Source organism: Roseofilum reptotaenium CS-1145, assembly GCF_028330985.1.
Taxonomy (GTDB): domain Bacteria; phylum Cyanobacteriota; class Cyanobacteriia; order Cyanobacteriales; family Desertifilaceae; genus Roseofilum; species Roseofilum reptotaenium.
The window spans coordinates 1-57,671 of record NZ_JAQMUE010000109.1 but is presented as its reverse complement, the minus strand read 5'-3'; the positions used below and the strand labels follow the sequence as shown (position 1 = coordinate 57,671).

55 protein-coding genes and 1 pseudogene (1 of these 56 running past the window's edge) are annotated in these 57,671 nt (G+C 44.2%); 35 read left to right on the top strand and 21 right to left on the bottom strand.

Features of this window, described 5'->3' with window-relative positions:
- Window positions 1–717, top strand: partial view of a Panacea domain-containing protein gene (locus PN466_RS26100; RefSeq protein WP_271944979.1) — the 3' portion only. Its footprint begins 243 nt before the window's first position; only the last 717 of its 960 coding nucleotides appear in the window; the start codon falls outside the window, past its left edge; it ends in the stop codon at window positions 715–717.
- Window positions 718–746: 29 nt separating this feature from the next.
- Here the strand turns inward: PN466_RS26100 and PN466_RS24450 are convergent, their stop codons facing one another.
- On the bottom strand, window positions 747–1,337 hold the full coding sequence (locus PN466_RS24450; RefSeq protein WP_271944976.1) for a Uma2 family endonuclease: 591 nt from the start codon (window positions 1,335–1,337) through the stop codon (window positions 747–749).
- A gap of 99 nt (window positions 1,338–1,436) precedes the next feature.
- Here PN466_RS24450 and PN466_RS24445 point away from each other — a divergent pair.
- From PN466_RS24445 to PN466_RS24435, 3 genes and pseudogenes are all read left to right on the top strand, one after another.
- A pseudogene (locus tag PN466_RS24445) lies at window positions 1,437–2,045 on the top strand (Uma2 family endonuclease).
- 193 nt (window positions 2,046–2,238) lie between these two features.
- Window positions 2,239–3,300, top strand: a complete 1,062-nt coding sequence (locus PN466_RS24440; RefSeq protein WP_271944975.1) for a mannose-1-phosphate guanylyltransferase — start codon at window positions 2,239–2,241, stop codon at window positions 3,298–3,300.
- Window positions 3,301–3,330: 30 nt separating this feature from the next.
- Window positions 3,331–4,986, top strand: coding sequence for an ABC1 kinase family protein (locus PN466_RS24435; protein WP_271944972.1), 1,656 nt, complete (start codon window positions 3,331–3,333; stop codon window positions 4,984–4,986).
- A gap of 10 nt (window positions 4,987–4,996) precedes the next feature.
- Here the strand turns inward: PN466_RS24435 and PN466_RS24430 are convergent, their stop codons facing one another.
- From PN466_RS24430 to PN466_RS24415, 4 genes are all read right to left on the bottom strand, one after another.
- Complete coding sequence (locus tag PN466_RS24430) at window positions 4,997–5,866, bottom strand: 3'(2'),5'-bisphosphate nucleotidase CysQ family protein (RefSeq protein WP_271944970.1); 870 nt, start codon at window positions 5,864–5,866, stop codon at window positions 4,997–4,999.
- Window positions 5,867–5,939: 73 nt separating this feature from the next.
- Window positions 5,940–6,293 (bottom strand): DUF1257 domain-containing protein, encoded by a 354-nt coding sequence (locus PN466_RS24425; protein WP_271944967.1) that lies wholly within the window; start codon window positions 6,291–6,293, stop codon window positions 5,940–5,942.
- A 155-nt stretch (window positions 6,294–6,448) separates the two neighbouring features.
- Window positions 6,449–7,951: a stress-responsive protein Ycf46 gene (gene ycf46, locus PN466_RS24420; protein ID WP_271944964.1), complete on the bottom strand. Its 1,503-nt coding sequence runs from the start codon at window positions 7,949–7,951 to the stop codon at window positions 6,449–6,451.
- A gap of 144 nt (window positions 7,952–8,095) precedes the next feature.
- On the bottom strand, window positions 8,096–8,446 hold the full coding sequence (locus PN466_RS24415) for a hypothetical protein (RefSeq protein WP_271944963.1): 351 nt from the start codon (window positions 8,444–8,446) through the stop codon (window positions 8,096–8,098).
- Between the two features lie 161 nt (window positions 8,447–8,607).
- Between PN466_RS24415 and PN466_RS24410 the strand changes: the two genes are divergently transcribed.
- A complete protein-coding gene (locus PN466_RS24410) occupies window positions 8,608–9,030 on the top strand; it encodes a hypothetical protein (protein ID WP_271944960.1) in 423 nt (140 codons plus the stop codon).
- A 40-nt stretch (window positions 9,031–9,070) separates the two neighbouring features.
- Here PN466_RS24410 and alr read toward each other — a convergent pair whose 3' ends face one another.
- Both alr and PN466_RS24400 read right to left on the bottom strand, forming a co-directional pair.
- Window positions 9,071–10,261, bottom strand: a complete 1,191-nt coding sequence (gene alr / locus PN466_RS24405; RefSeq protein WP_271944956.1) for an alanine racemase — start codon at window positions 10,259–10,261, stop codon at window positions 9,071–9,073.
- Between the two features lie 108 nt (window positions 10,262–10,369).
- The gene (locus PN466_RS24400; RefSeq protein ID WP_271944953.1) at window positions 10,370–10,909 is read right to left on the bottom strand and encodes a DUF924 family protein; all 540 of its coding nucleotides are present in this window, start codon (window positions 10,907–10,909) and stop codon (window positions 10,370–10,372) included.
- Window positions 10,910–10,970: 61 nt separating this feature from the next.
- Here PN466_RS24400 and PN466_RS24395 point away from each other — a divergent pair, with 61 nt between their 5' ends.
- On the top strand, window positions 10,971–11,804 hold the full coding sequence (locus PN466_RS24395; protein ID WP_271944951.1) for an inositol monophosphatase family protein: 834 nt from the start codon (window positions 10,971–10,973) through the stop codon (window positions 11,802–11,804).
- Between the two features lie 57 nt (window positions 11,805–11,861).
- On the opposite strand, the gene PN466_RS24390 is transcribed toward PN466_RS24395, so the two are convergent.
- Window positions 11,862–12,104, bottom strand: coding sequence for a (2Fe-2S)-binding protein (locus tag PN466_RS24390; RefSeq protein WP_271944948.1), 243 nt, complete (start codon window positions 12,102–12,104; stop codon window positions 11,862–11,864).
- 196 nt (window positions 12,105–12,300) lie between these two features.
- Between PN466_RS24390 and bfr (PN466_RS24385) the strand changes: the two genes are divergently transcribed.
- The 8 genes from bfr (PN466_RS24385) to PN466_RS24350 all read left to right on the top strand — a co-directional run bounded on the left by bfr (PN466_RS24385) (window position 12,301) and on the right by PN466_RS24350 (window position 22,145).
- Entirely contained in the window at window positions 12,301–12,765 is a 465-nt protein-coding gene (bfr, locus tag PN466_RS24385) for a bacterioferritin (RefSeq protein WP_271944946.1), read from the top strand.
- 50 nt (window positions 12,766–12,815) lie between these two features.
- A complete protein-coding gene (bfr, locus tag PN466_RS24380; protein ID WP_271944943.1) occupies window positions 12,816–13,283 on the top strand; it encodes a bacterioferritin in 468 nt (155 codons plus the stop codon).
- A gap of 11 nt (window positions 13,284–13,294) precedes the next feature.
- Complete coding sequence (locus PN466_RS24375; RefSeq protein ID WP_271944941.1) at window positions 13,295–14,236, top strand: ABC transporter substrate-binding protein; 942 nt, start codon at window positions 13,295–13,297, stop codon at window positions 14,234–14,236.
- Between the two features lie 93 nt (window positions 14,237–14,329).
- Window positions 14,330–15,667 carry a flavin-containing monooxygenase gene (locus PN466_RS24370; RefSeq protein ID WP_271944938.1) on the top strand — a complete coding sequence of 446 codons (1,338 nt, stop codon included), beginning with the start codon at window positions 14,330–14,332 and terminating at the stop codon, window positions 15,665–15,667.
- A 75-nt stretch (window positions 15,668–15,742) separates the two neighbouring features.
- Window positions 15,743–16,984: an FGGY-family carbohydrate kinase gene (locus PN466_RS24365; RefSeq protein ID WP_271944935.1), complete on the top strand. Its 1,242-nt coding sequence runs from the start codon at window positions 15,743–15,745 to the stop codon at window positions 16,982–16,984.
- A gap of 334 nt (window positions 16,985–17,318) precedes the next feature.
- Complete coding sequence (locus PN466_RS24360) at window positions 17,319–19,787, top strand: hybrid sensor histidine kinase/response regulator (protein WP_271944933.1); 2,469 nt, start codon at window positions 17,319–17,321, stop codon at window positions 19,785–19,787.
- Entirely contained in the window at window positions 19,784–20,782 is a 999-nt protein-coding gene (locus PN466_RS24355; protein WP_271944930.1) for a diguanylate cyclase domain-containing protein, read from the top strand. Before PN466_RS24360 ends, PN466_RS24355 begins: the two co-directional genes overlap by 4 nt.
- Before the next feature lie 55 nt (window positions 20,783–20,837).
- A complete protein-coding gene (locus PN466_RS24350) occupies window positions 20,838–22,145 on the top strand; it encodes a hybrid sensor histidine kinase/response regulator (protein WP_271944927.1) in 1,308 nt (435 codons plus the stop codon).
- Between the two features lie 22 nt (window positions 22,146–22,167).
- Here PN466_RS24350 and PN466_RS24345 read toward each other — a convergent pair whose 3' ends face one another.
- The 3 genes from PN466_RS24345 to rppA form a co-directional block, all read right to left on the bottom strand.
- Window positions 22,168–22,872 (bottom strand): hypothetical protein, encoded by a 705-nt coding sequence (locus PN466_RS24345; RefSeq protein WP_271944924.1) that lies wholly within the window; start codon window positions 22,870–22,872, stop codon window positions 22,168–22,170.
- Between the two features lie 103 nt (window positions 22,873–22,975).
- Window positions 22,976–24,541: a sensor histidine kinase gene (locus PN466_RS26675; RefSeq protein WP_313898704.1), complete on the bottom strand. Its 1,566-nt coding sequence runs from the start codon at window positions 24,539–24,541 to the stop codon at window positions 22,976–22,978.
- A gap of 289 nt (window positions 24,542–24,830) precedes the next feature.
- Entirely contained in the window at window positions 24,831–25,508 is a 678-nt protein-coding gene (gene rppA / locus PN466_RS24335) for a two-component system response regulator RppA (RefSeq protein WP_271944994.1), read from the bottom strand.
- Between the two features lie 146 nt (window positions 25,509–25,654).
- Between rppA and mgtE the strand changes: the two genes are divergently transcribed.
- Entirely contained in the window at window positions 25,655–27,061 is a 1,407-nt protein-coding gene (gene mgtE, locus PN466_RS24330) for a magnesium transporter (RefSeq protein WP_271944921.1), read from the top strand.
- 70 nt (window positions 27,062–27,131) lie between these two features.
- Here mgtE and rpiA read toward each other — a convergent pair whose 3' ends face one another.
- Window positions 27,132–27,839 (bottom strand): ribose-5-phosphate isomerase RpiA, encoded by a 708-nt coding sequence (gene rpiA, locus PN466_RS24325; protein ID WP_271944919.1) that lies wholly within the window; start codon window positions 27,837–27,839, stop codon window positions 27,132–27,134.
- 285 nt (window positions 27,840–28,124) lie between these two features.
- On the opposite strand from rpiA, the gene PN466_RS24320 reads away from it, so the two are divergent.
- The 7 genes from PN466_RS24320 (at window position 28,125) to PN466_RS24290 (ending at window position 35,992) form a co-directional block, all read left to right on the top strand.
- Entirely contained in the window at window positions 28,125–29,573 is a 1,449-nt protein-coding gene (locus tag PN466_RS24320; protein ID WP_271944916.1) for a hybrid sensor histidine kinase/response regulator, read from the top strand.
- The gene (locus tag PN466_RS24315) at window positions 29,566–29,979 is read left to right on the top strand and encodes a response regulator (protein WP_271944913.1); all 414 of its coding nucleotides are present in this window, start codon (window positions 29,566–29,568) and stop codon (window positions 29,977–29,979) included. The genes PN466_RS24320 and PN466_RS24315 overlap by 8 nt, the downstream gene beginning before the upstream one ends.
- 61 nt (window positions 29,980–30,040) lie before the next feature.
- A complete protein-coding gene (locus tag PN466_RS24310) occupies window positions 30,041–31,840 on the top strand; it encodes an adenylate/guanylate cyclase domain-containing protein (RefSeq protein WP_271944910.1) in 1,800 nt (599 codons plus the stop codon).
- A gap of 2 nt (window positions 31,841–31,842) precedes the next feature.
- Window positions 31,843–32,505, top strand: coding sequence for a glutathione S-transferase family protein (locus PN466_RS24305; protein WP_271944909.1), 663 nt, complete (start codon window positions 31,843–31,845; stop codon window positions 32,503–32,505).
- A gap of 242 nt (window positions 32,506–32,747) precedes the next feature.
- Entirely contained in the window at window positions 32,748–35,087 is a 2,340-nt protein-coding gene (gene glgB / locus PN466_RS24300; protein ID WP_271944907.1) for a 1,4-alpha-glucan branching enzyme, read from the top strand.
- Between the two features lie 225 nt (window positions 35,088–35,312).
- Window positions 35,313–35,669 carry an element excision factor XisH family protein gene (locus PN466_RS26580; protein WP_271944992.1) on the top strand — a complete coding sequence of 119 codons (357 nt, stop codon included), beginning with the start codon at window positions 35,313–35,315 and terminating at the stop codon, window positions 35,667–35,669.
- Entirely contained in the window at window positions 35,657–35,992 is a 336-nt protein-coding gene (locus tag PN466_RS24290) for a XisI protein (protein ID WP_271944904.1), read from the top strand. Before PN466_RS26580 ends, PN466_RS24290 begins: the two co-directional genes overlap by 13 nt.
- 56 nt (window positions 35,993–36,048) lie before the next feature.
- Here PN466_RS24290 and PN466_RS24285 read toward each other — a convergent pair whose 3' ends face one another.
- The gene (locus PN466_RS24285; protein ID WP_271944902.1) at window positions 36,049–36,435 is read right to left on the bottom strand and encodes an alr0857 family protein; all 387 of its coding nucleotides are present in this window, start codon (window positions 36,433–36,435) and stop codon (window positions 36,049–36,051) included.
- A gap of 5 nt (window positions 36,436–36,440) precedes the next feature.
- Entirely contained in the window at window positions 36,441–36,986 is a 546-nt protein-coding gene (locus PN466_RS24280) for an HNH endonuclease (protein WP_278003212.1), read from the bottom strand.
- A gap of 396 nt (window positions 36,987–37,382) precedes the next feature.
- Between PN466_RS24280 and PN466_RS24275 the strand changes: the two genes are divergently transcribed.
- The 3 genes from PN466_RS24275 (at window position 37,383) to PN466_RS24265 (ending at window position 38,639) form a co-directional block, all read left to right on the top strand.
- Window positions 37,383–37,715: a hypothetical protein gene (locus PN466_RS24275; protein ID WP_271944900.1), complete on the top strand. Its 333-nt coding sequence runs from the start codon at window positions 37,383–37,385 to the stop codon at window positions 37,713–37,715.
- A 148-nt stretch (window positions 37,716–37,863) separates the two neighbouring features.
- Window positions 37,864–38,157 (top strand): hypothetical protein, encoded by a 294-nt coding sequence (locus PN466_RS24270; RefSeq protein WP_271944898.1) that lies wholly within the window; start codon window positions 37,864–37,866, stop codon window positions 38,155–38,157.
- A gap of 197 nt (window positions 38,158–38,354) precedes the next feature.
- Window positions 38,355–38,639 (top strand): hypothetical protein, encoded by a 285-nt coding sequence (locus tag PN466_RS24265; RefSeq protein WP_271944895.1) that lies wholly within the window; start codon window positions 38,355–38,357, stop codon window positions 38,637–38,639.
- A 94-nt stretch (window positions 38,640–38,733) separates the two neighbouring features.
- On the opposite strand, the gene PN466_RS24260 is transcribed toward PN466_RS24265, so the two are convergent.
- Window positions 38,734–39,576: an SPFH domain-containing protein gene (locus PN466_RS24260; RefSeq protein WP_271944892.1), complete on the bottom strand. Its 843-nt coding sequence runs from the start codon at window positions 39,574–39,576 to the stop codon at window positions 38,734–38,736.
- 114 nt (window positions 39,577–39,690) lie between these two features.
- Here PN466_RS24260 and PN466_RS24255 point away from each other — a divergent pair, with 114 nt between their 5' ends.
- Both PN466_RS24255 and PN466_RS24250 read left to right on the top strand, forming a co-directional pair.
- Window positions 39,691–40,344 carry a class I SAM-dependent methyltransferase gene (locus PN466_RS24255; RefSeq protein ID WP_271944889.1) on the top strand — a complete coding sequence of 218 codons (654 nt, stop codon included), beginning with the start codon at window positions 39,691–39,693 and terminating at the stop codon, window positions 40,342–40,344.
- Between the two features lie 71 nt (window positions 40,345–40,415).
- A complete protein-coding gene (locus PN466_RS24250; protein ID WP_271944887.1) occupies window positions 40,416–42,197 on the top strand; it encodes an ATP-binding protein in 1,782 nt (593 codons plus the stop codon).
- A 16-nt stretch (window positions 42,198–42,213) separates the two neighbouring features.
- Here the strand turns inward: PN466_RS24250 and PN466_RS24245 are convergent, their stop codons facing one another.
- On the bottom strand, window positions 42,214–42,456 hold the full coding sequence (locus PN466_RS24245; protein ID WP_271944885.1) for a hypothetical protein: 243 nt from the start codon (window positions 42,454–42,456) through the stop codon (window positions 42,214–42,216).
- Window positions 42,457–42,641: 185 nt separating this feature from the next.
- Between PN466_RS24245 and pabB the strand changes: the two genes are divergently transcribed.
- The gene (gene pabB, locus PN466_RS24240; RefSeq protein WP_271944882.1) at window positions 42,642–44,471 is read left to right on the top strand and encodes an aminodeoxychorismate synthase component I; all 1,830 of its coding nucleotides are present in this window, start codon (window positions 42,642–42,644) and stop codon (window positions 44,469–44,471) included.
- A 54-nt stretch (window positions 44,472–44,525) separates the two neighbouring features.
- On the opposite strand, the gene PN466_RS24235 is transcribed toward pabB, so the two are convergent.
- The gene (locus PN466_RS24235; RefSeq protein ID WP_271944879.1) at window positions 44,526–45,173 is read right to left on the bottom strand and encodes a histidine phosphatase family protein; all 648 of its coding nucleotides are present in this window, start codon (window positions 45,171–45,173) and stop codon (window positions 44,526–44,528) included.
- A 63-nt stretch (window positions 45,174–45,236) separates the two neighbouring features.
- Between PN466_RS24235 and PN466_RS24230 the strand changes: the two genes are divergently transcribed.
- Window positions 45,237–45,968 (top strand): phytochelatin synthase family protein, encoded by a 732-nt coding sequence (locus PN466_RS24230; protein ID WP_271944877.1) that lies wholly within the window; start codon window positions 45,237–45,239, stop codon window positions 45,966–45,968.
- Between the two features lie 74 nt (window positions 45,969–46,042).
- On the opposite strand, the gene PN466_RS24225 is transcribed toward PN466_RS24230, so the two are convergent.
- Window positions 46,043–47,299 carry a diguanylate cyclase gene (locus PN466_RS24225; protein ID WP_271944874.1) on the bottom strand — a complete coding sequence of 419 codons (1,257 nt, stop codon included), beginning with the start codon at window positions 47,297–47,299 and terminating at the stop codon, window positions 46,043–46,045.
- Window positions 47,300–47,597: 298 nt separating this feature from the next.
- On the opposite strand from PN466_RS24225, the gene PN466_RS24220 reads away from it, so the two are divergent.
- Complete coding sequence (locus tag PN466_RS24220) at window positions 47,598–48,878, top strand: FkbM family methyltransferase (protein WP_271944871.1); 1,281 nt, start codon at window positions 47,598–47,600, stop codon at window positions 48,876–48,878.
- Here the strand turns inward: PN466_RS24220 and PN466_RS24215 are convergent.
- The 3 genes from PN466_RS24215 to rimI all read right to left on the bottom strand — a co-directional run bounded on the left by PN466_RS24215 (window position 48,775) and on the right by rimI (window position 50,361).
- Entirely contained in the window at window positions 48,775–49,317 is a 543-nt protein-coding gene (locus PN466_RS24215; protein ID WP_271944869.1) for a peroxiredoxin family protein, read from the bottom strand. The two genes, PN466_RS24220 and PN466_RS24215, sit on opposite strands and share 104 nt — an antisense overlap.
- Window positions 49,318–49,420: 103 nt before the next feature.
- Window positions 49,421–49,546: a hypothetical protein gene (locus PN466_RS24210; RefSeq protein ID WP_271944867.1), complete on the bottom strand. Its 126-nt coding sequence runs from the start codon at window positions 49,544–49,546 to the stop codon at window positions 49,421–49,423.
- A gap of 296 nt (window positions 49,547–49,842) precedes the next feature.
- Window positions 49,843–50,361 (bottom strand): ribosomal protein S18-alanine N-acetyltransferase, encoded by a 519-nt coding sequence (gene rimI, locus PN466_RS24205; RefSeq protein ID WP_271944864.1) that lies wholly within the window; start codon window positions 50,359–50,361, stop codon window positions 49,843–49,845.
- Window positions 50,362–50,493: 132 nt separating this feature from the next.
- Between rimI and lysA the strand changes: the two genes are divergently transcribed.
- The 5 genes from lysA (at window position 50,494) to PN466_RS24180 (ending at window position 56,954) form a co-directional block, all read left to right on the top strand.
- On the top strand, window positions 50,494–51,900 hold the full coding sequence (gene lysA / locus PN466_RS24200; RefSeq protein ID WP_271944861.1) for a diaminopimelate decarboxylase: 1,407 nt from the start codon (window positions 50,494–50,496) through the stop codon (window positions 51,898–51,900).
- A 220-nt stretch (window positions 51,901–52,120) separates the two neighbouring features.
- Window positions 52,121–53,044 carry a diadenylate cyclase CdaA gene (gene cdaA / locus PN466_RS24195; protein ID WP_271944859.1) on the top strand — a complete coding sequence of 308 codons (924 nt, stop codon included), beginning with the start codon at window positions 52,121–52,123 and terminating at the stop codon, window positions 53,042–53,044.
- Window positions 53,041–53,805 carry an isoprenyl transferase gene (locus PN466_RS24190; protein ID WP_271944855.1) on the top strand — a complete coding sequence of 255 codons (765 nt, stop codon included), beginning with the start codon at window positions 53,041–53,043 and terminating at the stop codon, window positions 53,803–53,805. Before cdaA ends, PN466_RS24190 begins: the two co-directional genes overlap by 4 nt.
- A gap of 45 nt (window positions 53,806–53,850) precedes the next feature.
- Complete coding sequence (locus PN466_RS24185) at window positions 53,851–55,428, top strand: M16 family metallopeptidase (protein ID WP_271944853.1); 1,578 nt, start codon at window positions 53,851–53,853, stop codon at window positions 55,426–55,428.
- Between the two features lie 44 nt (window positions 55,429–55,472).
- Complete coding sequence (locus PN466_RS24180) at window positions 55,473–56,954, top strand: M16 family metallopeptidase (RefSeq protein ID WP_271944986.1); 1,482 nt, start codon at window positions 55,473–55,475, stop codon at window positions 56,952–56,954.
- Window positions 56,955–57,671: the final 717 nt, after the last annotated feature.

Below are 57,671 nucleotides of genomic sequence, written 5' to 3'. Positions count from 1 at the left end.
AAATGGTTGACTAAGGCTAAGGAAGTTGCGCCAGAGAAAGCCTACTATTTTATGGATATGTATGCCGGATGTTGCTCTATACTTTTACGCCGTAAGAACAGATATGTAGACGCTGAAAATAAAGTTTTCCAGTGCTTTATGGAAGGAATGCAAGGTGCTTACGAGCAGTACGACTTAGAAACGCTCGAACGCCTCAAAGAAAAATATGAATTTTATTTTGAAGAAGAATGGCCATTTAAAGAAAAAACTTTATCTTGTATTGATATTGCAGACAATCTAATCTATTTAGCTAACCAAAAGAATTACTTTGTCAATAATAGTAAAATCCAAAAACTGGTTTACTATGCTCAAGCTTGGTATTTGGGAATCCACAAAATCCCCCTCTTTAAAGAGGATTTTGAAGCTTGGACAAATGGGCCAGTTATTCCGGTATTATACGAGGAATATAAGAAATTTGAATGGCAGCCAATTGTAAAAAAAACACCACATGAAATCCCTAGAGTAGTCATGGATTTTTTGGATATAGTGACCAAAAAATATTTAATTTTTGATTGCTATGAGTTAGAACAAATGATTCGTAAAGAACCTCCCTGGGATTTAGCCAGAGGAGATCTACTATGGGATGCACCATCCAACGCCATTATTAAGAAAGAATGGATTAAAGAGTATTATATATCTCGTGTAGAGAGCTGGAAAGATGATGAATCCAATAATTAATATCCAGTCCCCTTAAACCGCTATTCCTTCTATTCGAAATCCCTTTGAAAATCAACTTTATCATACAAATCTACTAGGGAAATTTCGCCAGGAATGCTATTCAACTGGATGAGAGATTCTGGCTGGTTGTATTCTGATAACACCCATTGATTGGATTCAGTGCGATAATAGCACTCCACATGCATCGTATATTGATCGATTAACAGATATTCTTGTAAGCTGGGAATTGTGCGATAGGCTTGGAATTTTTGGCCGCGATCGTATCCCTGGGTAGACTTCGATAAAACTTCTGCAATTAGGATAGGATTGGTAAGGGTATCTTTACGTCCTTCTTGCAATTGCAATTCTCCCTGAACAACCATCACATCAGGGTAAGTATAGATCCGTTTTTCGGGAATCCACAATCGCTGATCGGTGACAAAGACAAAGTAGGGTTGACGTTTGAGACAAAAATGCAGGGTTGCCCCCAAACTTAGGACAATTGTGTTATGATTTGGCATTCCACCCGTCATTAGAATAATCTCCCCATCAATATATTCATGGCGTTCATCACTGTTAACTTCTTGCTCTAGATACTCTTCGGGAGTATAGGTTTTAGTTTTTTCTGCTTGTATCACCATAGGGGTAAAACCTCTGATATTTGGAGCAATTGTTGTGAGCTTATTTCTAGAGTATAGTTAAAATAGAAGTGCAATGAAAGCAGCGTAAGGTAAATTCTGATGGTACAGGCTCCTTCCCAACCTAAACCGCTTCTACTCCAATTACCTGACCAGCTACTGCTCCAGGTGACACGGGAACAGTTTGTGGCATTGGTTAGCGCCAATCGCGATCTTAGACTTGAACGCACTACTACAGGAGAACTGATTGTGAATCCACCCACAGGGGGCGAAACCGGTAAACGAAATGCGAAAATCGGCACTCAGCTCGGTATTTGGGGTGAAGCGAATCAGAAATTAGGGGAATACTTTGACTCATCAACCGGATTTGAGTTGCCCAATGGAGCGAACAGATCCCCGGATGCCTCTTGGGTAAGCAAAGATAAATGGGAAGCGCTGACTCCTGAACAGAGGGAAGGCTTTATTCCCCTATGTCCTGACTTTGTTGTAGAGTTGCGCTCTAAGACGGATAGCCTGAAAGATCTGCGGACTAAGATGCAGGAATATCTAGATAATGGCACTCAGTTAGGATAGCTGATCGATCCGAAGAATAAGCGAGTAGAAATTTATCGGGCGGATCGAGTGGTGGAAGTGGTGGAAAATGCGATCGCTTTATCGGGAGAAGGGGTTTTACCCTCCTTTACACTTTCAATGGAACGAATTTGGTCTTAGGTATCGAGCATTTGCTAGGGGGCCGCTAGAAACTCGGTTTCTTTGCACTTCTCGCACCCACCAGATAAATTTTCCATACAATAATTTACTACACAAACTAATATTTCATCATTGTTAATTGTTAATTATTAATTGTTAATTGAATGCTACGATAGCCACAGTTGAACCTTGCAACCTTAAGGAGTTCTGCACCATGTCTCATACCGTTGTGCCTGTGATTTTAGCTGGGGGAAAAGGAGAGCGCTTTTGGCCCCTGAGTCGCAAACATCGGCCCAAGCAGTTTTTGAGCTTAGATGGAACCGGTTCGAGTCTGTTGCAGACCACTGCCGATCGCCTGGTTCAACTGGCTCCAGGTTGGGATAAACTATGGATCTGCACCTCTAGCCAACTGGCGGCTGGAGTCCAAGAGCAGTTACCCCAACTACCTCCAGAGAACCTCCTCGCAGAACCTGAAGGTCGGGATACCGCACCAGCCGTGGCTTGGACAACCCTCGAAATTGCCCAGCGCTATGGTGAAGATGCCGTCATTGGATTTTTCCCCGCAGATCATTGGATTGGAGATTATCCCGCCTTTGAGAAAACTATTCAAGCAGCCGTAGAATTGGCGGCTACAGAAGAAGCCATTGTTACCCTGGGTATTAAGCCCGCTTACCCTTCCACCGGCTACGGCTATATTGAACAGGGAGAACCCAAGGGTAGCTATCTGGATTTACCCGTGTATCGGGTGCAACGCTTCACGGAAAAACCCGACCTCACCACGGCTGAACAATTTATCGCCCAGGGTAACTTTAGCTGGAATAGCGGCATGTTCATCTTCCGCGCTGGGGTTGTGTTGCAAGAACTCGCCACCCATGCCCCAGAAATTCTCACCCCTCTGCAAAACCAGGGTAAAGCGGCTTATAGCCAGTTACCGAAAATTTCCATCGACTATGCCTTAATGGAGAAAACCCAACTCGCCTATATTTTACCGGCTGATTTTGGCTGGGATGACCTGGGAGACTGGAATGCCATGGCTCGTCTATTGCAAGGAGAGCAGCCGAATTTAGAGTTGGGCAACCATGTCAGCTTGGATACCCAAGGGGCGATCGTGTACGATCGCGATCCAGAGGGTTTAGTCGTGACGATTGGTTTAGAAGATATCGTTATTGTCCGTGATGGGAATGCCACCTTAATCGTCAAAAAAGAGCGCACCCAAGACATTAAAAAAGTGCTGGGACTGCTCAAAGAAAATCCCAAATATCAGAATTTGCTTTAAAACTAAGACAGTATCCCAATTAATCCCACCATGTTTGCACTCACCAAGACCAGTTCGCGCCAGCGGGAAATCTTAGAAGTCGTCTTCCGCAACGGTTGGGATTACATCGAAGGCTTGCTCAAAGGGGATCAACCCGGTGAACCTAAGTTACCTTCTCCCACCGTATTACGCAATATTCTGGTTGATTTAGGGCCCGTATTTGTCAAATTAGGACAACTGCTCAGTACCCGACCTGATTTACTACCGGGTCGTTATATTACGGCTCTGTCGGATCTGCAAGCCAATGTTCCTGCGGTTCCTTGGTCAGATGTGGAGGCCCAACTGCGGCAAAGTTTACCCGTTCCCTTAGAAGAAGCCTTCCCTCAAATTGAGCCAGGGGCGATCGCCGCCGGTTCCCTCGGCCAAGTCCATCGTGCTACCCTCAACACGGGGCAAGAAGTGGCATTAAAAATCCAACGCCCTGGTATTAGTCGCATTGTCGAGCAAGACATTACCCTCATTAAAGGATTAGCCGAACTGGCCTCACTGAGCGATTTTGGGCAAGACTATGATTTAGTCGCCCTCGCTGACGAATTTACCAAATCCTTGCGTGATGAATTGGACTTCACCAAAGAAGGCCATTTCACCACACAAATGCAAGAAAATTTATCTGCCAGTCGCTGGTTTGACCCCAAACAACTTGTTATTCCCCAAGTCTACTGGGACTATACCAGCGAAAAACTCCTAGTTTTAGAATGGTTAGAAGGCAAACCCCTCCTTTCAGCCGACTTAACCCCATTTGTCACTCCCACCCTATCGCTCGAGCAAAAACGAGATCAGGTCACCACCCTCCTCTTCCGGGCCTTTTTCCAACAAATTTATATTAACGGCTTCTTTCATGCCGATCCTCATCCTGGCAATATTTTCTTGCTCAATGATGGAAGAGTGGCCCTGTTAGACTGTGGCATGATTGGACGCTTAGATCCACGGACTCAACAAATTCTAACTGAAATGTTGCTGGCGATCGTGGATATTGATGCTCAACGTTGCGCCCAACTCACCTTAGATTTAGCCGAATCTAATCAACCCGTTAATCTTAGTCGTTTAGAAGCCGACTATACACGGATGCTTCGCAAATACTATAACGTTAATTTGAATGAAATTAACTTTAGTGAAGTCTTCTACGAAATTCTCGAAGTTGCCCGCAAAAACAAAATTCGTCTACCCGGTAACATGGGACTCTATGCCAAATCTTTAGCCAACTTAGAAGGAGTCGCCAGAGGCTTTAATCCCCAAATTAATTTACTCGATCAAATTAAACCTCTGATTACCGATATTTTCCAGCGCCAATTGCTCGGAGATAAACCCATTCAAACCTTACTCAGAACTGCTCTCGATTTCAAAAGTCTCTCCTTACAATCCCCTCGTTTAATTGAATTATTTCTCGACCGCTTAACCTCAGAAACCCTGAATTGGAATATTCAGGTTAAAGATCTAGAGCGACTTCGGCGCAGTATTGACGACTCCGCTAACCGCCTCTCCTTTAGCATTCTCGTTGGTTCCCTGATTATGGGAGCAGCCATTATTTCCAGTAATGCCCAAAGTCCCCAACTCTCTTTACTCAGCGCTGTCTTATTTGGAGCCGCCAGCTTTATTGGATTATGGCTTGTCGTTAGTATATTGCGATCGGGACGATTGCGCTCTTAAGGAACCAGGATTAGCTGGTGGAGATTGCCCCTTGAACTGAATACACCGCTTTCTGTAATCCTGGCAGAAGGGCCTCAACATATTCTGGCCAACCAATAACAATCATTTGCTCGTGGGCTAGGGTATCAGGATGAATGGCATTGGGGCTAAACTCTAAGGGTTGACCCTCTAGATCGCAACAAATTAATCCCGCCCTCTGAGCTAAGGCGATGGGGCCGACAGTATCCCAGAGTTTTACCCGACGATTGAAGTAAAAATACAGGCCAACCCGGCCAAAAATCACCTCTAAGACCTTCAAGCCAAAGCTGCCTAAAGAGTAAAACTGAATGTGGGGAACAAACTGAGTTAGGGCTTGGCCATACCTTTTCCGGTCTTGAAAGCCAATTTGCACCGGACAGAATGATGCAGAGGGACAGGAAGGCATTTGGGGTATGATGGCTTTGGGGAGTTCTTGAGAACGAATTTCAAATAAACCCCAATCCTGGCCTCCATAATATAATCTTGCCCGTGCAGGAGCATAAATCCAACCAGCGATCGGTTGATAATCTCGCAACAACCCTACCATCACCGCATAATCTTGACGACCATTGACTAATCCTTCTGTACCATCTAAGGGGTCAATACACCATAATTGTTCATACCCTTGATGGAATAAGCGTCTTGATGCTTCGTTTTCCTCGGTAATAATGCCATCTTGGGGAAACATACCGCCAAAAACTTGAGACAGCTTCCGGTCTAAATAGCGATCGACATTGGTTACATAATCTCCTGGCCCTTTTTGATCGACCTCAAAAGACTCACTGAGCAATTCAATTTGTTGACCACACTCTTGTAATACTTGAGTGATTTTGGGATTAAACTCAGATGCAATCCGATCCATAGTTCTCTCGACATAAAAAAACGGGGTAACCAGCATTAGGTTAACCCGTTAACTTGGAAACGCGCTAGAGAAATTACTTTTGGACAACCAATTTCACGTTAGCGTTTTGCAGACCAGGACGCTTAACTTCGCTCAGGGTCTTGTTGACTGCATATTTTTGGTTGATGGAGTTGATCAACTCGGTTTGATTGTGCTTTTTCGCAACACCCCAGAGGTCAGCGATCAGGTCGAAAGAACCATCGGCATTACGAGACCAGCCGAGGTCATACTCGCCTTCGAGAACCGCAACGATGTCAGCACGAACCTGTTGGCCGTTGTATCCACGCACATTGGCTTCACTCTTAACGGAGATACCCAGGTCACGCAAGGAAGACTTGAGGATTTCAGCGTCGGTGATTTTGGTACGCAGGGTGCTAAAGTGAGACATTTGAGATTTCCTCCTAAGAAAACGTTGTTTGAGAGAAACGACAACTCATGGATTGAAACTATGCCGTTGAGCGCTGATGGCGATCTCTGGCGTTGGATGAACTAGCGAGGGATGCGCTAGTCTTTCCTCCTGTTGGGAGCAGGAGAGAAAGTCTGTTAGAACTCCAGTCGCTGATATTCAGCAACCGAAGCAGCAGCAGGCCGAGCACGTTGTCTTGCCCAATCTCTGAGGGCAGTGACCTGTTCTTGCATCGTCTTCGACAGGGGCAACGTGGCTTTCACAGCAGCAATGATGTCCAGTTGGGTAAATTCCCGATCCTGGGCGAAGGCTTCATACATCGCTGCAATCAGGGCCTGCTCAATTTCAGCTCCAGAAAAACCATCGCAGACTTTCGAGAGTTGCTCAATATCGAAGCGAGAAATATCTCGGCGACGTTTTTCTAGATGAATGGTGAAAATATCTTGACGCTCTTGTTCATTGGGTAAGTCAACAAAGAAGATTTCGTCAAAGCGACCTTTACGCAAGAATTCTCCCGGTAAGCGTTCCACACGGTTAGCGGTTGCCATCACAAACACTGGGGAGGTTTTTTCCTGCATCCAGGTGAGGAACGATCCGAAGATTCGGCTAGAGGTTCCGCCATCGGAGTCCGCCGAACCGGTTCCTCCAGCAAAGGCTTTGTCGAGTTCATCAATGAACAAGATAGCGGGGGAAATGGATTCAGCCGTTTTCAGGGCATTTCGGAGGTTCGCTTCTGAACGACCAACCATAGACCCATCGTAGACTCGACCCATATCCAGGCGCAGTAGGGGTAATCCCCACAGGCGAGAGGTCGTTTTAGCAATTAAGGATTTTCCACAACCGGGAACCCCTAAAATTAGCATTCCTTTGGGTTGGGGGAGTCCGTATTGTCTGGCTCGCTCAGTAAAGGCATTCGATCGCTGTTTGAGCCAGGCTTTAAGTTCTTCTAAACCCCCGACTGAATCAAGGGTTTCATCTTCTTCAATGTATTCGAGAATACCATTACGGCGAATTAACTGTTTTTTCTCAGATAGAACGATTTCTACCTCAGATTCCGTTAATCGACCAGCCGTTACTTGAGCTTTACGATAGACCTTTTCTGCTTCATCTAGGGTTAGTCCTAGGGCAGCTTTGAGGAGTTTTTCTCGCACATTGGTCTTGATCTTACTGGAACCAAGTTGGGCAGATAAGACTTGATTGAGAGCCTCTAAATCAGGTAGATCAAAGTCAAGAACAATAATTTCTTTTTCCAGTTCAATGGGAATTTCTTGCACAGGAGACATTAATATAATTGTCTTCTGGGTTCCTTTGAAGTTGGCGATCGCATCGCGTAACCACCGCACAATCGTTGGAGTGTAGAAGGAATGCAAGTCCTTAAAGATAAAGATTGCACCTTCTTTGGAAGGTTGGCGAATCACCCATTCGATCGCCGCTTCCGGTGACAACGTATTGTGCTGGGTTACGCTGCGAGGTTCTCCGTACTCAACCATTCCACGGGTGACTGTCCAAACGTAGAGTCGTCTTGGAGACTTGCCTTGTGCAAGGTTGGCTATGGATTGCTCTGCCCGCTCTTCCTCAGAGGTTACGAGGTAGATTAGGGGATATTGAGCTTTAATTAAAATACTAAGCTGCTCTCGCATAGCGATCGACCTACTTGCAACAGGGGGAATACCGGTTGGGGCTAGACTAATCTGATCAATACTAAGTGGATAACCCAGGGTTAAACGTTTAGCTTACAATCGGATTAGTCCGGCCATTTATGTCAGCATATGATCCGACAATATTTAGCACGGAACCAATTCTTCCTCGCCAGATTGAGAAATCTGGGGATCAAGGTTTGACACCCTCTCAACTGGCAGTTCCTCTTCAGACAGCACTGTGGGCTGATTCTTAAGAGCGACCAGTTCTCCATCTTGGATAACCACTGAACTCTCACATTCTGGACAGGTATGGATCTGATACGTTTTCCCGTAGGAATCGCTCATATTGTCCACGACCTCTGGATGTTCCAGGTAGAATGTAATTGCCCGTTCTACAATGGCTGACATCGGTTCTAAACCGATCGCCGCTTGTATTTTTAGCCGACGATGGAGTTCTGGGGGAATGTACAGCGTAACTTTTTGCTTGTCTTGCATATAGCTCTGGAGTCGTCCTATCCGGCTATGCCTTATTACCTTATCGATTCTATCATTAGCTGTCAAGACGTAAAGACTGTATGACGGCAATATTGTTACATTTGTTTACAAAGCAGAGGATGTGGAGGACAGCGTTAAAAGCGCTCATCCTTTTGTGTGTAATGATTTCAGTCTCTGCTTGCCCTGCCAATCCCCCATTGAATAACTGGAAAATTTATCAAAATCCCCGTTATGGATTTACATTTCCCTATCCCGAGCAATGGCAAGCGCAACCGCCACCGGAAAATCAGGACGGGCAAATTTTCAGCCATCCCGATCGCCCAGAGATTCAGATCCAAGGGTTTGCCCAGTCTCAGGTTGAACTCAATGGCTTATACGATGGTTCAAACTTCATCACCAACCAAGGAATCAAAGGCTTATTAACCCCAACTTTGGAGACGACCACCAGCCGGTTAACCCTGAGAATCTATAGCAATCAAGTCTATTATGTTTGGGAAGGGCGATCGCCCAGTTCAGAATTTGCCCAATATTATCCCCTCTTTGAACAAATCGCGAGGGAATATACCATTCCCTTAGTCGAGTAACGGGCAATCGCAAAAGACAAAACCCGTCCCATGCTGGCGCTCATCGGGTTACTCTCGGTAAACGATGTTTGAAGCTACATAAAATTTCCCAAGAAATAGTGCCAAGGGTGTCAGCCCAATCATCAGCGGTAAACTGATTTTGGCCATCTTGTCCTAAAAGGGTGACGACCTCGCCCACTTGCAGATCGGGGATGCTGCTGACATCAAGCATTAACTGATCCATGGTAATAGCGCCCACTTGGGGAATACGCTGCCCTCGAATACCGACGTGCAGTTTATTGGAGAGGTTACGAGGAACCCCATCGGCATATCCAATACCCACAACAGCAACAGTCATCTCCTGGGCCGTAATATATTGATATCCATAACTAATACCGGTTCCCGCAGGAATAGTTTTGATTTGGGTGATCCTTGCTCTAACTTGCATCACCGGTTTAAGGCTAACCAGACCTTGAAGGTGGGGAGCGGGATAGAGTCCATAGGTAGCCAGTCCGACGCGCACAAAGTCATAATGGCAAGAGCGATCGCATAACGTAGCCGCAGAATTAGCTAAATGCAGTTTTGGCAAAGGTAAACCTGTGGCTTTAATTTGGGCGATCGCCTCTTGAAAACGCTGATGCTGTTGATTCATGATCTGCGGATCGGGACTATCTGCCGTTGCCAAGTGAGAATAGATACTGCCAATTTGGAGATGGGGTAAGTGGGAAACCTGCTGAAAAAACTCAGCTCCTTCTTGCCAAGGAATACCTAAACGGGACATTCCGGTATCCAGTTTCAGGTGAACCGTGAGAGTTTTGCCGAGTTCACTCAGGGTTTCGGAAACAATTAAAGCTTGTTTGGCACTACACAGAGTCGGTTGCAGATGCCAATGGGCGATCGCCTGGATTTGTTCTGGACTATTAACCGCGCCTAAAAGTAGAATCGGGGCTTCTATCCCGGCTTCCCGTAATTGTATTCCCTCTGGAATTGTCGCCACCCCTAACCAACTTGCCCCCGCTTCCAAGGCAGTTTCAGCCACAGCGATCGCCCCATGACCATACGCATCCGCCTTCACGACTGCCATTAACTGACAGTTTTGCTGTAAATGGTGTTTGAGTTCTCGCACATTATGGGCGATCGCCCCTCGATCGATTTCTACCCAAGCTCGTTCCCGCAAAGGCACAGTTGCCCCACTTTCTTGTAAAGATGAACGATTCGATTGAAGTTTCAGCGAAGATTCTTGACTGAGCATATCTACTCCTTACAGACCACACCAAAGTTATTCCACACTGTATCTGGTGTTCCGGATTCCGACAAGAGAGAATGGGGAGTCAGGAGTCAGGAATGGCTCCTTGATGGATTAAAAGGATGAACCTGGTTGTTGAAGAAATTCAGTTTCTTCGGGTGTAGATAAACGACCCAAAAGATCATTTCTGTGGGGATACCGTCCAAATTTCTCGATAATTTCCTTGTGTCTGTATTCAAACTGGAGATTGGACTCTAATCCTGGCTCGCTAAATAATTCCACAGCAATTTCATGAATTCTCAGAGATTCACTATGCATGAAAGGTAGATAAAGGAATGACTTTTGCTCAACCGTAAGATATTGATTCGTTTGATTGGAAATTGCCTCTTGAGCCAGTGCTAATGCTAAGGAATCAAAGGCAAAAGCTAAGGCCTGATTTCGATATATATTTCGAGAAAACTGATCGAGAATAATAATCTCGGCTAATCTTCCTAAAGGCTCTGTCCGCCAAGGGTAAAGTTCACACAGCGTTGCTTGATTATAGACTTGACCAAAGCGATCGCGAATGAGGAGATCGAAGCATTCATCTTTTTTCCACCACTGCTTCGGATCGATTTGGTCAAACCAAAACTCAATAATTTCTCGATACTCCATAGGAACCCCGTTCATCTTAAGATCGGATTGTAGTTATTCTAGCTTAGTCAGTATGGAGTTAATGAATTATCCCCTGTGGAAACAAGTTTTGGAGTTTGTGAAAGTGACGACCGAGGAGGTTGGAGAAGAACTTCTCAAGCAGTTTGGTCAGGTGCAGGGACTCGAAAAAGACGATGGTTCTTTGGTAACGCAGGCAGATCAATGGGCCGATCGCCAACTACAAGAACGAATTTTAGCCCAATTTCCCGATCATGGAGTATTAACAGAAGAAACAGCCAAACATTTTCCCGATACTCCTTGGTGTTGGATTATTGACCCCATTGATGGTACAACCAATTTTACGCGTGGCGTTCCCCTGTGGGGAATTTCTATGGCCTTACTCTATCAAGGCACTCCCGTATTTGGCTATGTCTATTTTCCCCCCATTCGTCACTCCTTTTATGGGTTTTGGAATGCTCCCCCAGAGCTGGAAGGTCATCCTGTCGGGGCGTTCTTGAACGATCGCCCCATTACCCCAACGTCCGATCAGCCCAGTCAAAATCATTTCTTTAACCTTTGCAATCTTGGCGCTCGCACGACCTCGGTTTTGCAGGCCGATTCCGCTCCTTTTCCTTGTAAAATTCGGATGCTTGGTGTAGCGACCTACAGTATACTCACCGTTTCTGCCGGAATTGCCATCGGGGGGATAGAAGCGACCCCGAAAATCTGGGATATTGCCGCAGTTTGGGTAATATCCCATGCTGCTGGTGTAGTCTGGGTTCCCCTCACCGATGCGGCTCCTTTTCCCCTCATATCGGGTGAAGATTATCATCATTGTCCCTATCCCACCCTCGTTGTCAGTCACTCCCAATGGGTAGAGTTATTCCAACCTTGGATAGTTACTGTTACTCAATAGGCGGATTTAAAAGTATTTTCTTATTAAGAGTATAACTCAACAAATTGTGAGTGGCTCTTAAGAAGCTTTACGGCGATCATCATAACGCTCTTGAGTTTTACGAGCAATTGAGCCAATTTCTATCGGTGCTTGGTTTTCAGAGAGCGCGTCTTGGACAACTTGCTGGGCATGTTCCCAACAGCGTCCACAACTACTAGACACGTTCAGGCGATCGCAGACTAGATCGATAGAACAAGCTCCTTGGGCGACCGCCTTATGAATATCACGGTCCGTAACTGCATGACAAATACAAATGTACATCCAGGTTCACTGCCTCCACTAGATTTTTAGTTATTCTTGTCTTAACTTAATCCTAAGTTAATGAAAAGTATTCTCAACTAACCCCTTCCATTATGCATTGACAGCCCCTAGGAAGTCAAGTAGGATCGGCGAAGACAACTCGAAATCCATACCTGTTCTTGATCAAAGAGCAATCAATTCAGTTAGGAGAACACCAATGCAGGGCAATACCAATGTCCACACCCAATTAAATGCTGCCCTCAAACTTCAATTGACGGCAATTAACCAGTTTTTTCTCCATGCCAGAATCTGCAAAAACTGGGGACTTCATCAGCTTAACGATAAAGTGTATAAGGCATCGATTGCAGCGATGAAACATGCCGATAAGCTGATTGAGCGAACTTTATTTCTGGAAGGTTTGCCCAATTTACAAGATTTAGGTAAATTGCTCATTGGTGAAACAGTACCGGAACTGTTGCAAAACGACTTGAGAATGTATCAAGACATACGGTCAGATCTGCAACAGGCAATTCAACTGTGTGAATCGGTTCAAGACTATGTTAGTCGGGACATGCTAGAAGAGATTCTAGAGGACATAGAAGAGTCGATTGATTGGCTTGAATCCCAACAATGGCTAATCGAAAGTGCAGGGTTAGAAAATTATCTGCAATCGATGATGTAATCACAACAATTATCCGAGTAACCATCCAGATTTAAAGTGAGACGAAAACAATGAAAGGGACAGATCGAGTTATTGACCAACTGCACAAACTGCTCAGAAGTGAACTCGCTGCACGGGATCAGTATTTTACCCATTCTCGCATGTATGGAGATTGGGGATTGAACAAGCTCTATGAGCGCATCGATCATGAAATGCAAGAAGAAACCCAACATGCGGATGCAATTATTAAGCGATTGTTGTTTTTAGAAGCACGTCCAGATTTATCGCAACAGGAGGGCCTCAATATTGGCTCAACAGTGAAGGAAATGCTCGCCAGTGACTTAGAGTTAGAGTACAAGGTAGTTTCCGACTTGAAAGAAGCGATCGCCGTTTGCGAAACCGAGCAAGATTATCAAACTCGCGAAATCTTAGAAGTGATTCTAACGGATACGGAAGAAGATCATGCCTATTGGTTAGAACAACAATTAAGATTGATGGAGATGATTGGGGAAGCAAACTATATCCAATCTCAGATGTAGGAGTGATGATTATGTTGAGGAACAGGCAAAATGAGGCTCGGTGGATCGGAGTGGGTTTAGCTATCCTGCTGAGTTTGAGTCTCTTTGCCTGTACTCAACCCCAGGTTTCTCCCCTTCCAGAGACACCCCTTAGTTCTCCAGAAGAGATCCCAACCGAAAGCATAGAGCGAGTAGTGGCATTAACCACTCTTTCGGCGGATATTTTACAACGGTTAGACGCTTCTAAATTAGTGGGGATTCCTGGAAGTTCCCTACTAGAGAAAGACCCCCGGTTCGCGGACATCCCCCCTGTCAGTCAAGGACAAACTGCACCAAGTTTAGAGAAAATTATTGCTCTGAAACCCGATTTAGTCATTGGTGCAACTGGGTTTCACGATCAAATTGCGGCCAGGCTTACGGAGCTGAATATTGAGACGTATTTAGTCTCTTTGGAGAGTTGGGAAAGCTTAGAAGCCTTGACGGAAGCGATCGCCTCTGCTATTGATGCTGACCCCCAACCCCTGTTAAACCAATATCAAGCTTTTATTCCTTCTTCCAACCCCCCTGGGCCAAGCACTTTAATTCTGGCCAGTACCCAACCCATTCTATCGCCGAATAAGAATAGTTGGTCAGGTGATTTTTTAAGTCAGTTGAACCTTGAAAATGTCACTGCTGACTTACAAGGCAATGCCCCCATTAGTGGCTATATTACCCTCTCTCCAGAAAAAATATTACAAATTGATCCGGATGTATTAATTGTCATTCAATTTGCCAATCAATCTCCATTAAAAGAGTTAGAATCCAATGGATTTTGGTCACAACTTAAAGCAGTTAAAACCCAACAAGTTTATGTCTTTGACTACTACGGTTTAATTAACCCAGGTACTATAGACTCTATTCGCAACGCCAGTGAACAGCTACTAAAAATTAGCGCGGTTACAGGGCAAAGTGCCCTAAGATTGGACGATGCTTAGAATCAGTTTTGGTGAAGGGACTTTGATCGCCAAAACTCTTTGACTTAGTCTATAATCCTCTAAGTTTGCGATCGTCCATCCATTCTCATTATCATGTCCCAAACCTGTGAAAAATATATCATCCTTGGGGCAGGTTTTATCGGACTCGGTATTGCCGAGGCTCTGAAATCTGCCCAAATTCCCTACGATCAAGTTGATGCCAGCGATGATATTGGGGGCAATTGGTATCACGGCGTGTATGAAACCGCCCATATTATCTCCTCTCGAAAGGTTACCCAATTCCCTCAGTTTCCTATGCCAGATGACTATCCCGACTTTCCAAGTGCGGCTCAAATGTTAGCCTATCTGCGTGATTTTGCCAACCATTATCGATTACGGGAAAATATCGAACTCAATCGCACAGTCATCGCCGTTAATCCCACCAAGAATAATCTCTGGCACGTCATTTTTGCAAACGGAGAAGAAAGAATTTATAAGGGAATTTTAATCTGCAATGGTCATCATTGGTGCAAGCGCTTTCCAGAATTTCAGGGTGAATTCAAGGGTGAAATTATTCATTCTAAAGATTACAAACATCCGGAGCAACTACGGGGTAAACGAGTCCTTGTTATTGGTGGAGGTAACTCGGGTTGTGATATTGCTGCTGAAGCGGCACGAGTCGCGACAAAATCGTTTCTTAGCTTGCGGGAGTCTGTTTGGTTTATTCCCAAAACTTTTGTCGGTGTTCCAGTCGTTAATCTGGTTCAATGGTGGATGCCCGAATGGGTACAACGATCTATGGCTCAGACGATTATTCAGCTCACTTTTGGCCCCCATAAACGCTATGGTTTACCCAAACCAAACCATCGCTTATTTGCCAAGCATCCTACTATCAATAATGAAGTTCCTTATTATATTAAACAAGGAAAAATCACGCCCAAGCCTGGCATTGACTCCTGGCATGACTCTACCGTAGAGTTTGTCGATGGTAGTTCGGCTAATATTGATTTGATTGTTTGCGCTACAGGGTATCATCTTGCCTATCCCTTTTTGCCTGATGAACTGCAACGGATAAAAGGGGCGATCGTTCAATGTTATGCTGGTACTTTTTTAGACGATTATAAAGGGATTTACTATATTGGTTGGGGGCAAGCGCGAGGCGGAGTCGGTTCAATTATTGGCTCTTACAGTCAATTTTTAGTACAATGTTTACAACTACAAGAAGAACTTAAAATTCCCCTGGGCTTAGTCTTCAAAAAATTGGGGCAAGAATTACCCACAACTCACTTATCCGATCCACAAGCTGTTTTTAGACAGTTGAAGTTAGGGAAAGTTGCTTTTCCTTTAATTCGCAAAATTGCTTATACTCTGGATTCCCAATATCCTGAGTTTGAGAATGAAGTTTTACCCAAAAACCAAGCTAAAAGAGTAATATCTTCTACTAACTGTTGATGGATTAAAGATTGACTGTGTAAATCGGCTTGAACGGGTTATGATAGGGTATCCGTAATAAATTTATTACTGTATATGGGGTTAGCGTTAGGAATCGATTTTGGCACATCGGGAGCTAGGGCGATCGCCATTAACCCAGATCGGGCGATCCTTGCTCAGGCAACCTGCACTTACGATCTCCAGCATCCCCAAGTCTGGAAAACTAGCCTGTTTTCGTTATTGGAGCAACTGCCACTAGAGTGTCGCCAACAGATTACGCGAATTTTAATCAATGGCACTTCGGCAACCGTCCTATTTTGCGATCGCGAGGGCGAGGCGATCGCACCCCCACTAATGTACAATGACGACCGGGGAAAAGCGGTCATTCCTCAGTTACAACGCTTTGCGCCTGCGGATCATCTGGTTTTGAGTGCCACATCGAGCTTGGCGAAGCTGTTTTGGGGATTAGAAAACCTTTCATTCGGCGATCGCCCAATCTATGTCCTCCATCAAGCCGACTGGTTAGCCTCTTTGCTCCACGGAAGACTCGGGATCAGTGATTATCATAATGCCCTTAAATTGGGCTATGATGTCCATAATTTGTGCTATCCCGATTGGTTTCCCCAAATCCCTACAACTCTAAAGTTACCAAAAATTTATACCCCGGGAGAAGCGATCGCCCCTATCCTACCAGACATTGCCCAATCCTTTTCCCTCCCCTCCGATTGTCTCATTTGTGCTGGAACCACTGATAGTATTGCCGCCTTTATTGCCAGTGGTGCATCCTTTTCCGGTGATGCGGTGACCTCTCTTGGCTCCACCTTAGTGTTAAAATTGCTCAGTGAAATCCCGGTTAATGATAGCCGTTATGGAATTTATAGTCATCGGTTTGGTGATCGCTATTTAGTAGGAGGCGCTTCTAATACTGGGGGGGCAGTGCTGCGGCATTTTTTTACTGACGTAGAATTAGATACCTTCTCCCGTCAAATTAACCCTCATCAGGAAAGTCCCCTAGATTATTATCCCTTACTCGGAAAAGGCGATCGCTTTCCAATCAACGATCCGAACCTCCTCCCCCGTCTCGATCCCCGTCCAGATAACCCCGTTGAGTTTCTCCATGGACTCCTACAAGCGATCGCCCGTATTGAAGCTCTCGGATATCAACGACTCTCCGAACTGGGCGCTACCCCTCTCAAACGCTTGTATACGGCTGGAGGAGGTGCAAAAAGTGATACGTGGTCACAGTTACGGCAAACCTATTTATCGGTTCCCTTTCTCACCCCCATTAGTCCTTTAGCCGCCTATGGCAGCGCCTGTTTAGCCTTGAATCCAATTTAGTTGAAGATACGAGAAACAAAACCCCTTAATACGCTGAATATTACACGGTTTAGATATAACAAGTTTTTAAGCCAATTTGAGATCCGACAGAAGTTGATTATAATGAGTAGATTATTATAGCCAAGTCATGCCATCACTCTATGAGGTTGCACTTTCACAAGAGGCTTAAGACCCTTGTCTGTCAAGTATATATTAGTGCAAGATATCATAAAATGGTATAATAAATAACTGAAAATCAGCAGAGAACAACTTAATCTCAGCTCCTTGTCCGTCCTCATTAGACTCACGCACTGCGATAACACGTAGCCAGTAACTTACGGTTTTGGTATCAACTATGAAGAAAAAACAGAGAGGATCATCGGAAAAAACCGCTGAACTCTTGCCATCGAAAAACCATAACCGGGGTGCATCCAATCAGTCATCAACTGCCTGTTGGTCGATTTTAGCGATCGATCGAGATCCACAGATTTATCAGACTTTGACGGAGAAATTTCAGGACTTTGTATTTCAAGGAAAACCCTTACAAATCGAATGGATAAAGACTAGAAAAAAAGCGCAAAGTTATCTAGAAGTCCACCCAGATTTGAGCATTGTCTTTATCGATCTAGATCTAGAAAAACCCAGGGGTGGGTTAGAACTGGTTCAGTGGATTAGAGAAGATTGTCCCAATTCATGCCATCGCCTTATCGTCTGTGCAACAGAGCCGGATCAAGCCTTAGAGTTTTCCATATGGCTCAATTATGATATTAATGATTATCAGCATAAAGATCAACTCAATCAACAAACGTTGGGCATCTGTTTATTAAAAAGCCTACGCTCCTATCAAGAAATTCAAAACTTAGAAAAAAAACGCCAAGAACTCACCGTTTTATCGACCCAACTCAAACATTTAAATCAAACTTTAGAGGCTCAAGTTAAATCCAGAACTCAAGAGCTGGCAACCAAAACGAAGCAACTAGAGCAAGAAATTAGCGATCGCACCCTCGCCGAAACCGATAAGCGAGCATCCGAAGATAAATTTTCCATTGTCTTTCAGTGTACTCCACACCCCATTACCATCACCTCCATGAAAGATGGGCGACATCTAGAAGTCAATGATGCCTTTCTAAGAACCACCGGATATACCAACGAAGAAGTCATAGGGCGCACCGCCGTAGAATTGCAACTCTGGACAAAAATGGAACAGAGAGTCAACCTCTTTGAAACCCTAGTGAGTCAGGGCTTTATCCGTGATTATGAATTTGAATTTTGTACCAAATCCGGAGAGCGTCGCATTACCTTACTTTCTGCCGATATCATTAAACTCAGGGGAGAAGATTGTTTACTGTCGGTCACCAATGATATTACCCAACGCAAACAAGCAGAAGAAGCCCTAGCCAAATCCAAAGAAACAGCAGAACAGGCGAATAAAGCCAAAAGTGAATTTTTGGCTAACATGAGCCATGAACTGCGCACCCCCTTAAATGCCATTCTTGGCTTTACCCAAATCATGAGTCGAGATGGCTCGCTCAAGCAGGAACACCAAGAAAATTTAGAGATTATTGGGCGATCGGGAGAACATCTTCTAGAGTTGATTAATGATATTTTGGAAATGTCCAAAATAGAAGCAGGTCGAGTGACCCTCAATCCCAGTAACTTCGATCTCTATCGCCTGCTCAAAAGTATTGAAGAAATGCTTCAGCTTAAAGCCACGTCAAAAGGCTTGCACCTCCTCTTTGAACGGGACTCGTATGTACCCCAATTTATTGGTGCAGATGAAGGAAAATTGCGCCAAGTTTTAATTAATTTATTGGGGAACGCGATTAAATTTACCCAAGATGGGGGGGTTGCCCTTCGGGTCAATGGACAATCAACAGCAGGACATCAGGAAGAGACGACAATTGAGTTTCGAGTCGAAGATACAGGCCCAGGAATTGCCCCAGAAGAGTTGCATCAACTGTTTGAACCCTTTGGGCAAACGGAAACCGGGCGTAAATCTCAACAGGGGACTGGATTGGGACTGCCCATTAGTCGTCAGTTTGTACAGTTGATGGGGGGAGATTTGACCGTGACTTCCCAAGTGGATTGCGGATCGACCTTTTCCTTTTCTATCCAAGTCAAATTAATAGATTCAAGTGAGATTGAGTTCTCTGTTCCCACTCGTAAGGTGAAGGGATTAGCTCCTGGGCAACCCACTAAACGGATTTTAGCTGTAGATGATCGCCAAGAAAGTCGGATGCTCCTGCTGCAAATGTTGGGCAATTTAGGCTTTGAGGTGGAGGTAGCATCTAATGGCCAAGAGGCGATTTCCATCTGGAAACGATGGTATCCCCATTTAATTCTCATGGATATGCAAATGCCGGTCATGGACGGTTACGAAGCCACCCGACAAATTAAAAGTACCTCCAAAGGTCGCAGTACCCTCATTTTTGCCCTCACAGCCAGCGCCTTTGAAGAAGAACGCAATTTAGTCCTCAGTGCTGGATGTGATGAATTCTTGCGTAAACCCTTCCGAGAAAACATTCTCTTAGAAAAAATTGCCCAACATCTAGGAATTGAGTATCTTTATCAAGAGAATGAAAATTCCCCCTCAGAAGCCGATCAACCTCTAGCGCGTCCTTTAGAAGACTATCTCGCAGAAATGACACCAGAGTGGATCGAAGAACTCTATCAAACTGCTATTAAAGGATTTGATGATGAAATGGTCTTACTCATTGACCAAATTCCCCAATCCTTAAGTCCTCTATCCCAGCAATTATCAGAATGGGCCCATAATTTTCGCTTTGACTGTGTGGTGTCGTTAATTGAAAAGGTAAGACCATGATCGCAGAACTGGAACTCATGGGGCGCAATATCTTAATTGTGGACGATCTGCCCGATAATTTACGTTTGCTCTCCAAAATGCTGACCCAGCAGGGGTATAAAGTACGAAAAGCCCTCAATGGAGAAATGGCGATCGCCTCTTGCACCGCCCAGCCCCCGGATTTAATCTTACTTGATATTAATATGCCTGGCATGAATGGCTATCAAGTTTGTGATGCCCTCAAATCTTCGCCCATGACTGCCCAAATTCCCATTATTTTCTTGAGCGCCTTAGATGAAGCCAACCATAAATTGCAGGCCTTCAAATCTGGCGGACTAGACTACATTACTAAACCCTTCCAAGTTGAAGAAGTCTTAGCTAGGGTAGAGCATCAACTTAGCCTCTGTTATCAACAGAATAAACTCAAAGAAGAACTTGAACAACTCAAAGAAGAGGTCAACCAACGACAACAAACGCAACAGAACTTAGAACGGCTTGTGACCGTAGATGAACTCACCCAACTCAGTAATCGTCGCCATTTTAATGATTATCTCAAACAAGAATGGAAACGGTTATTTTCTCTGCCTTCCTATACCGGAGGATATCCCCAAGCCCTATCGTTGATTTTGGCTGATGTCGATTATTTTAAACTTTATAATGATACCTATGGCCATCTGAAGGGCGATCAATGTCTACAAAAGGTGGCTCAAGCGATGAAGCAAGTCGTCACCTATTCTGGCTCTTTAGTTGCCCGATATGGGGGAGAAGAATTTGCTGTTATTTTACCCAATGCCTCGTCAGATTATGCCTTACAAGTGGCTGAACTCATTCGTATGCAAGTTAAAGCCCTCAAAATTCCCCATAGTCAATCGATCGTGAGTTCATATGTTACGGTTAGTTTGGGAGTGGCTTGTCGGTTTCCAGATTCCGATTTATCTCCAGAAGATTTGATTTCCAGTGCGGATAAAGCGCTCTATCATGCCAAACAACAAGGCAGGAATTCCGTATTTCGATAACGATTTAACCGTCTAAAAACTGTCAACAGTTGTCCTGTTATACCCAATTCTTATAGTGAACAATAATACAGATTCAAAAAACCTTTTAATTGTCGATGATACCCCGGATAATATTCGCTTACTCTCTACGATGTTAGCCGAACAAGGGTATAAAGTGCGTAAAGCTCTCAATGGAGAAATGGCCTTAAATTCTTGCCAGGCCGATCCTCCCGATTTAGTCATTCTCGATATTAAAATGCCCGATTTAGATGGGTATACGGTTTGCGAACGCTTAAAACTTAATCCAGAGACTGCGGAAATTCCAGTGGTTTTTATTAGCGCTTTAGATGATGTGATTGATAAGGTAAAGGCCTTTCAAGTCGGGGGAGTAGATTATATTAGTAAACCATTTCAGTGTGAAGAAGTATTAGCACGCGTTAGAAGTCAATTAACCATTCGAGAATTAACCTTTAAATTAGAACAAAAAGTGGAAGCTCGAACGGCGGCTTTATTGGGGGCTTTTGAAAGTTTGCAGCATACTCAACTTCAGTTGGTTCAAAGTGAAAAAATGGCAACCTTGGGCCAACTCATTGCCGGAATTGCCCATGAAATTAATAATCCCTTGGGATTTATTACGAATAATCTGGCATTTGCCCAAGAAGGGGTACAGAGTTTAATGGACCATTTACAACTCTATAAGCGGGAATATCCCCAACCTACAGAGGCAATTATCGATCACTCGGAGACCATTGATTTAGAGTATGTATTAGAAGACTTACCCAATATTCTCGATTCAATTAAGATAGGTAGCGATCGCATCCAACAACTTAGTGTTTCCTTACGCAAGTTTTCCCGAAAAAATAATGATCAGCCAGTAGAATCCGATCTTCACGATGGACTCGAAAGTACCCTACTCATCCTCAAACACCGCCTCAAAAGCAATGGGAATCGAGGAGCCATTGAAATCAGAAAAGAATATCAAGAGTTACCTCAAATTCTCTGTTATCCCGAACAACTCAATCAAGTATTTATGAATCTGTTAGCCAACAGTATTGATGCTTTAGATGAGCGGTGTGAGAAAAATGGGGGGCATTCTTCAGAGGAATCCTATAGCATTACCATTGCAACCGAATTTATCAGCGATCGCTCCCTCATCCAAATTCGGGTTACCGATAACGGGTTAGGCATCCCTGAAGACATACAAAGTCAAATTTTTGACTATCAATTCACCACTAAACCAGCGGGAAAAGGCACAGGATTAGGATTGGCGATCGCCCACCAAATTATCCAACGCCATGATGGACTCCTTGAATGCCACTCTATTCCCCAACAAAAAACCACATTTACTATCTGCTTGCCCATTAAGAATCATATTGATTCATGAATCATCTTAAAGTGGACAGTTTTCAGCATGACAAACCCTGAAAGGTAATCGGTTCAAGTATTTCAATGACTTCATAATAGCTAAAATAATGAAAATCATTTCTAGTTGGATTTTCGCCTAGAACAAAAGCGACCCCTTTAATATTACTCAGTGAATCAAATATCTCTCCTGTATTTTGTGCTGACAAATCAGTGGTAATAAGTAAGGGTTTGTTGGCAGCGATCGCATTGATATCAGAAACTTGAAGTTCATCAGGAAAATCAGGGCATTTTTCTTTTAGAAATTTCCATGAATCTATTACATCAGGTAATAGATCGATTTGAGCAAAGTCAAACTTAACATTATGTAAATCTCCAAGTATCCAGGAAGGATCGCTATCGTAAGAACATTCTAAGCTACAATAAATCAGGCCAATTTTTTGAGCTTTTAATTCTTCATACACCTCATCTGGTAAAATTTGACTTGAAGATAGTTGAATATAATCAAAGCCGATATTCACTGCCAATTCTATTGTTTTTTGGTAGTTTTCTCCTGACAAATACCCCACAAATACTGTGTCTTTTTCTATTTTTTTCTTAATCAGTAAAGCTTCTTTTTTTGATAAGATACGATTATCTCTAAAAACACGGTCAACTGAAAGTGATACACCAATGGCATTGACCCCTAAACCTTGAAGTTTTTTAACCTCTTCTACAGAACTTACTCGATCCACTTTTATGGTTTTCATGACTTTGACTTTAATTCTAAGAATTATAATGATTTTCTAATGCACTACTTAAACTCTGTCACTGCAATAGACTGCAATGTCCTAGTTATCGTACTTTCCAGAATTACTGTTGAATTGGAAGTTGAATGACGAATTTTGTTCCTTGACCAACCGTTGAAAGGCACTCTAACTTACCCTTATGTTTTTCGGTGATAATTTGGTAGCTGATCGACATTCCCATCCCTGTTCCTTTTCCAATCGGTTTGGTGGTGAAGAAGGGATTGAAAATCTCCTGTTTAACTTGTTCAGACATTCCCGATCCGTTATCAGTGATCGCGATTTGTACCCAGTCTTCATTGATCGGTGAAGTACAAATTACGATCTGGTTGGAGTCTTCCTGAATGTCTTCAAAAGTTCGCTCAACGTTTGATTCTTCTAGGGCATCGATCGCATTCGCCAGAATGTTCATCACTACCTGATTAAGCTGTCCAGGATAGCACTCGACCAATGGTAATTGGCCATATTCTTTTACAATTTCAATTTGAGGACGCTCAGAGTTCGCTTTGATACGATATTGCAAAATTAGTAGAGTACTGTCGATACCTTCATGAATATCTACAGCCTTAAACTGAGCTTCATCTAAACGCGAGAAATTCCGTAGCGACAGCACAATTTTCTGAATGCGATCGGTTCCAAGTTGCATCGAGTCTAGTATTTTAGGTAAATCTTCCTGGACAAATTCGAGATCGATTTCTTGAGCTTCAGCTTGAATTTCAGCCGACGGATTGGGATAATACTTTTGGTAAAGTTGCATCATGTCGAGCAAATTGTGAGTGTACTCTTGTAGATGTGTGAGATTGCTGTAAATGAAACTCACTGGATTGTTAATTTCGTGCGCGACTCCTGCAACTAATAGCCCCAAACTTGACATTTTTTCAGCTTGAACCAGTTGCGATTGGGTTTGGGTGAGACGATGTAGGGATTCCTGTAATTCTTGGGTACGTTCTTTCACCTTTTCTTCTAGCGTGTCACGGGCAAGTTCCAAATCCTTGATTAAGGTGTTAAACTGTCGATCAATCGGCTGGGAAATTCTCCGGCTTAACATCCACGCTAACACGCTGACTAGCAGCGGCATAGTGGCTAATACAAAGATCGCAATGGACTGAACTTGTTGAGTTGTGCGGATGGAACCCTGCTGAATTTGAGTCGCAAACTCTTGATTATTCTGTAACAATGCCAGCAAAGAGGTCGTTGCTTGCCTGAATAACGGTTGTTTCTGGCGGTTCGCTTCTAACATTTCGCTACGAGCTGCGATCGCTTCGTTCACCCGTTCCATTTCAGGTGAATTGTTTTGTCTTTCTAGAAGCAGTTTGAGGCGTTTTTGCTCAGGGTTGGGGATACCGAGTTGATAAAACTGTCGTTCACGATCGAGATAACTCTCATGGGCACGCTTCCAGGCATCCCAGTTTTGTCGAAACTGAGTGTCTAATTGCTTTTCCTCCGGATTGTTGATTGGGGTATTGAGTCCTTGCTCAAATCCTTCGTTAATCTGAGTCCAAGCGTTTTGAATGTTGCTTAAGGCTAGCTCTCGATTCGCAGAGGTCAAAGGGTGTTGTAGTAATGTGTTTTCCGCAGAAGCAATTTGCGTCTGACCTTCGTTAATTTTCCACAAGCCATCAATACTGGGCAAATTATTTTCACTTAATTGCTAACTATAGCTATTTAATCGATTGACTGCTAGTACTCCAAGTATGATAGTGAGCAAAGTGATCGAGGTGGGGGTTAGAAAAGCTAAAAACAGCCTGGTTTGTAAATTTATTCTTTTTAAGAAACGAATTCTCTTTAACATTGTACTGCGTTCAAGCAAGGGGAACAGAGATAACGATGCACTCAAGTCAACTTCGCATTAGGGATTTTAGCGGTGAAGCGATAGTCTGTATATAGTCTATGCTCTATATTAAGAATACATTTGCTCTATTTTAATCGGCTAGGCTGCCAAACCGATAGCCTTTGCCATAAACGGTATGAATTAAGGGGGATTCTCCAGGTAACTCGATTTTTCGGCGTAGCAAACGCACTTGAGCAGCTAAAACATTACTATTAGGTGATTCCTCGGTGCTCCAGGTAGCTCGATAAATTTGGTTATGGGTGAGGAGTTGACCGGGATGTTGCATAAAATAGGCGAGCAGATGACATTCTTTTTGGGATAATGGGATTAAGCGTCCCTGGCGATCGCCCATTTGATTATCGAGATCTAATCGTAAGTCTTCCACCTGCAATACTGAAGGGTGAGGAGTCGAAAAACGGCGCAATAATGCCCGTACCCTAGCCAAGAATTCCCGCAACTCAAAGGGCTTAATCATATAATCATCTGCCCCACTATCGAGTCCCATCACGCGATCGTCTAAGGTATCTTTCGCGGTGAGAAATAGAACTGGGGTAGCCAATTTGCCATTTCGCAGCGATCGGCAAATCTCTAACCCCGATCGATGGGGTAACATCCAATCGAGAATGAGCAAATTATAGTCTCCAGTGGTCGCTAACTGTTCTCCCTGCTCTCCATTCGTGGCAATATCGACTTCATATCCTTCTCGCCTAAGGACTTGACTGAGGGACTCGGTTAAGGCAACTTCATCATCAACTAACAGAATTTTCATCTCAATTAAAAATGGGTAATAGGTAATGGGTAATGGGTAATCTCCATTTTCCCATCTTCCCCACTTCCCCATTCCCTTCTCTATAAATCCGGCACAAGACCCACTAAACTAGATCCAGCCATCAACTCAGTTTAGGAGGGGAACCCGTGACTGAAGAAACAACAACCTCCCTGCCCTCTCGTCGTGAGTTACGAGAATTGGTGCGCCAACAACTGCAAGCCCTCCTGGAAACAGAAGATTATAAGGGTGCTAAAGCGATTTTAGTGCCTGTGCGGCCGGCTGATATCGCAGAAGCCATTGAAGGGTTACCAGAGGGAATGCAGGCGATCGCTTTTCGGTTACTCTCGAAAGCAGAGGCGATCGATGTTTACGAAAATCTCGACTCTTCAGTGCAACAGTCCCTCTTAGAAAAATTTCAGCGCCAAGAAGTGATCGATATTGTCGATAAAATGTCTCCTGATGACCGAGCGAGGCTGTTTGACGAACTCCCTGCCAAAATTGTCAGACGGGTACTCGATCATATGAGTCCCTCAGAACGGGCAACAACGAATTTACTTCTGGGGTATGAACCGGATACTGCGGGTCGGATCATGACCCCAGAATATATCTCATTGAAGGAAGAGTATACGGTTAGCCAGAGCATTGAACGCATTCGGAATTTATCCCATGTGAGTGAAACGGTCTTTTATTTGTATGTCACCGATAGTGCCCGTCGTCTGACTGGAATTGTCTCCCTACGAGATTTAATCATCACCCAACCCGATCAGAAAATTGGTGAGGTGATGACCAGCGATACCGTTTTTGTACACACCAATACGGATCAGGAAGAAGTCGCTCGACTCATTCAGCGCTATGATTTTTTGGCTGTTCCTGTGGTAGACCGGGAAGAACGATTGGTAGGAATTATCACCGTTGATGATGTAATTGATATTATTGAACGGGAGGCCACGGAAGATATTTATGCCTTTGGGGGGGTTCAGTCAGATGGTGATAATTATTTCCAGATGAGCTTATGGCGGGTAGCTCAACGACGGGTGATGTGGCTGCTGATTTTATTGGGAACTAATGCTGTCACTGGGTTTATTATTCGATCGCAGGAAGAATTAATTGTTCGATATGCTGTCCTTTCGGCCTTTATTCCCCTATTGACGGGAACTGGGGGGAATGTGGGATCGCAGTCCTCAACAGTGGTCATTCGGGGGCTGAATACGGACGAAATTCGGTCTCTAGGTATGCCTCAAGTGGTGATCCGGGAGGGATTAGCCGGATCGATTTTAGGGGTAACCCTGGGCATTTTAGCCACCCTAGGAGCGCTATTTTTGCTCAAGGTCAACTTCGCCATTGCGATCGCTGTGGGAATGTCTCTGTTAGGGATTTCGATTTTAGCTTCTGTAGCCGGTTCCGGATTACCCTTTATCTTCCGCTCTCTAGGTCTTGATCCAGCCCTGATGTCTGCACCGTTTATTACTACGGCGGTTGACGTTTTGGGGGTCTTAATTTATTTCAATATTGCCCGGTTTATCTTAAATTTAGGGTCTTCGGGGGTGCTTTGAGGGGGGCATAGGAAATAGGGAATAGGTAAATTAGGTCTATTACCCATTACCTATTACCAGCGCGTAGCGCTTAAAACTCCCGAACTGAGGGTTGACCGTCCTTAACTTCTCCAACTAGGATCACATCAGCCACACCAACAAACAGCCCATTTTCTAGGACTCCAGGAATATTATTAATCGTTTTTTCCAGTTCAGTCGGGTTATCAATCGAGTCAAACTTGACATCAATGACCATATTACCTTGGTCAGTGATCACTGGCCCTGCTTTTTTCACTCCCATCCGCAGTTGGGGTTTACCGCCGAGTTTGGCTAAGGCTTTCATCACAGTTGTCATAGCCATGGGCATCACTTCAACGGGTAGGAGGAAGGTAGAGCCAAGGCGATCGACGAGCTTACCAGAATCTACCACTACAATAAATTGGTCGGCCAAGGTATCGACAATTTTTTCGCGGGTGTGGGCAGCGCCTCCGCCTTTAATCAAGTTTTTGTTAGGATCAACTTCATCAGCGCCATCAATGGCAAGATCCATGCGATCGATTACATCGAGGGTAGTTAAGGGGATACCATATTGTCTAGCCAGAACTTCCGCTTGAAAGGAGGTGGGAATACCAAGAATATTTTCAATTTCGCCCGATTTTAGGCGATCGCCGATATATTCAATGGCATAAGCAGTGGTTGATCCGGTTCCTAGGCCAACAATCATCCCTGATTTTACCTTGGATGCTGCGGCTTTACCCACCTCTTGTTTCATCAACTTTACTGGATCGGTTGTGGTCATAGGTTCAAGTGTGCTTCTGAATTAGAGTTTTGTACAACGACCTGTGGCTCTACAATGGGGTCAAGCCTAGGTACTGTTTAGTCTACTATCTGGGGGTTACCCTGCGAGCATCAGATTATCGAGAGATGGACAAACCGAAGGCTTTCCTGAAGATATGCCGGAGCCAATCCCCTAAATTGGTCTCTATATCCTAAGACTAGCTTAGTCTACTTACAGGCACTTCTGGCACCGGTTCAATCCTTACACTTTAGTTTGTTATTGAACTTCCCTTATTTATTTAAACGTATGAATTCTCAGCCCTTTTCATCTCCTAAAGCCGATATTTTAGTCGTTGATGATACTCCAGAAAATCTCAGACTTCTGGTGAAAATCCTGCGTGAAAACTCCTATAAAGTCCGACCAGTACCCAGTGGGAATTTAGCCCTTTCTGCCATTGAAGCAAGTCCTCCTGATTTAATTCTTCTCGATATCATGATGCCGGAGATCAGTGGTTATGAAGTCTGTCAACGGCTCAAAAATAATCCCAAAACCCAATCGATACCCATCATTTTCATCAGCGCCATGAATGAAGTCTTCGATAAAGTCAAAGGATTTCATTTGGGAGCTGTTGATTATATTACCAAGCCCTTTGAAATTGATGAAGTTTTAGTGCGAGTAAAAACCCATTTAGACAACATCTTTTTGCAAAATCAACTCCAGCAGAAAAATCAAGAACTAGAACTAACCTTAGAACAACTGAAATTAACCCAGTCCCAGTTAATTCAATCCGAAAAAATGGCCGCCCTAGGACAACTCATTGCTGGAGTTGCCCATGAAATCAATACTCCCCTAGGCGCAATTCGGGCATCTGTAGATAACCTAACTCAATTTTTTGATCGCACTCTCGAAGAGTTACCTTGTTTTTTTGAAACTATGACAGTTGATCGAAAAAAATTCTTCTATCAACTTAGTAATCAAATAGACCAATCTAACGATCATATATCGAGTCGAGAAAAAAGAAAAAATCGAAAGGGATTAGTTCGCCAGCTTGAAGCTTATCACATTCCTGAAGCTGACGCGATCGCTGATACCTTAGTTGATATAGGAATTTATGACAAAATCACCGATATTATTCCTGAGCTGGCCAAACCAGAGAACGATAAAGTCCTCAATATGGTCTATCAAATTTCTAGTATTCAGAAAAGCGTAAAAACAGTCTCTACGGCTACCGATCAAGCGGCAAAAGTTGTTTTCGCCCTTAAATGTTATGCCCGACATGACTTACATAATAGTAAAGAACTCGCCCAAATTAATTCAGGAATAGAAACGGTGCTGACTTTATATCAAAATAAGCTTAAAAAAGGAATTGATGTGGTTAAAAATTACAAAGATACTCCACCAATTTGGTGTTATCCAGATGAACTACATCAGGTTTGGACTAACTTGATCCATAATGCTCTGCAAGCCATGAACTATCAAGGAACTCTTTTCATTGATGTTTTCCCAGAGCAACAGTATGTTCATGTCAAAATCACCGATACAGGCCCAGGGATATCATCGGAAAATATGCCCCGAATATTTGATGCTTTTTTTACAACGAAGTCCCCGGGAGAAGGAAGTGGATTAGGATTGGATATCGTCAAAAAAATTATTCATAAGCATCAAGGTAAAATAGAAGTGAACTCAGTTCCTGGGAATACTCAATTTATCGTTTCCTTACCCTTATCCACTCAGGAGGTGAATTCCCATGCCTAAGCCCATTATTTTATGCGTTGATGATGAAAGTGTCGTTCTTAATAGTCTAAAAATTCAACTTAAAAATGCTTTCTTAGATAACTATATTTATGAACTAGCAGAAAGTGCCGATGAAGCGTGGGAGATTATTGAAGAACTCCAAGAAACGGATAATCATTTAATTGTCATTGTCTCCGATTGGCTTATGCCTGGTGTAAAAGGGGATGAATTTTTAATTCATGTTCATCAAAAATTTCCGAAAGTGATTAAGGTGATGTTAACGGGACAAGCTGATCAGTCAGCTATTGAACGAGCGCAAAAACATGCCAACCTTTATCAACATATAGCTAAACCTTGGAAGCAGGATAAACTAATCGAAACCATCAAATCAGGACTCCAGAAAGTTCAGATGTATGGGCAAGATTAAGTTTCATCTTATTCCTAAAAGTAAACTGATTTTACTTGATTTTTTCTGACTCAAATTCGTTATGAATAAACCGGTAATTTTATGTGTCGATGACGAGCATTTTATTTTAGATAGTCTCAAGAGAATGTTGAGACGAGAATTTGGTAAATCTTATCAAGTAGAGTTGGCAGAAAATGGGAGTGGTGCTTTAGAAGTTATCCACAAATGTTTAGCAGAAAATAGTGAAGTAGTTCTGGTCATCTCTGATTATATGATGCCCAGAATGAAAGGGGATGAACTGCTGAAAAAAATTCATGAGATTTGCCCTAAAACAATTAAAATCATGTTGACTGGGCAAGCCGATATTGAAGGGATTCGTAATGTAGTTAATTATGCGAACTTATATCGATATTTGACCAAACCTTGGCAAATTGAAGATTTGCGATTAACCATTCGGGAAGCGCTGAATAGCTATTCCCAAGAACAAATGTTAATTGAGACTAATATTCAGTTGCAAAAAGCAAATTCGGATCTAGAAAAACTCAATCAAGAACAAGCTCATTTAATTGAATCTTTAAAGCAAGCAGAAGATAAATATCGTAGAATTTTTGAAAGTGCTTTAGAAGGAGTGTTTCAAGCGACTCCTGATGGAAAGTATATTAGTGCTAATCCAGCTTTAGCCAGAATTTATGGTTATGACTCTCCCGAAGATCTCATTAATGGGATTGTCAATATAGAAGAACAACTCTATGTCGATCGAGGACAGCGACAAAACTTTCTGGAATTAATGGATAAAAATCATGAAGTTTCAGGATTTGAGTCTGAAGTTTATCGAAAAGATGGGACAGTAATTTGGATTTCTGAAAATGCCCGTAGTGTCTACGATCAAGAAGGGAATTTTCTCTATTATCAAGGTTTTATTGAGGAAATTACTGAGCGCAAATCAGCAGAAGCCGAGCGACAACAGTTTATTGAAGATATGTTTGAGGTCAATACTAATTTAGAAATTGCCTTAAGTGACTTAGAAAATGCCTTAAACTTAGAGGTGGAACTCAAAAATGCTTACGGTCGATTTGTGCCTCAAGAATTCATTCAGCTTTTGCATAAAGAGAGTATCTTAGATGTAGATATCGGCAATCATGTTCAGCAGGAAATGTCAATTGTATTTTCTGATATCCGAGACTTTACCAGTTTATCAGAAGCCATGAGTCCTGAAGATAATTTTAAGTTTATTAATGCTTATTTGTCCCGGATGGAGACTCCAATTGTTGAGAATAATGGATTTATTGATAAGTATATTGGAGATGCCATTATGGCCATCTTTCATGGGAGTGCAGATAATGCCCTGCAAGCAGCAATTGCGATGCTCAATGAACTCAATAGCTATAATGAAACACGCGGTCGTCCTGGACGACCTAAACTCAAAATTGGGATTGGCATTAATACAGGTTTAATGATGATTGGAACTGTAGGGGGTAAAAACCGTATGGATAGTACAGTCATTAGTGATGCCGTTAATTTAGCTTCCCGACTAGAAGGACTGACCAAAAATTATCAGGTTCCTTTACTCATTTCTGAACATACTTTTTTACGCCTTCAACATGACTCTAACTATCAAATCAGAATTATTGATAAAGTTAGAGTGAAAGGCAAATCGGAACGGGTTTCTGTGTTTGAAGTCTTTAATGCCGACCCGGTGTCTACCCGAAGGGCAAAAATGCAAACAAAAACGGTATTTGAACAAGGATTAACCTATTACTATTTGCAGCAATTTCATCAATCTGCTGAATATTTTGAAGAATGTTTACGACTTTGTCCAGAAGACAAGGTAGCGGAAATTTACTTTAACCAAGTGATTGAATATCTTTATGGAAAGGAATAAGAATGCGTCTACTGCAATTTAGTACCTCTCATTACTGTCGCAAAGCCCGCTTAATTCTAGGCTATAAGAAAATTACTTATGACGTAGAAAACCTAACTCCTGGGGTTCACATTCTGCGCGTCAAACCCCTAACGGGAGGGCAAACTGTACCAGTACTGTTATCAGAGAACCAAGCCATTGGAGATTCGACTGAAATTTGGCACTATCTGGAGAAAGAGCATCCCGATCGCACTCTAATTTTAGGCGATCGCCACCAACAGCAGCAAGCCGAACTTCTCGAAGACTGGCTCGACGAAAGTCTAGGCGTTGCCACCCGCTTCATTTACTATCACTATCGCTCTGGAGAGGGAAAATCCATTGATCCCTCCTGGTTTAGCCAAGCCGTCATTCAAATTGTCAAAAAACAATATAACATCGGCCCCCGTGCCGTTGCCCTCGCCAGCCAACGCCTAGAATTAGGCCTGAAAATCCTGGGCGACTCCTGGCAAAATCAACCCTATCTTGTTAGCCAACAGATTAGTATTGCTGATATTGCAGCCGCGGGTCTCCTCAGTCCCCTAGCCCTGATTCCCCACTACAGAACCCAATATCCCTGGTTATTTCAAAGAATAGAGGAAATCCATCAACTTTGTGGGGAAGCCTTACCCCCAGGGTTAGGGAGCTAGGGGAATAGGGGAATGGGAGGAATGGGCGATTAACCCTTACTCATTCCCCCTTCACCTGATTCCCAAAGCCAACCTTTAAAGGTAATGTGATACAGTCCCCAGGGTTATCCCCCAATCCCCAAATTCTTCCCTATTGGTATAGGATTTATGGTCAAATATAAAGAAAATGTAATCATCCCGACCCAGTTGGGGACACCCACCAAACCCAATCAAATTTCTTAAACTTAAGGAAGGATAATTAAATGTCAATGACCATTGCCACCGACCAAATTGATCGCATTGTATGGAACCAACATCATGACCCCTTTGAAGTTCTTGGCCCCCACAAAATAGAAAATAACGGTAAATCAACCTGGGTCGTGCGAGCCTATCAACCCAACGCCGAATCTGTATCCGTGGTACTGCCCGAAAAACGCCAAGAATACCCCATGCAGTCGGTACATAATCCCCACTTCTTCGAGTGCAACATTGACATCCCCGAACTAAGTAACTACCAACTGCGAATCAAAGAAGGCGAACACGAGCGCATCATCTACGACCCCTACGCCTTCAAATCTCCCAAACTCACCGAATTTGATATTCACCTGTTTGCCGAAGGAAACCATCACCGCATCTACGAAAAACTCGGCGCTCACCTCATGACTGTTGATGGCGTAAAAGGAGTTTACTTTGCCGTTTGGGCCCCCAACGCCAGAAACGTCTCCGTTCTTGGAACCTTCAACAACTGGGATGGCCGTCAGCACCAAATGCGACGCACGGGTAACGGAGTCTGGGAACTTTTCATTCCTGACCTGGGTGTAAACACCCTCTACAAATACGAAATCAAAAACCCTCACGGACACATCTACGAAAAATCAGACCCCTATGGGTTCCAACAAGAAGTCCGGCCCAAAACCAGCTCCATCGTTACTGACCTAGATGACTACACCTGGGGGGATAGCGACTGGATGGAAGAGAGACGGAATACTGACCCCTTAAACAAACCGGTTTCTGTCTACGAACTCCATTTAGGGTCATGGCTCCATGCCTCTTCAGAAGAACCCGCTAAACTGCCCAATGGTGAAACTGAACCGGTTGTCATCACTTCAGAACTTAATCCTGGTGGTCGCTTCCTCACCTATCGCGAACTGGCTCATACACTAATTCCCTACGTTAAAGAACTGGGTTTTACCCATATTGAACTACTTCCCGTCGCCGAACACCCCTTTGATGGTAGTTGGGGTTACCAAGTCACGGGTTATTATGCCGCAACCTCCCGGTTTGGAACGCCCCAAGATTTCATGTACTTTGTCGATCAATGTCACCAAAATGGCATCGGGGTATTAGTAGACTGGGTTCCCGGACACTTCCCCAAAGATGGTCATGGTCTGGCGTTCTTTGATGGCACCCATCTCTATGAACATGCTGACCCTCGGAAAGGGGAACATAAGGAATGGGGAACCTTAGTGTTTAATTATGGCCGCAATGAAGTCCGCAACTTTTTAGTGGCCAACGCCCTCTTCTGGTTTGATAAATTCCACATTGATGGGATGCGAGTCGATGCAGTTGCGTCCATGCTCTATCTGAATTATCTGCGTAAAGATGGGGAATGGGTTGCGAATCAATATGGCGGTCATGAACATATTGAAGCGGCTGATTTTCTGCGCCAAGTTAACCATTGCGTATTTAGTTATTTCCCTGGAACGATTTCGGTGGCGGAAGAATCGACTTCTTGGCCGATGGTTTCTTGGCCGACCTACGTTGGTGGTTTAGGCTTCAATTTGAAGTGGAACATGGGCTGGATGCATGATATGTTGGACTACTTCAGTCTTGACCCCTGGTTCCGGCAGTTCCATCAAAATAATGTCACCTTTAGCATTATGTATCACTATAGTGAGAACTTTATGCTGGCGCTCTCCCATGATGAGGTGGTGCATTGTAAGAGTAGCATTATTGGTAAGATGCCTGGGCCAACCGATGACCCGAACCATTGGCAAAAATTTGCTAGTGTCCGCGCTCTGTTTAGTTATATGTATGCTCACCCTGGCAAGAAAACGTTGTTTATGGGCATGGAGTTTGGCCAGTGGAATGAGTGGAATGTGTGGAGCGATTTAGAGTGGCAGTTGTTGCAGTATGAAGAGCATCAAAAACTGAAGAAGTTTATGAGTGAGGTTAATGCTCTATATCGTAGCGAGCCAGCTCTTTATACTCAGGATTTTAATCAAGAAGGGTTCTCTTGGATTGATTGTAATGATAATAATCATAGTGTGGTTTCTTTTATCCGTCGGGATAAGGAATCCGATGACTTTTTAGTGATTGTTTGTAACTTTACGCCTCAACCCCATTCCCACTACCGAATTGGAGTTCCTGAGCCAGGATTCTATACGGAGTTGTTTAATAGTGATTCCTATGAGTTTGGCGGTAGCAATATGGGGAATTTGGGGGGTAAATGGACTGATGAGTGGTGGTTCCATAATTATCCCTATTCGGTTGAGTTGTGCTTACCTCCGTTAGGGGTGTTGTATTTGAAGTTGGATCGGGAAAAAACTCAGGCTGCGTTTCAGGTAGATGCGGTTGAGGTCCAAGAGGCTGAAGCGGTGTAAAGGCTCATGTCTTCTATAATCCACGGGTAAAAAATTACCGAGGTTCAAGGCTCGGTTCTCTAAATGACGGGAACTGAGTTTTTTCTTGGGGTTCGGGCACAGACAAGGAGGGGCATTTATTGCGATATCATAAAATCTAGACTATAAGTAACAGTCGGTTCCATGCCTGCTAAGGATCTCTACCATAATCTTGTTGTCCAACTTTTGATCGATGAAGGTTAGACAATTACGGATGATCCACTCTATTTATCTTATGGAGGTCGGGATTTATTCGTCGATCTGGGCGCAGAACGAAGTGCGATCGCCGCACAAAAGGGAAATCGTAAAATAGCTGTTGAAATTAAAAGTTTCCTCAAGTCTTCTCCAGTAACCGATCTGGGAGATGCACTTGGACAGTATGGAATATATCAAAGCATCCTAGCAGAACTGCAACCGGAACGAATGCTCTATCTTGCAGTTCCCAAACGAACGTATGAAACGATTTTGACGGAAAAGTTAGGTCAGCTTATTTTAAGAAATTGGGATATCAAACTGATGATTTTTGATGAAGTCGCAAGGAGATTGATCCAATGGATACCCTAGAGAACTATCGCGAACTGGTTCGTAATCTGATCCTCAAATATGGGCAATACAAACCGTCTAATGGGGAGATTGAACCGGAAGTGATCCTTGATTTGGAGCGAGATCGCTATGAACTGATGAATGTAGGTTGGGATAACCAACGGCGCGTCCATGGTTCGGTGATTCATATTGATATTATTGACGGCAAAATCTGGATTCAACATGACGCAACCAATATTTGTGTAGCTGAAGAGTTGGTAGAGCTAGGGGTTCCCCCACAGGATATCATTTTAGGCTTCCATCCTCCCCATGTGCGTCAATACACAGATTTTGGTGTGGCTTGAACATGCGATCGCTCAACGGAAAAAGCCCCAGGCGATCGCGCTAGGGGCTTTTGAAATTAATTTTTCATCGCGGTTTGGGTTTTAGATGCCATCCAGAGGTGGAAGAGAAAGAACTCCGTACGATCGCCTAATTCAACTAAGAAGATTCCTTCTTCTGCTTCAGGATTAGACGTTAACCACGTGCCTCGCAAGCTGACTTCCCTGTAATCGCAATCTACCCGATCTAACGTAATCCGGTCATCAACCTGACGGCGTACCTGGGTTTCTAAGGCGCGCATTTCTGGCAAATCCGCAGGCAGTAGGAAAGAGGCTGTTGTCTTTTCTAGGGAGATTGGCTCACCCACGTGCAACAGAAAGGTTAAGCGAGCGGTGACCCAATCTTCCAGGGATGTGGCAAAGCGCTCTAGATGAAAATCATTATCTAAATAGGTTAACTTCAACATATTTCCTAGCCTCCATACGCATCCAGGTCTCTTTGATGTTCTCTCCAGAACTGTTCCGCAAACGCCACGGCCGGGTGGATTGGTGCTTTCGGTTGAGTTCGTAGTTTAAGGCCGGATTGTTCTGGGGTGCGATCGCCCTTGCGAGAATTACAAGATTGACAGGCAATCACCACATTATCCCAACTGTGTTGACCTCCTTTTGACCGAGGGATCACATGATCGATCGTCAAATTCTTCTTACTGCCACAGTATTGGCACATCTGTTTATCTCGCCGTAACAGTTCTTTTCGGTTAACGGGCGGTGTTTTCCAAATGCCCTCTGTCCCCGCAAAAGTCAATCGGATATGTTCAGGAACCATCAGTACTAAATTAGGAGAGCGAACCATCCATTCTTGTCCTTTGACTAAATCTAAAGGTTCGGCTTTTCCAGTTACCAAAAGGGCGATCGCTCGTTTAAGATCGATCCGACTGACGGGTAAGTAGTTCTTAGAAAATACGACTACCGATTGACTTAAAACATGGGTTGCACTGGTCACGACTAAGTTCCTCATAAAATTACCCCCGCTTCGGGTTAGGAACGAAGCGGGGGTAAACACAACAGGAGAATGCTTTGAGTTTTACCCAGGTACACTCTCTAATTTGTACCTTTGGCTTCGCTGATCAGTTCGGATGTTTGCCTGTAGCACATCCGGGATTATGGTATCCCAGGGTTCAGAATGATTTCTAAAACCGCAAGATATCTCGATGGTTCCTATATTCTTACTTCGATCGCCCATTTCTCCATAGAGACTTAGGCCACATAAGCCGTATTGATCGCGGCTATGGTTAGAGTTGGTCGATCGGGCAAAATCAGGAATCACGGGAATTTTTGGCTGTAAGGTGTAAGGATTGACTTTTAAATACTACACTGATATTACAGAGTTGTCCACCCATTGAGGAAAAAAATCATGTACACCCTCCCAAGAACATCAACAACCGATATGGAAGTTACGAGCATCCGCTTAGAAAAAGAACTCAAACAACAGCTCAAGAAACTGGCTGGCAATCAGGGCTATCAAGCTATGGTGCGAGATATTCTGTGGAATTATGTGCAACAGCGATCGGATGACTATCAGTGTCAATATTATCCGGAAGACATTCGCTCTACTATAGAGGCGATCGCTCATCAAGAAGAACGCTGTGCCATTACTGGCAATCCCATTCACCCCAATCAACCCATGTTACTCGGACTCACTCATCACGGGGAGTTTGTTCCCCTCAGTCCTCGCGCTCTGCCATAGCCCTTCAAACTTAGATCAACTCGTAGTAAACCCCTGAGGTTCTGTTCCTGCTTCGTCCCCTTTATTCTACCGAAGCAGGACGGTGTTTTCATGCTCCATTAAGGGGTACAATGGTATCCAGGATAGAGTAGTGTGGAGTAAATCGCTGATGTATTCTGAAGACACAGACGCAACAGAAATTACATTTTTCTACGATACGGGAGAATCAGAGGCTTTTAGTTTACCCATTGCTCCAGAGGAGTTTCAAAAGCAGGTGAGTTTGCTCTTGGAACGTCCCTGGTTAACGTTTCATTTGTTCGATCGCACCATTTGGATCTGTATGGCTAGGGTGGTGAAAGTGGAAGTAAAACCTTCACTACCAGGTATTGTGGGCGTGGGCGTATTCCCCAATGTGGAAGAAATGACCACGATTCAACGGGGATCGAGGGGACGGTTTGTGTGATCGAAATCCCATGGCAAAGGGCGATCGCTCACTCAGATCCCTAGCTCAAGATCAATCAATTCTTTTCGAGAACTCACCCAATTAACTGGCATCAGTCACAGCCATTTGCAGTTAACTCTGAGATGATTAAGGTATAAGAGTTAATTACGGTCTGCATCCGGATTCACCCTTACATTTCACCTATAGAGTTTGTGGATATGACAACTAGAGTGTTGGATTTTGAAGTCCTCTCTTACATTCATCCTAATGGAAGCCTACGCAAGTACGGTAGTTTAGAATGTCAGCGCTATGGCTGTGATTATCGGATTATTTCCCCGATTAATCGCCAGGATGCTTCTGCTGAACAAGAAGCCTATGATGAGTTGATTGCTAAATTAAATCAAACTCGGATCAAGCGCATTAAAACTGAAGAAGATACAACCTTAGATGAAGCGTTTCGGATTGTTTTTCATTTAGCCAATTCTCAGGAAGAACAAGCTTAGGGAATAGGTAATGGATAATAGGGACAACTCAGATGTACCCGTTCCTTGAATAGTCCATAAACAGTGTGGTTTTATCAGCTTCATGTCATTCCATTTAGCCATCAGGGTTGCCTTCCGAGCCATTTCCAGGTGAGGACGTAGGAGGTAGATCAATTTTCTTCAATCCCGAACGTTCAGATTCAAGAAGGTTGATTAGGGTGTCATTCAAAACGCTAGGATTCATAAAGAAAACCTTAGAGTTGGGACTAGCAGTAAGCTTTTCATTCGTATCTAGATAGTGTCGGGCGATGATAAATTGGATAAATTCAGGGCTTCTAGAGTCTATTCCTAACGCCTCAGCCAAGATTTTCATCGATTGCGCTCCACCTTGGGCTTCAATAATCGAAGCCAGACGTTGGCTTTCCGCTGCTCGTTCTTTTTCCAAAGATTCAAGAATGGTTTTTGGCGGAGTAATATCTCGCACTTCTACTCGAATTAACTTCACTCCCCAAGAGTCAGTAATCGAGTCGATTTGTTTTAGCAAAGCTTGATTAATTTCTTTAATTCCTGAAAAGGTTTGGCTCATTTCTAGGCGGCCAATTTCCCCCCGCAAATTAGTTAACACTAAGTTTTCTAAGGCATGTTCAATATCGTTAATGGCATAATAGGCACGTCTTAGGTTTACAATTTGCCAGTAAACGATCGCATCAACAGCTAACGATACATTATCTTTGGTGATGGTTTGTTGGGGAGGGACATCCAACAAACGCTCACTCATCAAGGCTCGAATCACCACTTTTTCCAGCAGCGGTATAATAAAATTGACTCCAGGGTCTAGGGTACGGTGATATTTGCCCAAGCGCTCGACTAAGCCTTGATAGGGTTCCGGAATGATCACGAGGGAACCCGATAGACAGGCGATCGCCACTAAAAAGAAAATAATAATACTGGGAATCATGGAACTATCCTGATCGCGGAAAGAAGGGAGAAGGCCAAACCTGAGGAATCCTTTATAGTGAAAAGGAACCCCTAATGATTTAAGTTTACAGGTTTAAGTTTTAATCGATTAACCATGCTCTTACACCCCCAAGACCGCACTAAACTTGATTCTAGCGACGATCTCCAGTTTTATGCTTTTCCTCGGTTCGTCACCCATGTGGATGAGGGGTTTATCCAGCAGTTAACTGACCTTTATCGAGATCGCCTCAAACCCCAGACCCGAATTTTAGATTTAATGAGTAGTTGGGTTTCCCATCTTCCTGAAGAGCTGACATTTGAGCATGTGGAAGGCCATGGTTTAAATGAAGACGAGTTAGCCAAAAACCCCCGCTTAAATCACTATTGGGTGCAAGACCTCAATCAAACTCTGCAACTGCCATTTGAGGATCAAAGCTTTGATGCAGTTCTCAATTGTGTCTCTATACAATATTTGCAATACCCCGATGCCATTTTTAGTGAAATTCACCGTATCCTGAAACCCGGTGGGGTCGTCATTGTCAGCTTTTCTAATCGCATGTTTTATCAAAAAGCGATTCAAATTTGGCGTGATGGTACAGATAAAACTCGCCTCAACCTTCTTAAACAATATATCCAATCGGTATCTGGATTTACAGAACCTGAATTTATTGTGCGTTTACCTAACGTTCCGACCCTCTTGCAACTCATGGGTTGGGGAGGAGGAGATCCCTTTTATGCGGCGATCGCCTACCGCCAAGATCCAACTTGAATCAATTATCATCACCGAACCTTATGCATCATAGCCTCACAGGACTTCTTGTACCCTCTGTTAATGATCCCATGTCTTCCGATCGCCCCCAATTCGATCTAGCGCTACCCAGTTCTAAAGAAGGATTATGGGATTGGAATCTACCCACTGGGCACATATTTTTCAATACAAATTGGCAGAAAATCTTGGGATTTTCGGAATCTGAATTACCCCAAACCTTTAGCGAATTTGAAGCCTTAATTCATTCGGAAGATCTACCCATACATCAAGCCGCTCTCCAATCCCATATTCAAGGAGGGACTGAATTTTATGAAAGTACCTACCGCTTACACTGTCCTAGTGGTGGCTATCGGTGGATTTTAGCCCGTGGACTATGTTATCGCTATAGTGATGGAACCCCTTACCGTTTAGCGGGTTCCCACACAGATGTGACTTCGTTCAAGAAAGCCCAGGAACAAGAATCGGTTCTCCGCTTAATTACCGATCAAATTCGCAGTAGTTTAAACTTAAAAACGATTTGGAAAACTGCCGTCGATCAAATTCAAAAACTTTTGGATGCCGATCGAGTACTCATTTACCAATTTGAACCGAACTGGAAAGGGTCAGTAATTGTCGAAAAAGTAGTAGGAAACTGGGGATCGACTTTGGGAGAAGTTGGAGCAGATGATTGTTTTTCCCAAGACTATGCCAAGCTCTATAAAAATGGCAGAGTTAGGGTGATTCATGATATTTTAACCTCTCACTTGGATGAGTGTCATGTCGATTTCTTACAAAAATTTGATGTCCGTTCTAATCTGATTGTCCCGATTATTATCAAAGAGGAATTATGGGGTTTATTGATTGCCCATGAATGTAAGCGATCGCGCCGTTGGAAAGAATCAGAAGTTACCCTATTATCCCATGTAGCTAAACAGTTAGCCATTGCCATTTATCAAGCTAATTTGTACGATCAATCTCAGCGGGCAGTTCAAGAATCAGAAGAAAAAGCTCATGAATTAGAGCTGGCGTTGCTCAAACTGCAAACAACTCAGGCTCAATTAATTGAAAGTGAGAAAAAATCGTCTATTGGTCAATTGGTCGCTGGAATTGCCCATGAAATCAATAATCCCGTAAGCTTTATTTATGGAAATATTGATTTTGCCAAAGCCTATCTCAATGATTTGTTAGAATTAGTTCAGTTATACCAAAGTACATTCCCTGAGCAAGGAAATGAGATTGAAAAATTTTCTGAGGATATTGATTTAGAGTTCTTGCAAGATGATTGTATGGATTTATTAGACTCCATGAAGAATGGAGCTTCTCGGATTCGCGAAATTGTTTTATTTCTGAGGACATTTTCCCGGTTAGATGAAGCTCAAATGAAACGAGTGAATCTCCATGATGGCATTGAAAGCACATTGATGATTGTGAATCATCGCTTACAGAAGAGTGGGAATCGCCCAATGATTGAAGTGTTTAAAAACTATGGCGTTTTGCCTCCGGTTGAATGCTATGCTGGGCAACTCAATCAGGTATTCATGAATATATTAGTCAATGCCATTGATGCGATTGATAGCGCCTGGGAACATTACTCGAATCGGGATAGTCCAGAAATTAGGATTACCACTGAAGATTGGCACATGCAATCTGTAAAAATATTGATTACTGATAATGGAGTGGGCATGTCAGATTTAATTCGCCAGCGTTTATTTACGCCTTTTTATAGTACCAAACCGGTTGGGAAGGGAAAAGGACTAGGTTTGAGTTTATGTCATGCTATTATTGTTGATCATCATGGGGGAAAATTATCCTGTGACTCTGAACCCGGGAAGGGCACAACGTTCATCATTGAATTGCCCTTACACCAGAGTTAATACCTATCCAAATAGATTAAGACTTAACAGATAATTGTTCTTGTATTTGCTGAATTTTGCGATCGCGGAATGCCTCTAAAGCCTTTTGCAGGTCTTCCGGTTCTACGCCTTCTGGTAAATCGACTGTAGAGAGCGACTGAATCATACCAGAAACCAATTGACTGAATCCCTCAATTCGATCGTCAGCCGATAACTTCTGTTGAGCAGCTTGCGCTACAGTAGGACGAGTAAGAATCGGCGAAACTTTATAATTCAACATTCCTAAGCACCTCTGATTCAAATAGATGACCCTAAAATCCTACTTCTTATCATAAGAACATGTCTCGGATATGACAACATCCTTGTTACAATTATAGACGTTTATCTATCTTTCTTGTCTATATAAGCACTAAAAATAAGTACGATCACATAGAAATTAATCGATGAAGCGAGAAGGATAGTATAATGAAGAAGTGTTCTGTCAAAGAATTTGCTGATTCCCCCATGAATAACCCCAAAGAAGGGGGAATAACTACCAACGGTCTTGCCTATATCTACCAATATGAAAGCAAGTATTGGTTACAATTTGAAGATCCAATTCAAGTTTATTGTTTAAGTGGAAATTCTGGTAATCCGATCGCGACTCTAGAGGAAATTGAAAACCAAGTGGAAACACAGGGCTGTTATGCGGTGGGAATGCTCAGTTATGAAGCTTCTCCAGCGTTTGATAGTGCCTTAACGGTTTATGAAGACCCTGATTTTCCCCAACTTTGGTTTGCCCTGTACGATCGCCCCTCTCGTATCCTCAGCCCCCAGGAATTCATTAATCTCCACAGCAATATTACTGATCCAGGAATAAGCTGGGAAAGTGAACTCACTGAAGCCGACTTTCACGAGGCGATCGCGCGGGTTCAAAATTACATCAGCCAAGGGGATACCTTTCAAGTTAACTACTCCTTCCGCTTGCGATCGCCCTTTAGCGGCGATCCGCGCTGGGCATTCAATCTTCTGAGAAGATCGTCACCCGCCCCCTATTCAGCTTACCTGGACATGGGACGCTATATCATTGCTTCGGCTTCCCCCGAACTCTTTTTCACCCTTAAGGGTTCTACCTTCACCAGCAAACCCATGAAAGGAACTGCCCCACGGGGAAAAACCCTAGCTGAAGATCGTCAACTTGCCGAATGGTTGTACCATTCCCAGAAAAATCGTGCTGAAAACGTGATGATCGTCGATATGGTTCGTAATGATATCGGTCGAGTCGCCACCATTGGCAGCGTCCAAGTCCCTCGCTTATTTGAAGTCGAGCGCTATTCTACCGTCTGGCAAATGACTTCAACGGTGACGGCTCAAACGCGATCGCCCCTAAGCCAAATTCTCGCCAACATTTTCCCCTGCGCCTCCATCACGGGCGCACCCAAAGCCCGCACGATGGAGATCATTAAAGAACTCGAAGGCTCTCCCCGACGCATCTATACTGGGGCGATCGGTTATTTGAGTCCGGGACGTAAAGCCATATTTAACGTCGCCATCCGTACCCTCCTGATCGACCGACACACCCAACAAGCCGAATACGGTATCGGTAGCGGCATCGTCACCGACTCTAATAGTCAAGAAGAATATCAAGAATGCTATATCAAATCCCGCGTTATTATCGAGCAACAACCTCCCTTCTCCCTCCTCGAAACCCTCCTCTGGACTCCCCAATCTGGTTATTTCCTGCTCTCTTACCATCTGCAACGGCTTCAAGACTCAGCCGAATACTTTAATATTCCCCTAGATCTCTCCCAACTACTCCAGCAGCTCCAAACCCTAGCTCCTGCGCTCAACCGCTCTGCCCATAAAATTCGTCTGCTGATCGATTCCCAAGGAGAATTGACCCTAGAACCCTCTCCTATTACTCCTTCCTCCTCCCTCACCCCCATCAGCCTCAAACTTGCCCCTCAACCGATTGACTCGTCCAACATCTGGCTTTATCACAAAACCACCCATCGCCAAGTTTATACTCGAGCTAGTGCTGCGGTTACCGAGTGTGATGAGGTGCTGCTCTGGAACGAACACCATCAAATTACCGAAGCTAGCATTGCCAACGTTGTCCTCCATTGGCAGGGACAATGGATTACCCCTCCCGTCACCTGTGGACTTTTAGCGGGTACATTCCGCGCTTGGCTTTTAGATCGGAATCTGATTCACGAACACCCCATTACTCTAGATATGATCGCTCCCTCTTCTACTGTGTATCTGATTAACTCAGTTAGAGGATGGCAAAGTGCGCGGTTGATCGGCTCGCACTAATCAGGGATATTAAAGATCCTGTAACTCTATTACCTGCGGGTGATACGGTGATCTTTAATGAAACCGAACTCGACGCTCATGAGAACTTAAATGGGAGGTATCCCCATTTAACTCCATAATTGAGCGATCGCCATCCTTAATCACCTTGACCACAGCGCACAAAGAAGCATTCACATCTGCTCCCGTCACTCCATCCACTAATCCCATCGCCATTCCTAATACAGACGCACCATGACCGACAAACAACAAATCCTCATGAGCAAACCGGTCAACTAACTCTCGGATCGTTTGTCCTGCACGGGCAAAACATTGGGTCTCAGTTTCCGGATAGCAAGGTTTTCCCTCAATCGGAACCTCTGGATCAATACGAGAAAACTGAGCTGCTAATTCTGATAATGACCGGGTTTTGGGACACTCCGTCATCCATTCTGGATTTAACCACTCTCCCAAACCCCAATGCAAGCGTAGCGGCACATCCAGAACATTCGCCACTCCATGGGCGGTTTGCACCGTTCGCAGAAAGGGGGAAGCAAAAATCCGGCTGATTCCTTCTGATTTTAGGCGATCGGCTAATTCTTGAACTTGAACTAAGCCATCGTCAGACAAAGGGGGATCGTAACGGCGATCGGCCGTATTAAACCACTCCGGATTGACAAAATCCAGGCGGTTGGCATGTCGCGCAATCCAAATTGTTTGAGCCATATATAAATTTTCAATAGTTTTTCTTTTAAATTGATATTAGGTCATTGTAGCAACCCTAGAATCATGAATCGATTTGTGAATTCCCGTAAACCCCTTGTTCTTCTTGTTTTAGGCCTACTGCTGCTTGGTGGCAGAACAGTTGCCCAAACTTTGCCCATTGCTGAACGGTTAATTGAATTTGATTCCTCTCCTGGGGAAGAGCTGTTAGTTGAAAGCCGTGCTAGACAAGATTATGTGCCGTTGAGCATTCAGTTTGAAACCCAAAAAAACCAGGCTTTTTGTGGCGTTGCCAGTATGGTGATGGTGTTAAATGCGTTGGGGATTGAGGCCCCTGATGCACCCGAGTATGGTCGAAAAATGTTTACCCAGGATAATATTTTTAATGCCCAAACCGATCAAGTGATCGCCAGAGAAACAATCGCTAAACAAGGTATGACTCTAGAAGAGTTAGGTGCATTTTTAGCTCGTTATCCCCTAAAAACTCAGGTTTATCACGGGGGCGATCTGAGTTTGCAGGAATTTCGCCAGTTAATGGTAGAAAATTTGCAGCAGCCTGATAATTTTGTGTTGGTTAATTATCTGCGAAAGTCCATTGAACAGGAGCGAGGGGGCCATATTTCTCCAGTAGCCGCCTATCATCGGCAGAGCGATCGCTTCTTGATCCTCGATGTTGCCCGCTATAAGTATCCTCCCGTTTGGGTAACGGCCGAAGATCTCTGGAATTCCACCCGCACCGTAGATTCGGTTTCTGGGAAAACTAGGGGCTTAGTGCTGCTGAATGCCATTAACAATTAACCATTATGGGGTTAGTCTATCTCCGTGTCTGGAGTGTCCCCGCGTCTTCCCATCCCTCATCCCCTAACCTAATTCTACTGAGAATTAGGATCAAAAGGGCCAGAGGTATAGTTATCTAAGTCAGTGCTATTCTCCAACCTTAATCCCTGGGGGGTTTTGACAATAATGTTATCTCCTCCCAGGGCCTGAGCTTCGGCTAAAGCTTCTCCAGCCGTAACAATTAAGGTAACTTCAGAATCATCATTACGAGGGACAACACTACTCACCCCTAAGCTAACAGTGATATAGGGACTAATGGGGGAGTTGGGATGGACTAATTTGAGGCTACTGATTTCTGAATGGATATAGGTGGCCACTTGCATGGCTCCTTCAACGTTAGTTTGGGGTAATAAAATCGCGAACATTTCTCCCCGATAACGAGCAACCATATCTGCTGGACGTTTCACCACAGAGCGAATAGCATCAGCAATGCTTTTTAAGCATTCATTGCTCGTTTGGGAGCCGTAGCTATAGACATAAGGCTTAAAATAATCAACGCGACAGACAATTAGGGATAGGGGTTTCAAATCTCGTTTCATCCGTCGCCATTCTTGCTCGATAAATTCGTTAAAGCGGCGACGGTTTGGGAGTTGGGTGAGGCGATCGAAAAGAGTAAGATTTTTAACTTTTTTGTTGACAGATTCTAATTCTTGTCGAGTAGTCCATTCTACATAAGAGAGTTGTTCATACTGATAAATAATAAAATAACAGACCAGGAGAATCATGGCCAAAAAGAGAAAAGATTCCACAGTGATGGTCTGGGATAATTCACTGAGGGGAAAGCCAAAAATCCAGTGATTTACACAAAAATAAACAATAACCACCCCTTGAGCAATGATATGAATTAGCCAAGAGACGGGTATGGCAGTCGCTTGCATGGCAAACATGACGAACCAAAGTTCTGGTGTAAATTCACACACTCCAGCGGCTGTTCCCAGAACTTGGGGTAATAGGGTAACCGACCAGGATAATCCGAGGAATAGTAAGCTTGGATGGCGGCGACCAAATTGGGTTTTTTGTAATCCCCAACAACCGACCAGGGCAAATAGGCTAGTAATGCGAGCGCTGAGGAGTTCACTGGCAAATTGCTCACCATAGAGGATCGCTTCAAACAAGGCTATAGCGAAAACTCCACCTAGGGTAATCCAAATGGTTGTCTGAAGACGGGCTAAGATGAGAAACTTGCGCCATTCAGGTTCGATTCGTGCATCTTTTTCCCCAGTTTTTTTTATGTCTTCTGAGGAAGCTGAGTCGTCTTGAGAAGATTGTTTTGGCTTAGATCCCTGATTCATGGTTTATAGGCTATCCGATCGCCTGTGCCGTAATGGATTGTTTAATCGGTTTTGCGATAGTTTACATTAAGCGAGGTTCCCAGGTATATCATTCATTCATCGACTAAGTGGATTGACCTGTGCTCTCTCACTGAATGGGGGGTGGAGTTGGCTGGAGCTGAGGCCGAGCCAAATTCCTCGTTTTGCTATACCTGTGTTTTGAATGTGTCTCTAGAGCAATAGGTCATAGCTTACAATTTTAACTGAAAGGTTGTTCTCTCTGGCGATTTTGAGAACCGGATGTGTTATAGGTTTCGGTATGGTTAATCTTAATCAGGAATTTCAACAAGCCTATCAGTACCAGCGAGAGGGGAATTGGGAAGCGGCTCGTCTTGGATATGAGCGAGTTTTAGAACTTGATCCTCAACATATGAGTACCCTGGTGAATTTAGGGGTTTTGTATAAGAAACAGGGTGAATATGAGCAGGCATCTCGGTTATATGAACGGGCGTTGCAACACAAGCCGAATCATGTGATTGCTCATTACAATTTAGCTTTGGTCTACGAGCAACAAGGACGGTTATCGGATCCAGTGCGTCATTATAGCCATGGGTTGTTGTTTCAGCCGATGGATGAGAATTTATGCCAACATCTTCAGGCGGCGTTGGTTGCTCAGGGAAGTTTTCAGAGCGATCGCCCTTTGTATGAGCAAGCACTGCATCAGGTTTCCCTGAGCGTGCCGGCTTTTATGGAGTTGATTGCTTTTCTGCGTCAGGAAGAATGGCTGGAAGTGGCGATCGCGCTTTTGGAGACGGCGATCGAACAATATCCTGACCGACCTGCACTCTATGCTTTGTTGGGTGGTATTTATCATCAGATGGGGCATTATGCTGAGGCGATGAAGGGGTTTGAACAGGCGATCGCGCTCTCTCCCCAAGCTCCGAATTATATCCAAGATTTAGGCATTACTTCAGCGAAACAAGGAAATTGGAAAGCCGCTCAATCTTATCTGCAAGAGGCTCTAAGTCTTGCCCCTAATCTTCGTAAAGCTACGCGATGGCTCAATTGGGTCAATCTTGTCTGTTCCGAGCCGCCTCAAGTTCAGTTTAAGTCCCACAATCAGGTGATTCAATTTCAGGTTACGGGTAAAAATTTCGATGTAGAATTAACTCAGGTGAACGATCTCCAGTTCTATGAACAGCCGGAACTCGATTTTATCAACGAGACGCTGACACGGCGATCGGTGATTGTTGATGTGGGTGCGAATGTGGGCAACCACTTGGTCTATTTTGCCAAAATTTTAGGGGCAGAACGGGTAATTCCGATTGAATTTCAACCGGATAGTATTGCAGCACTGAAAACCAATATTGCCCTGAATCAAGTTACTAATGTAGACCTATCTAAATTAGGTTATGCTGTCGGGAAAAACGCCGGTCATGCCCAACTCACTAATCATCCTACTGGAGATCTTTTTCCCTATTCCCTAGCGTGTAGTGCTACAGATCATCTAAAGTGGCGAGTAACGTCTGAATATCTGCGTTGGGGTGAAGGAAGGAGAAAAGATGCTTGTAGCGCAAAATTCCCCGGTTATCCAGGATAAATTGGGCGGGCAGGGGTGCGCCCAAAGCTTGACCGACGGCGTAGGCGCGGAAGGTGGTACAGTCAGGATCGGAAAGTAGGGGCATTTTTAGGGCTAAATCTTGAACTACGATTTTGCTCTGTTCTGCATCAGTGCTGGTAATTAATAGTACTTCTGCTCCACGCTCCGTAAAGGCTTCATACTGTTCGTTGAGTTGTTTAATGTGAGGAAAGCAAAGGGGGCAGTATTGTTTTTCCGTGAAAATGCGGGTAAAAGCCAGAATCACCGGTTTTTGCTCGCGGTAGTCTGAAAGCCGCACCGTTTCCCCATTGGTGATATTGGGGAGTTGAAAGTCAGGGGGCATCAGTCCCACATCCCAACGACTGGTTGCGGGAATGGGGAAAAAGTTGTTGGCAAAACGTTGATTGAGTAAACCGCGAAAGTCTGTTGAAGTAACCATTTTGGGTAATGGGTGATGCTTCTTAAGGTAGGACTTCTAGTAGTGTAATACTATTTCTGGAAGGAGTATCATAATCTTGTAAGCCAGAATGAATTTCTCCCAATCATTCGTATAATTCTTCATTTCTGGGTTTCTGGTAAAAGGCAGCAATATAATTTGCAATCTGTTCAGGATTTTGTTTGCTTTCTGTGAGAATCTGGGTAAGATATTGGGCAATAGTTTTCGCCATTTCTGGAGTTTTTTCCTTGATATTATGGATTGAGATTCACCAAGAGTTCTCGAAAGGCAGGACCGATGAAACCATCGCGCTCCCTGTTCTGTCACTCTGGGAAAACCCTTGTCTTGATTGAATTCTATAACTCCTACCTAATCGGCGATCGCCACCTCCGAAGGTGACAAAAGAGAGGTAATACTGGCGATCCCCTCCAATTCCACTTCATCCTAGTCATACAAGATATTGCACTTAACAATTAGCTCAAAGCAACTTGCCTTTCAAGGATCGATACTTAATATAGGTGTCCTGAACTATTTAGATTCGGCTTGCTGTTGCCACTGGCTTAACTGTTCTGGAAACTGGGTCGATTGTAAACCATTGAGCCATAAAACTAGGGCATCTTCACCAGTTTCTTGATAATAATTGCGTCTGCGTCCAGCGGTGAGAAAGCCGAGTTTTTGATACAGTCCTAGGGCGCGCTGGTTCGAGGCTTTTACTTCTAGGGTGGCTCTTTCTAAACCCCTTTGTCGGGCAGACTCCAATAAAGCACACAGTAGAAATTGCCCTAAGCCTTGATTTTGATACTGGGGATGAATGGCTAAAATGGTCAGATGAGCTTCTTCGACGATCGCCCAATAGCACCCTAATCCAACCAACTCCTCACCCAAAGAGAGTCCCAATAACTCACTATTTGGACTCTCAAGTTCCCTTTGGTAAGCGTCTAAACTCCATAACTGTCCAAAACAGAGGCGATCGAGGGTAAGCACAGCGTCTAGGTGTTCTGGGGCGATCGCATGGAGAACAACAGGCACAGAAATGGATGGGTTCATAAGGATGGGAAGATAGGGAGATAGGGAGATCTTACAAGGGAATGATTTTAACTCTTGGTGAATTGCAGTTCACCATGGACAATAGAGTATAGAACGAATTAATAATGAATAACGAACCCTCTTCCTGAGATTATGGTATCCACACCCTCCCGCATTACCTCACCCCGTGGCACAGATTATCTTTCCTCTGGAGCAGATCCAGTCAGCGATCGCTCGCCGAATCAACAGTTACTTCCTCTTACCGCTAAAGTCAACAGTGACGATCAATTAACCATTGGTGGTGTCGCTGTTTCTGAATTAGTAAAAATCTATGGCTCTCCCCTCTATATCCTTGATGAAGAGAGCTTACGTGCTGCCTGTCGCCAATACCGAGAAGCCCTTAAGCGCTACTATCCCGGAGAAGCAACGGTTCTGTATGCCTCGAAAGCATGGAATTGTTTAGCTATTTGTGCGATCGCTGGCTCAGAAGGGTTGGGCATTGATGTCGCTTCGGGTGGAGAACTCTACACTGCCCTACAAGCAGGAGTTGCAGCCGATCGGATTTACTTCCATGGCAATAATAAATCCGCTACCGAACTCGCCGAAGCTCTAGAAGTTGGCTCTCATATAGTTGTCGATAACTGGTTAGAATTAGAGTCCTTGGCACAGCTCAGTGGCGCTCAAGGAAAAACCGTTCCGATCCTAATTCGGATTACGCCTGGCATCGAATGTCACACCCATGAATATATTCGCACGGGACATATTGACAGTAAATTTGGCTTCGATCCCAATCAAATTGAAGCGGTTCTCCAAGAGATTGCCCAACAACCGAGCCTAGATTTCCAAGGATTCCACGCCCATATCGGCTCCCAAATTTTTGAACTTGAACCCCATAAAGATCTCCCTGGGGTGATGGTGCAATGGTTCCTAAAAGCTAGAGAAATTGGCTTATCTCCCTCCGTCCTCAATGTAGGCGGCGGTTTAGGAATTCGCTATACCGAAGACGACGATCCCCCCTCCATTGACGCTTGGGTGAAACAAGTTTGTACCGCGATGGTAGCAGCCTGCAAAAACGCCCAAATTACTCCCCCGCACCTCATCTGTGAACCTGGACGTTCCTTAGTCGGTTCATCCTGTATCACTGCCTACACCGTCGGCTCCCGTAAAGCCATTCCTGACATGCGAACCTATATCGCTGTAGATGGAGGCATGTCCGACAATGCTCGCCCGATCACCTATCAAGCCCTCTATCGTCCTGTAGCTGTCGATCGCATGGCCCAACCCTGTACGGAAACCGTAACTGTTGCTGGTAAACATTGCGAATCTGGCGATATTCTAATCCAACAAGCCCAACTTCCCCCCTTGCAATCTGGGGATATCCTCGCCATTTTAGCCACGGGAGCATACAACTATAGTATGGCTTCCAACTATAACCGCGTTACCCGACCAGCCGCTGTCTTAGTCGGAGAGGGTCAAGGTCAAGTGATTATTGAGCGGGAAACCTATCAAGACTTGGTAAGCTGCGATCGTCTTCCCGATCGCCTCAAATCCATTTCTTAGCAATCACAGGAGACTCGAAACTGGGGTCAGATTGAGTCTGTCCCTAGGTTCAGGTAGCGATCGTCACCTGAATACCCTCTGAAGTGTCCAAGGTAGGAAGCGTGCAGTACCTGCTTAGGGATGTTTAAGGGCAGGATAAAACCCAGTTTTGCCACTGCCCACTCCCTCTTGCCTCTTGCCTCTTGCCCACAGCCTATTCCCTATTCCCTATTCCCTAGCTATGGGAGATCTTTTAACACAATGGTTATCCAACTTAACTGATACTCACAAAAACCTGCTGCATACGGTTGACTTCATCTCTGTTTTGATGTTGACCTACATGGTCTTGATGATTATTGGTGAACGTCGAACTTTGTGGATGGTGCGAGGATTCATTATTCTAATGCTGGCCACCGCCATCAGTTCTGTTGTGAACTTAACCTTACTGAGCTTTGTGTTAAACAAATTAGTCATTGGTTCTGCCGTCGCTATGGCTGTAATTTTGCAGTCCGAGTTTCGTCGGTTGCTGGAACAATTGGGCCAAGGACAAGTCATTGGTTTGTTCCTTCCCCCATCTGAGCCTCCCCCCAAAGCAGAGAGTGTGATTGATGAAATTGTCGATGCCGTTAAAGACCTGTCTCAAAACCGGACGGGGGCACTGCTGATTTTAGAAACGACTGGGCCCATTGATGAGCGCGATTTTTCTGTTCCTGGGGTAAGGTTAAATGCAGAAGTTTCCAAGGAGTTGTTACAAACTATTTTCCAAACCAGTACCCTGTTACATGATGGAGCGGTTTGGATTCGCATGTCTCGTATTATTGCGGCTGGAGTCATTTTACCCCTATCCGATCGCACCGCCTCCCGTAAGCTGGGGACTCGTCACCGAGCAGCCATGGGCATTACTGACCGCGTGGAAAACTGTCTGTGTGTTGTCGTTTCTGAAGAAACCGGTTCTATCTCTCTGGCGGAAAAGGGTCTCCTGAATCGTCCCTTAACCAGCAGTAAACTAAAGGAACTCTTAGAAGCCAAATTCTCTCAATCAGTAGAACGGGAGGCCGTTGCCCCCGATTTGCGAAATTTGGGTCGCCAGCTCAATACTCAAGGTGCAGCGATGGTTGCACGCCTACTCCGTTTACCTTCTTCTGATTCTCAAAAGAAAAAATGACTGCAAAGCAAATTATTGACCATACTCTGAAGACTCTCCCTAGTGACCTCGATCCCCAAAAGCTTCCTCGTCATGTTGCAGTAATTATGGATGGTAATGGTCGCTGGGCCCAACAGCGAGGACTCCCTAGAATTATGGGACACACTCGTGGAGTAGATACGGTACGGGAGTTAGTACGCTGTTGTGATGATTGGGGTATCCAAGCCCTAACCGTTTATTCCTTTTCCACTGAAAATTGGAAGCGTCCTCCCCAAGAGGTCAGTGTAATTATGACCTTGCTAGAACAGTTCCTCCAACGGGAATTACCAGAAATGATGGACAGAAAAATTCGCTTAGAGTTGGTGGGAGGTCTACAAGATTTACCCAATTCTGTGCAAAAACAAATTCAAAAATCCATGGGGACAACTTCTCAGAATGAAGGGATGCGGTTTACAGTGGCGACGAACTATGGAGGACGGCAGGAGATTTTACAAGTCTGTCAAGCTCTAGCAGCACAGGTGAAACAGGGAGATTTAAATCCGGAAGATATCGATCAAGCCTTGTTTGAACGTCATTTGTATACGGTGAATGTGGGCGATCCGGATCTGTTGATTCGCACCAGTGGGGAAATGCGAATTAGTAATTTTCTGTTGTGGCAGTTGGCCTATGCGGAAATTTATATTACGGATATCCTGTGGCCGGATTTTGACCGAGCTGAGATGCATCGGGCGCTCTGGGAGTTTCAAAAGCGCGATCGCCGCTTTGGTAAAGTGAAGTCTTAATTTCGATACCATTAAAAATTAGGTATACTTGTCATCCTATTCCTTATGAACAGAGTTCAGTTGACCGATAGAGGGCGGTTACTGCCCTTGAATCTCAAAAAATTAGTAGCTTTTCTCTTGAGTATCCTGGTTGGCGTTTATGTGCTGGGGGTAGAACCGGCGATCGCCTTAATTCAAGATCCGAGCGAGTTTTCGATTCAACCCTATTTAGATAACGTCGAAAAACAAGTTAAAACGTTCAGGCTCGATAACGGTCTCCGGTTTATTGTCCTCGAGCGCCATCAAGCACCCGTGATATCATTCATGCTCTATGCCGATGTTGGAGGAGCCAATGAACCGGTCAGTAAAACCGGTGTTGCCCATTACTTAGAACACCTCGCTTTCAAGGGAACTACGGCGATCGGAACAACAGACTATGCAGCGGAAAAACCCTTGATGGATGAACTCGATCGCCTCTTCGATCAAATTCAAGCCGCTCAAGCCAATGGAAATACAGAAGAAGCTCAAGAACTACAAGCTAAATTCGATCAAATTAATCAACAAGCCTCCGAGTACATCAAACAAAATGAATTTGGTCAAATCGTGGAGCAGTTTGGGGGTGTGGGACTAAACGCCACGACTTCCACGGATGCGACCCGCTACTTTTTTAGCTTGCCCTCCAATAAACTAGAATTGTGGATGTCCCTAGAGTCAGAACGCTTCCTAGACCCGGTGTTTCGGGAATTTTACCAGGAAAAAGAGGTGATTCTGGAAGAGCGACGGATGCGTACCGATAATTCCCCCATCGGGAAAATGATTGAAGCCTTTCAAGATGCAGCATTCAAAGTCCATCCCTATCGCCAACCCGTGATTGGCTATGAGGAAGACTTACGCAATCTCACCCGGCAAGATGTGAAAGATTTCTTCGAGACCTATTATGTGCCCAATAATCTGATTGTAGCGATCGTAGGTGATGTCAATATCGATGAAGTTAAAAAACTAGCTCAAGCCTATTTTGGTCGCTTTCCAGCTCGCCCCACTCCCAAAGTCAAGATACCGGTGGAACCCAAACAAACCGAAACCCGCGAAGTGACCCTAGAACTGCCGACCCAACCGATGTATTTAGAGGGCTATCACCGTCCGGCCGGCAACGATCGAGATCATGCAGTGTACGATCTGATGGGAGCCATTCTCAGTAATGGCCGGACGGCTCGCTTGTATAAATCCTTAGTAGAAGAGAAACAAGTCGCCCTATCTGCGGCGGGCTTTAGTGGATTTCCGGGCGACAAATACCCCAATTTAATGCTGTTTTACAGCCTAACGGCTCCAGGGCATACAGTCGATGAAGTGGCGGAAGCTTTACAAGTCGAAATTGAACGGCTGAAAACCGAACCGGTGAGTGAAACTGAATTAAATCGGGTGAAAACTCAAGCCAAAGCCAGTTTATTAGGCACGCTAGATTCTAATTCGGGTTTAGCGAGTTTATTAGCAAAATATGAAGCAACAACCGGATCGTGGCGCAATTTATTTCAGGAAGTTGAAGCCATTGAAGCGGTGAGGCCCCAAGATATTCAGCGAGTCGCACAAGCGACATTTACCCCAGAAAATCTCACTATTGGGCGATTGTTAACCGCGAGTAATTAACCGTTAGGTAACCGATTACCTATTACCCATTACCCAAAAAAATGATGCAAGTACGACGAGTGATAAAAAAGATGGTTCGGGGACTGTGGCTGGCTTTAATGGTGCTAAGTTTAACTTTAACGGTTCAATGGCATGAATCGGCAGTTGCAGCTCAGGCGAAACCCTACAATGAGTTAACCTTTCCCCCCCTTCCAGAGGTGACCATTCCAGAGTATACACAGTTTACGATGGACAATGGGATTCAGGTCTTTTTGATGGCAGACCGGGATTTACCTTTGGTAACAGGAAGAGCGATGTTTAATACGGGCGATCGCCTGGAACCCAAGGAAAAAGTTGGGTTAGCTGGGTTAGTAGGCGTAGTGATGCGTAGCGGTGGAACCCAAACCTATACCCCAGATGAACTTAACCGATCGCTCGAAGATCGAGCCGCTTCGATTGAAACTTCGATTGGAACTTCAGCCGCTACGGCTCAGTTTAGTGCTTTAACGCCCGATACCGATGAGGTGTTAAGACTCTTTGCCCAAGTATTGCGCCAACCGGCTTTTGATGAGCAGCAATTGCAGTTAGCGAAAACTCAACTTGAAGGCAGTATAGCCCGTCGCAATGATAGCCCCGATGATATCGCCAGTCGAGAATTTCAGAAGCTCATTTATGGAGCCGAAAGTCCCTATGCGCGGACAGTGGAATATGAGACGTTAGAGGCGATCGATCGCCAAGATCTGATTGACTTTTATCAACAGTATTTTGTCCCCAATAATATGATGTTGGGTTTAGTGGGGGATTTTGACCCAGCCCAAATGCGACAAAAATTAGAAGCGACATTTAGAGATTGGCAACCGAATCCGAATTTTAAGCATCCTCCCCTGCCACAAGTTTCCCAGAGCCAAGCCGGGGAGATTTTTCTGGTCAATCAACCGCAACTGACTCAGAGTAATGTGTTGATGGGCCATTTAGGTGGACAGTTGGATAGTCCTGACTTCTTTGCCTTGTCAGTGATGAATGAGGTGTTAAATGGGTTAGGGGGTCGCTTGTTTAATGAGGTGCGATCGCGTCAAGGGTTAGCGTATTCGGTTTATGGGGTTTGGAGTGCCCGCTATGACTATCCAGGGATATTTATTGCTGGGGGTTCAACTCGTTCAGAAGCAACCGTTCCGTTTATTCAAGCGTTGCGTCAAGAGTTCGATCGCATTATCCAAAAGCCCATTACTGCCCAAGAATTAGCCGCAGCTAAAGATGGAGTCCTCAATTCCTTTGTGTTTAATTTCCAACAACCCTCTCAAACCCTTTCCCGCCTGATGCGCTATACCTATTATGGTTATCCTGAAGATTTTATCTTCCAATATCAACGGGGTGTGGAAGCCACCACAATTGAGGATGTGCAGCGGGTAGCACAGGAATACCTGCAACCTGAAGAGATGGTGACGTTGGTGGTGGGAAATCAAGACCAGATCGATCCACCCTTGAGTGCATTAAGTGAGGATGGTGGGGTGACGGCGATCGACGTTACGATTCCTAAACAAAGTTAATAGCCCACATTCCGCACGACAATTTGTGGTATATTACTGTAACATGAATGCTGGGGGTCACGTAGTGACCCCTTAATATATAACCATGAAACTCTCAGACTATGCTAAAAAAGTCGGGGTGAGTTATCAAACGGCGTGGAGATGGTGGCAAAAAGGTCATCTAATATCATTTCGCTATAAACATGCACTTAACAAGGGGCTTAAGCCCCTTGCCCCTCAAGGAGAGATTGTAGCAAACATTTAAGGATTTGATATAACGGGCTATCAACTGCCTTCGGGGACAATTATCATTACCGAAGAAGGGAAGAAAAAAACCGAGAGAATTGCCTGTATTTATGCCAGAGTCTCTAGTGCAGAAAATAAAGATAACCTTGAGATCCTGTTAAAAGAGATGGGAAAAACTGTTGAGATTGTCAATCATAGCGAGGATAAACAAGATGAATTGATGGAGGATTTAATTGCTATCATTACTTCATTCTGTTCTCGTCTTTATGGATTAAGACGCTCGAAACGGAAAAGGGAAAAAATCATTGCCGAATTAAAGGAGATCTCGTGAAATTAGCCGAAAGACATATTATCATATCAAGTCCGTTGAATAAGTTGTGATATAGCAGTGAGTTCACTCCACCCGTAAAAATCGGTTAACCCTCCAATTAATTCTGGCTGTTTCAATAAGGTTTGGCAGCGCTGGTACAACACTTCTTCTAGCTGATCGAG

Bases quoted from the DNA above. Each gene is read 5' to 3' on its own strand.
- PN466_RS24450 (WP_271944976.1), bottom strand. From the start codon at position 1,337: ATGGTGATACAAGCAGAAAAAACTAAAACCTATACTCCCGAAGAGTAT.
- PN466_RS24440 (WP_271944975.1), top strand. From the start codon at position 2,239: ATGTCTCATACCGTTGTGCCTGTGATTTTAGCTGGGGGAAAAGGAGAG.
- PN466_RS24435 (WP_271944972.1), top strand. From the start codon at position 3,331: ATGTTTGCACTCACCAAGACCAGTTCGCGCCAGCGGGAAATCTTAGAA.
- PN466_RS24430 (WP_271944970.1), bottom strand. From the start codon at position 5,866: ATGGATCGGATTGCATCTGAGTTTAATCCCAAAATCACTCAAGTATTA.
- PN466_RS24425 (WP_271944967.1), bottom strand. From the start codon at position 6,293: ATGTCTCACTTTAGCACCCTGCGTACCAAAATCACCGACGCTGAAATC.
- ycf46 (WP_271944964.1), bottom strand. From the start codon at position 7,951: ATGCGAGAGCAGCTTAGTATTTTAATTAAAGCTCAATATCCCCTAATC.
- PN466_RS24415 (WP_271944963.1), bottom strand. From the start codon at position 8,446: ATGCAAGACAAGCAAAAAGTTACGCTGTACATTCCCCCAGAACTCCAT.
- PN466_RS24410 (WP_271944960.1), top strand. From the start codon at position 8,608: ATGATTTCAGTCTCTGCTTGCCCTGCCAATCCCCCATTGAATAACTGG.
- alr (WP_271944956.1), bottom strand. From the start codon at position 10,261: ATGCTCAGTCAAGAATCTTCGCTGAAACTTCAATCGAATCGTTCATCT.
- PN466_RS24400 (WP_271944953.1), bottom strand. From the start codon at position 10,909: ATGGAGTATCGAGAAATTATTGAGTTTTGGTTTGACCAAATCGATCCG.
- PN466_RS24395 (WP_271944951.1), top strand. From the start codon at position 10,971: ATGAATTATCCCCTGTGGAAACAAGTTTTGGAGTTTGTGAAAGTGACG.
- PN466_RS24390 (WP_271944948.1), bottom strand. From the start codon at position 12,104: ATGTACATTTGTATTTGTCATGCAGTTACGGACCGTGATATTCATAAG.
- bfr (WP_271944946.1), top strand. From the start codon at position 12,301: ATGCAGGGCAATACCAATGTCCACACCCAATTAAATGCTGCCCTCAAA.
- bfr (WP_271944943.1), top strand. From the start codon at position 12,816: ATGAAAGGGACAGATCGAGTTATTGACCAACTGCACAAACTGCTCAGA.
- PN466_RS24375 (WP_271944941.1), top strand. From the start codon at position 13,295: ATGTTGAGGAACAGGCAAAATGAGGCTCGGTGGATCGGAGTGGGTTTA.
- PN466_RS24370 (WP_271944938.1), top strand. From the start codon at position 14,330: ATGTCCCAAACCTGTGAAAAATATATCATCCTTGGGGCAGGTTTTATC.
- PN466_RS24365 (WP_271944935.1), top strand. From the start codon at position 15,743: ATGGGGTTAGCGTTAGGAATCGATTTTGGCACATCGGGAGCTAGGGCG.
- PN466_RS24360 (WP_271944933.1), top strand. From the start codon at position 17,319: ATGAAGAAAAAACAGAGAGGATCATCGGAAAAAACCGCTGAACTCTTG.
- PN466_RS24355 (WP_271944930.1), top strand. From the start codon at position 19,784: ATGATCGCAGAACTGGAACTCATGGGGCGCAATATCTTAATTGTGGAC.
- PN466_RS24345 (WP_271944924.1), bottom strand. From the start codon at position 22,872: ATGAAAACCATAAAAGTGGATCGAGTAAGTTCTGTAGAAGAGGTTAAA.
- rppA (WP_271944994.1), bottom strand. From the start codon at position 25,508: ATGAAAATTCTGTTAGTTGATGATGAAGTTGCCTTAACCGAGTCCCTC.
- rpiA (WP_271944919.1), bottom strand. From the start codon at position 27,839: ATGACCACAACCGATCCAGTAAAGTTGATGAAACAAGAGGTGGGTAAA.
- PN466_RS24320 (WP_271944916.1), top strand. From the start codon at position 28,125: ATGAATTCTCAGCCCTTTTCATCTCCTAAAGCCGATATTTTAGTCGTT.
- PN466_RS24315 (WP_271944913.1), top strand. From the start codon at position 29,566: ATGCCTAAGCCCATTATTTTATGCGTTGATGATGAAAGTGTCGTTCTT.
- PN466_RS24310 (WP_271944910.1), top strand. From the start codon at position 30,041: ATGAATAAACCGGTAATTTTATGTGTCGATGACGAGCATTTTATTTTA.
- PN466_RS24305 (WP_271944909.1), top strand. From the start codon at position 31,843: ATGCGTCTACTGCAATTTAGTACCTCTCATTACTGTCGCAAAGCCCGC.
- glgB (WP_271944907.1), top strand. From the start codon at position 32,748: ATGTCAATGACCATTGCCACCGACCAAATTGATCGCATTGTATGGAAC.
- PN466_RS24290 (WP_271944904.1), top strand. From the start codon at position 35,657: ATGGATACCCTAGAGAACTATCGCGAACTGGTTCGTAATCTGATCCTC.
- PN466_RS24285 (WP_271944902.1), bottom strand. From the start codon at position 36,435: ATGTTGAAGTTAACCTATTTAGATAATGATTTTCATCTAGAGCGCTTT.
- PN466_RS24280 (WP_278003212.1), bottom strand. From the start codon at position 36,986: ATGAGGAACTTAGTCGTGACCAGTGCAACCCATGTTTTAAGTCAATCG.
- PN466_RS24275 (WP_271944900.1), top strand. From the start codon at position 37,383: ATGTACACCCTCCCAAGAACATCAACAACCGATATGGAAGTTACGAGC.
- PN466_RS24270 (WP_271944898.1), top strand. From the start codon at position 37,864: ATGTATTCTGAAGACACAGACGCAACAGAAATTACATTTTTCTACGAT.
- PN466_RS24265 (WP_271944895.1), top strand. From the start codon at position 38,355: ATGACAACTAGAGTGTTGGATTTTGAAGTCCTCTCTTACATTCATCCT.
- PN466_RS24260 (WP_271944892.1), bottom strand. From the start codon at position 39,576: ATGATTCCCAGTATTATTATTTTCTTTTTAGTGGCGATCGCCTGTCTA.
- PN466_RS24255 (WP_271944889.1), top strand. From the start codon at position 39,691: ATGCTCTTACACCCCCAAGACCGCACTAAACTTGATTCTAGCGACGAT.
- PN466_RS24250 (WP_271944887.1), top strand. From the start codon at position 40,416: ATGTCTTCCGATCGCCCCCAATTCGATCTAGCGCTACCCAGTTCTAAA.
- PN466_RS24245 (WP_271944885.1), bottom strand. From the start codon at position 42,456: ATGTTGAATTATAAAGTTTCGCCGATTCTTACTCGTCCTACTGTAGCG.
- pabB (WP_271944882.1), top strand. From the start codon at position 42,642: ATGAAGAAGTGTTCTGTCAAAGAATTTGCTGATTCCCCCATGAATAAC.
- PN466_RS24235 (WP_271944879.1), bottom strand. From the start codon at position 45,173: ATGGCTCAAACAATTTGGATTGCGCGACATGCCAACCGCCTGGATTTT.
- PN466_RS24230 (WP_271944877.1), top strand. From the start codon at position 45,237: ATGAATCGATTTGTGAATTCCCGTAAACCCCTTGTTCTTCTTGTTTTA.
- PN466_RS24225 (WP_271944874.1), bottom strand. From the start codon at position 47,299: ATGAATCAGGGATCTAAGCCAAAACAATCTTCTCAAGACGACTCAGCT.
- PN466_RS24220 (WP_271944871.1), top strand. From the start codon at position 47,598: ATGGTTAATCTTAATCAGGAATTTCAACAAGCCTATCAGTACCAGCGA.
- PN466_RS24215 (WP_271944869.1), bottom strand. From the start codon at position 49,317: ATGGTTACTTCAACAGACTTTCGCGGTTTACTCAATCAACGTTTTGCC.
- PN466_RS24210 (WP_271944867.1), bottom strand. From the start codon at position 49,546: ATGGCGAAAACTATTGCCCAATATCTTACCCAGATTCTCACAGAAAGC.
- rimI (WP_271944864.1), bottom strand. From the start codon at position 50,361: ATGAACCCATCCATTTCTGTGCCTGTTGTTCTCCATGCGATCGCCCCA.
- lysA (WP_271944861.1), top strand. From the start codon at position 50,494: ATGGTATCCACACCCTCCCGCATTACCTCACCCCGTGGCACAGATTAT.
- cdaA (WP_271944859.1), top strand. From the start codon at position 52,121: ATGGGAGATCTTTTAACACAATGGTTATCCAACTTAACTGATACTCAC.
- PN466_RS24190 (WP_271944855.1), top strand. From the start codon at position 53,041: ATGACTGCAAAGCAAATTATTGACCATACTCTGAAGACTCTCCCTAGT.
- PN466_RS24185 (WP_271944853.1), top strand. From the start codon at position 53,851: ATGAACAGAGTTCAGTTGACCGATAGAGGGCGGTTACTGCCCTTGAAT.
- PN466_RS24180 (WP_271944986.1), top strand. From the start codon at position 55,473: ATGCAAGTACGACGAGTGATAAAAAAGATGGTTCGGGGACTGTGGCTG.